The 55,008-nt window shown below is 72.2% G+C and carries 57 protein-coding genes (2 of these 57 cut by a window edge); 24 read left to right on the plus strand and 33 right to left on the minus strand.

Annotation, left to right across the window (positions count from 1 at the left end):
• A protein-coding gene (locus CP980_RS32180; protein WP_150529756.1) for a lipase family protein crosses the window boundary here: on the plus strand, positions 1–120 show its end. The gene continues 1,236 nt to the left of window position 1, outside the view; 120 of the gene's 1,356 nt are visible here — the last part of the coding sequence; its start codon lies beyond the left edge, outside the window; it ends in the stop codon at positions 118–120.
• On the opposite strand, the gene CP980_RS32185 is transcribed toward CP980_RS32180, so the two are convergent.
• The 7 genes from CP980_RS32185 to CP980_RS32210 form a co-directional block, all read right to left on the minus strand.
• Entirely contained in the window at positions 110–1,051 is a 942-nt protein-coding gene (locus CP980_RS32185) for a formylglycine-generating enzyme family protein (protein ID WP_150529757.1), read from the minus strand. The two genes, CP980_RS32180 and CP980_RS32185, sit on opposite strands and share 11 nt — an antisense overlap.
• A gap of 77 nt (positions 1,052–1,128) precedes the next feature.
• Positions 1,129–2,013 (minus strand): ABC transporter permease, encoded by an 885-nt coding sequence (locus tag CP980_RS32190; protein WP_150529758.1) that lies wholly within the window; start codon positions 2,011–2,013, stop codon positions 1,129–1,131.
• Positions 2,000–2,788: an ABC transporter ATP-binding protein gene (locus tag CP980_RS32195; protein ID WP_150529759.1), complete on the minus strand. Its 789-nt coding sequence runs from the start codon at positions 2,786–2,788 to the stop codon at positions 2,000–2,002. The genes CP980_RS32190 and CP980_RS32195 overlap by 14 nt, the downstream gene beginning before the upstream one ends.
• 67 nt (positions 2,789–2,855) lie before the next feature.
• Positions 2,856–3,965: an aliphatic sulfonate ABC transporter substrate-binding protein gene (locus CP980_RS32200; protein WP_150529760.1), complete on the minus strand. Its 1,110-nt coding sequence runs from the start codon at positions 3,963–3,965 to the stop codon at positions 2,856–2,858.
• A 299-nt stretch (positions 3,966–4,264) separates the two neighbouring features.
• Positions 4,265–4,336, minus strand: coding sequence for a putative leader peptide (locus tag CP980_RS36785; RefSeq protein ID WP_351157054.1), 72 nt, complete (start codon positions 4,334–4,336; stop codon positions 4,265–4,267).
• A gap of 179 nt (positions 4,337–4,515) precedes the next feature.
• The gene (locus tag CP980_RS32205; protein ID WP_132760940.1) at positions 4,516–4,974 is read right to left on the minus strand and encodes an RrF2 family transcriptional regulator; all 459 of its coding nucleotides are present in this window, start codon (positions 4,972–4,974) and stop codon (positions 4,516–4,518) included.
• Positions 4,975–5,156: 182 nt separating this feature from the next.
• A complete protein-coding gene (locus tag CP980_RS32210; protein ID WP_150529761.1) occupies positions 5,157–6,368 on the minus strand; it encodes an acyl-CoA dehydrogenase family protein in 1,212 nt (403 codons plus the stop codon).
• A gap of 350 nt (positions 6,369–6,718) precedes the next feature.
• Here CP980_RS32210 and CP980_RS36790 point away from each other — a divergent pair, with 350 nt between their 5' ends.
• Together CP980_RS36790 and CP980_RS32215 are read left to right on the plus strand one after the other, a co-directional pair.
• Positions 6,719–6,802 (plus strand): putative leader peptide, encoded by an 84-nt coding sequence (locus CP980_RS36790; protein WP_324617234.1) that lies wholly within the window; start codon positions 6,719–6,721, stop codon positions 6,800–6,802.
• A gap of 237 nt (positions 6,803–7,039) precedes the next feature.
• On the plus strand, positions 7,040–7,615 hold the full coding sequence (locus CP980_RS32215; RefSeq protein WP_132760942.1) for a winged helix-turn-helix domain-containing protein: 576 nt from the start codon (positions 7,040–7,042) through the stop codon (positions 7,613–7,615).
• Positions 7,616–7,627: 12 nt separating this feature from the next.
• On the opposite strand, the gene CP980_RS32220 is transcribed toward CP980_RS32215, so the two are convergent.
• A complete protein-coding gene (locus tag CP980_RS32220; protein WP_373312990.1) occupies positions 7,628–9,337 on the minus strand; it encodes a CocE/NonD family hydrolase in 1,710 nt (569 codons plus the stop codon).
• A 94-nt stretch (positions 9,338–9,431) separates the two neighbouring features.
• Here CP980_RS32220 and CP980_RS32225 point away from each other — a divergent pair, with 94 nt between their 5' ends.
• The gene (locus CP980_RS32225) at positions 9,432–10,148 is read left to right on the plus strand and encodes a TetR/AcrR family transcriptional regulator C-terminal domain-containing protein (protein WP_150529762.1); all 717 of its coding nucleotides are present in this window, start codon (positions 9,432–9,434) and stop codon (positions 10,146–10,148) included.
• A 37-nt stretch (positions 10,149–10,185) separates the two neighbouring features.
• On the opposite strand, the gene CP980_RS32230 is transcribed toward CP980_RS32225, so the two are convergent.
• Entirely contained in the window at positions 10,186–10,785 is a 600-nt protein-coding gene (locus CP980_RS32230) for a TIGR03086 family metal-binding protein (RefSeq protein WP_132760945.1), read from the minus strand.
• 195 nt (positions 10,786–10,980) lie between these two features.
• On the opposite strand from CP980_RS32230, the gene CP980_RS32235 reads away from it, so the two are divergent.
• On the plus strand, positions 10,981–11,625 hold the full coding sequence (locus CP980_RS32235; protein ID WP_132760946.1) for a dihydrofolate reductase family protein: 645 nt from the start codon (positions 10,981–10,983) through the stop codon (positions 11,623–11,625).
• 60 nt (positions 11,626–11,685) lie between these two features.
• Here the strand turns inward: CP980_RS32235 and CP980_RS32240 are convergent, their stop codons facing one another.
• Positions 11,686–12,720: an amino acid ABC transporter permease gene (locus CP980_RS32240; protein ID WP_150529763.1), complete on the minus strand. Its 1,035-nt coding sequence runs from the start codon at positions 12,718–12,720 to the stop codon at positions 11,686–11,688.
• 626 nt (positions 12,721–13,346) lie between these two features.
• Between CP980_RS32240 and CP980_RS32245 the strand changes: the two genes are divergently transcribed.
• From CP980_RS32245 to CP980_RS32255, 3 genes are read left to right on the plus strand one after another with little or no spacing between them, the layout of a single operon-like run.
• Entirely contained in the window at positions 13,347–14,537 is a 1,191-nt protein-coding gene (locus tag CP980_RS32245; protein ID WP_229907371.1) for an LLM class flavin-dependent oxidoreductase, read from the plus strand.
• Positions 14,534–15,502, plus strand: a complete 969-nt coding sequence (locus CP980_RS32250; protein WP_150529764.1) for an ABC transporter substrate-binding protein — start codon at positions 14,534–14,536, stop codon at positions 15,500–15,502. Before CP980_RS32245 ends, CP980_RS32250 begins: the two co-directional genes overlap by 4 nt.
• A gap of 23 nt (positions 15,503–15,525) precedes the next feature.
• Positions 15,526–16,278 (plus strand): amino acid ABC transporter ATP-binding protein, encoded by a 753-nt coding sequence (locus CP980_RS32255; protein ID WP_165937471.1) that lies wholly within the window; start codon positions 15,526–15,528, stop codon positions 16,276–16,278.
• Positions 16,279–16,313: 35 nt separating this feature from the next.
• Here CP980_RS32255 and CP980_RS32260 read toward each other — a convergent pair whose 3' ends face one another.
• Positions 16,314–16,886 (minus strand): rhodanese-like domain-containing protein, encoded by a 573-nt coding sequence (locus CP980_RS32260; protein ID WP_150529765.1) that lies wholly within the window; start codon positions 16,884–16,886, stop codon positions 16,314–16,316.
• A 261-nt stretch (positions 16,887–17,147) separates the two neighbouring features.
• Here CP980_RS32260 and CP980_RS32265 point away from each other — a divergent pair, with 261 nt between their 5' ends.
• Positions 17,148–19,376: a sulfatase family protein gene (locus tag CP980_RS32265; protein WP_150529766.1), complete on the plus strand. Its 2,229-nt coding sequence runs from the start codon at positions 17,148–17,150 to the stop codon at positions 19,374–19,376.
• Between the two features lie 179 nt (positions 19,377–19,555).
• Here CP980_RS32265 and CP980_RS32270 read toward each other — a convergent pair whose 3' ends face one another.
• Positions 19,556–20,413 (minus strand): DMT family transporter, encoded by an 858-nt coding sequence (locus tag CP980_RS32270; protein WP_150530436.1) that lies wholly within the window; start codon positions 20,411–20,413, stop codon positions 19,556–19,558.
• A 70-nt stretch (positions 20,414–20,483) separates the two neighbouring features.
• On the opposite strand from CP980_RS32270, the gene CP980_RS32275 reads away from it, so the two are divergent.
• From CP980_RS32275 to CP980_RS32285, 3 genes are all read left to right on the plus strand, one after another.
• On the plus strand, positions 20,484–21,332 hold the full coding sequence (locus CP980_RS32275; protein ID WP_132760952.1) for a MurR/RpiR family transcriptional regulator: 849 nt from the start codon (positions 20,484–20,486) through the stop codon (positions 21,330–21,332).
• A 72-nt stretch (positions 21,333–21,404) separates the two neighbouring features.
• Positions 21,405–21,626, plus strand: coding sequence for a DUF7489 domain-containing protein (locus CP980_RS32280; protein ID WP_132760953.1), 222 nt, complete (start codon positions 21,405–21,407; stop codon positions 21,624–21,626).
• Between the two features lie 316 nt (positions 21,627–21,942).
• Positions 21,943–22,440, plus strand: coding sequence for a ribosome-inactivating family protein (locus CP980_RS32285; protein WP_229907370.1), 498 nt, complete (start codon positions 21,943–21,945; stop codon positions 22,438–22,440).
• A gap of 29 nt (positions 22,441–22,469) precedes the next feature.
• Here the strand turns inward: CP980_RS32285 and CP980_RS32290 are convergent, their stop codons facing one another.
• Positions 22,470–23,000: a GNAT family N-acetyltransferase gene (locus tag CP980_RS32290; protein WP_150529767.1), complete on the minus strand. Its 531-nt coding sequence runs from the start codon at positions 22,998–23,000 to the stop codon at positions 22,470–22,472.
• A gap of 132 nt (positions 23,001–23,132) precedes the next feature.
• Here CP980_RS32290 and CP980_RS32295 point away from each other — a divergent pair, with 132 nt between their 5' ends.
• Together CP980_RS32295 and CP980_RS32300 are read left to right on the plus strand one after the other, a co-directional pair.
• The gene (locus CP980_RS32295; protein WP_150529768.1) at positions 23,133–24,032 is read left to right on the plus strand and encodes an NAD-dependent protein deacetylase; all 900 of its coding nucleotides are present in this window, start codon (positions 23,133–23,135) and stop codon (positions 24,030–24,032) included.
• 219 nt (positions 24,033–24,251) lie between these two features.
• Entirely contained in the window at positions 24,252–25,154 is a 903-nt protein-coding gene (locus CP980_RS32300) for a GNAT family N-acetyltransferase (protein WP_150529769.1), read from the plus strand.
• Positions 25,155–25,221: 67 nt separating this feature from the next.
• On the opposite strand, the gene CP980_RS32305 is transcribed toward CP980_RS32300, so the two are convergent.
• The gene (locus CP980_RS32305) at positions 25,222–27,705 is read right to left on the minus strand and encodes a SpoIIE family protein phosphatase (RefSeq protein ID WP_150529770.1); all 2,484 of its coding nucleotides are present in this window, start codon (positions 27,703–27,705) and stop codon (positions 25,222–25,224) included.
• Between the two features lie 273 nt (positions 27,706–27,978).
• On the opposite strand from CP980_RS32305, the gene CP980_RS32310 reads away from it, so the two are divergent.
• Both CP980_RS32310 and CP980_RS32315 read left to right on the plus strand, forming a co-directional pair.
• The gene (locus tag CP980_RS32310) at positions 27,979–28,821 is read left to right on the plus strand and encodes a class I SAM-dependent methyltransferase (protein ID WP_150529771.1); all 843 of its coding nucleotides are present in this window, start codon (positions 27,979–27,981) and stop codon (positions 28,819–28,821) included.
• A 53-nt stretch (positions 28,822–28,874) separates the two neighbouring features.
• Positions 28,875–29,840, plus strand: a complete 966-nt coding sequence (locus tag CP980_RS32315) for an LLM class F420-dependent oxidoreductase (protein WP_150529772.1) — start codon at positions 28,875–28,877, stop codon at positions 29,838–29,840.
• 5 nt (positions 29,841–29,845) lie between these two features.
• Here CP980_RS32315 and CP980_RS32320 read toward each other — a convergent pair whose 3' ends face one another.
• The 5 genes from CP980_RS32320 to CP980_RS32340 form a co-directional block, all read right to left on the minus strand.
• Positions 29,846–31,573, minus strand: a complete 1,728-nt coding sequence (locus CP980_RS32320) for a thiamine pyrophosphate-dependent enzyme (RefSeq protein WP_150529773.1) — start codon at positions 31,571–31,573, stop codon at positions 29,846–29,848.
• Positions 31,574–31,625: 52 nt separating this feature from the next.
• On the minus strand, positions 31,626–33,209 hold the full coding sequence (locus CP980_RS32325) for an FMN-binding glutamate synthase family protein (protein ID WP_208834797.1): 1,584 nt from the start codon (positions 33,207–33,209) through the stop codon (positions 31,626–31,628).
• A gap of 42 nt (positions 33,210–33,251) precedes the next feature.
• Positions 33,252–33,995, minus strand: a complete 744-nt coding sequence (locus CP980_RS32330; protein ID WP_150529774.1) for an SDR family NAD(P)-dependent oxidoreductase — start codon at positions 33,993–33,995, stop codon at positions 33,252–33,254.
• Between the two features lie 170 nt (positions 33,996–34,165).
• Entirely contained in the window at positions 34,166–34,747 is a 582-nt protein-coding gene (locus tag CP980_RS32335) for a DUF2231 domain-containing protein (protein ID WP_150529775.1), read from the minus strand.
• 98 nt (positions 34,748–34,845) lie between these two features.
• Positions 34,846–37,080, minus strand: a complete 2,235-nt coding sequence (locus CP980_RS32340) for a catalase (protein ID WP_150529776.1) — start codon at positions 37,078–37,080, stop codon at positions 34,846–34,848.
• A 209-nt stretch (positions 37,081–37,289) separates the two neighbouring features.
• Here CP980_RS32340 and CP980_RS32345 point away from each other — a divergent pair, with 209 nt between their 5' ends.
• The 5 genes from CP980_RS32345 to CP980_RS32365 all read left to right on the plus strand — a co-directional run bounded on the left by CP980_RS32345 (position 37,290) and on the right by CP980_RS32365 (position 40,669).
• Positions 37,290–38,336 carry a YihY/virulence factor BrkB family protein gene (locus CP980_RS32345; protein ID WP_229907369.1) on the plus strand — a complete coding sequence of 349 codons (1,047 nt, stop codon included), beginning with the start codon at positions 37,290–37,292 and terminating at the stop codon, positions 38,334–38,336.
• A gap of 105 nt (positions 38,337–38,441) precedes the next feature.
• Positions 38,442–38,672, plus strand: a complete 231-nt coding sequence (locus tag CP980_RS32350; RefSeq protein WP_132760965.1) for a DUF6479 family protein — start codon at positions 38,442–38,444, stop codon at positions 38,670–38,672.
• Between the two features lie 86 nt (positions 38,673–38,758).
• Entirely contained in the window at positions 38,759–39,400 is a 642-nt protein-coding gene (locus tag CP980_RS32355; RefSeq protein ID WP_132761111.1) for a HemK2/MTQ2 family protein methyltransferase, read from the plus strand.
• Positions 39,384–39,644, plus strand: coding sequence for a CDGSH iron-sulfur domain-containing protein (locus CP980_RS32360; protein ID WP_373312988.1), 261 nt, complete (start codon positions 39,384–39,386; stop codon positions 39,642–39,644). The genes CP980_RS32355 and CP980_RS32360 overlap by 17 nt, the downstream gene beginning before the upstream one ends.
• A complete protein-coding gene (locus tag CP980_RS32365; protein WP_150529778.1) occupies positions 39,641–40,669 on the plus strand; it encodes an iron-containing redox enzyme family protein in 1,029 nt (342 codons plus the stop codon). Before CP980_RS32360 ends, CP980_RS32365 begins: the two co-directional genes overlap by 4 nt.
• Before the next feature lie 87 nt (positions 40,670–40,756).
• Here CP980_RS32365 and CP980_RS32370 read toward each other — a convergent pair whose 3' ends face one another.
• Together CP980_RS32370 and CP980_RS32375 are read right to left on the minus strand one after the other, a co-directional pair.
• Positions 40,757–41,248 carry a hypothetical protein gene (locus CP980_RS32370; RefSeq protein ID WP_229907368.1) on the minus strand — a complete coding sequence of 164 codons (492 nt, stop codon included), beginning with the start codon at positions 41,246–41,248 and terminating at the stop codon, positions 40,757–40,759.
• Between the two features lie 98 nt (positions 41,249–41,346).
• Positions 41,347–43,101 (minus strand): SpoIIE family protein phosphatase, encoded by a 1,755-nt coding sequence (locus CP980_RS32375; protein ID WP_229907367.1) that lies wholly within the window; start codon positions 43,099–43,101, stop codon positions 41,347–41,349.
• Positions 43,102–43,376: 275 nt separating this feature from the next.
• Here CP980_RS32375 and CP980_RS32380 point away from each other — a divergent pair, with 275 nt between their 5' ends.
• The gene (locus tag CP980_RS32380; protein WP_132760969.1) at positions 43,377–43,787 is read left to right on the plus strand and encodes an SsgA family sporulation/cell division regulator; all 411 of its coding nucleotides are present in this window, start codon (positions 43,377–43,379) and stop codon (positions 43,785–43,787) included.
• A 134-nt stretch (positions 43,788–43,921) separates the two neighbouring features.
• On the opposite strand, the gene CP980_RS32385 is transcribed toward CP980_RS32380, so the two are convergent.
• The 5 genes from CP980_RS32385 to CP980_RS32405 form a co-directional block, all read right to left on the minus strand.
• Positions 43,922–44,095 (minus strand): CsbD family protein, encoded by a 174-nt coding sequence (locus CP980_RS32385; protein ID WP_099887950.1) that lies wholly within the window; start codon positions 44,093–44,095, stop codon positions 43,922–43,924.
• Positions 44,096–44,188: 93 nt separating this feature from the next.
• A complete protein-coding gene (locus tag CP980_RS32390) occupies positions 44,189–44,707 on the minus strand; it encodes a P-loop NTPase family protein (RefSeq protein WP_132760970.1) in 519 nt (172 codons plus the stop codon).
• Between the two features lie 180 nt (positions 44,708–44,887).
• Positions 44,888–45,586, minus strand: a complete 699-nt coding sequence (locus tag CP980_RS32395; protein ID WP_150529780.1) for an alpha/beta fold hydrolase — start codon at positions 45,584–45,586, stop codon at positions 44,888–44,890.
• Between the two features lie 130 nt (positions 45,587–45,716).
• Positions 45,717–47,990 (minus strand): XRE family transcriptional regulator, encoded by a 2,274-nt coding sequence (locus CP980_RS32400; protein WP_150529781.1) that lies wholly within the window; start codon positions 47,988–47,990, stop codon positions 45,717–45,719.
• 4 nt (positions 47,991–47,994) lie between these two features.
• Positions 47,995–49,248, minus strand: a complete 1,254-nt coding sequence (locus tag CP980_RS32405) for an FAD-dependent monooxygenase (protein ID WP_150529782.1) — start codon at positions 49,246–49,248, stop codon at positions 47,995–47,997.
• A 212-nt stretch (positions 49,249–49,460) separates the two neighbouring features.
• On the opposite strand from CP980_RS32405, the gene CP980_RS32410 reads away from it, so the two are divergent.
• Positions 49,461–50,351: a LysR family transcriptional regulator gene (locus CP980_RS32410; protein ID WP_150529783.1), complete on the plus strand. Its 891-nt coding sequence runs from the start codon at positions 49,461–49,463 to the stop codon at positions 50,349–50,351.
• A gap of 175 nt (positions 50,352–50,526) precedes the next feature.
• Positions 50,527–50,943, plus strand: coding sequence for a hypothetical protein (locus tag CP980_RS32415; protein ID WP_150529784.1), 417 nt, complete (start codon positions 50,527–50,529; stop codon positions 50,941–50,943).
• A gap of 25 nt (positions 50,944–50,968) precedes the next feature.
• On the opposite strand, the gene CP980_RS32420 is transcribed toward CP980_RS32415, so the two are convergent.
• From CP980_RS32420 to CP980_RS32445, 7 genes are all read right to left on the minus strand, one after another.
• Positions 50,969–52,477, minus strand: a complete 1,509-nt coding sequence (locus CP980_RS32420; protein ID WP_150529785.1) for a UDP-N-acetylmuramoyl-L-alanyl-D-glutamate--2,6-diaminopimelate ligase — start codon at positions 52,475–52,477, stop codon at positions 50,969–50,971.
• A gap of 226 nt (positions 52,478–52,703) precedes the next feature.
• The gene (locus CP980_RS35330; RefSeq protein ID WP_167535913.1) at positions 52,704–52,865 is read right to left on the minus strand and encodes a hypothetical protein; all 162 of its coding nucleotides are present in this window, start codon (positions 52,863–52,865) and stop codon (positions 52,704–52,706) included.
• Between the two features lie 117 nt (positions 52,866–52,982).
• The gene (locus CP980_RS32425) at positions 52,983–53,660 is read right to left on the minus strand and encodes a DUF4232 domain-containing protein (protein ID WP_150529786.1); all 678 of its coding nucleotides are present in this window, start codon (positions 53,658–53,660) and stop codon (positions 52,983–52,985) included.
• A gap of 158 nt (positions 53,661–53,818) precedes the next feature.
• The gene (locus CP980_RS32430) at positions 53,819–54,043 is read right to left on the minus strand and encodes a hypothetical protein (RefSeq protein ID WP_132760978.1); all 225 of its coding nucleotides are present in this window, start codon (positions 54,041–54,043) and stop codon (positions 53,819–53,821) included.
• 66 nt (positions 54,044–54,109) lie between these two features.
• A complete protein-coding gene (locus CP980_RS32435; RefSeq protein ID WP_150529787.1) occupies positions 54,110–54,331 on the minus strand; it encodes a hypothetical protein in 222 nt (73 codons plus the stop codon).
• Between the two features lie 174 nt (positions 54,332–54,505).
• On the minus strand, positions 54,506–54,778 hold the full coding sequence (locus CP980_RS32440; protein ID WP_150529788.1) for a DUF3817 domain-containing protein: 273 nt from the start codon (positions 54,776–54,778) through the stop codon (positions 54,506–54,508).
• A 2-nt stretch (positions 54,779–54,780) separates the two neighbouring features.
• Positions 54,781–55,008, minus strand: partial view of a hypothetical protein gene (locus CP980_RS32445; protein ID WP_150529789.1) — the final stretch only. 252 nt of this gene lie beyond the right edge of the window; only the last 228 of its 480 coding nucleotides appear in the window; the start codon falls outside the window, past its right edge — the gene reads right to left on this strand; it ends in the stop codon at positions 54,781–54,783.

The following is a 55,008-nucleotide window of genomic DNA, read 5'->3' on the forward strand; positions in this document are numbered from 1 at the left end:
GCGCCGCGCGCGATGGCCTGGCTGGACGACCGCTTCGCGAGCCGTACCGCACCCAGCAGTTGCGGCACGATCACGGCGGGCAACTCGCTGGAGCCGCAGGAGCCGACCGTCACGCGGTGACGGGCCGGGCGGTACGAGCCGTGGTCGAGGTGGTGTCTGCGGCGATGCGGAAACCGATGTTGGCGGTGGAACTGTCGGGGGTGTTGGAGCTGCGGGCCGCGACGCGGTAGCGGTTGCAGTAGGAGTCGTGGCAGAGGTAGGAGCCGCCGCGCATGACGCGGTTGAGGGTGTGGGGCGTGAACCGGTCGGCGCACCACTCCCATACGTTTCCGACGGTGTTGTAGAGGCCGTATCCGTTGGGGCGGAAGGACTTCGCCGGCGCCGTGCTCTCGTAGCCGTCTTCGGCGGTGTTGTGGACGGGGAAGTCGCCCCGCCAGATGTTGCACATGTGGCGGCCTTCGGGAGTGAGTTCGTCTCCCCACGGGTAGCGGCGTTGTTCGAGGCCGCCGCGGGCGGCGTATTCCCATTCGGCCTCGGTGGGCAGGCGGGTGCCGGACCAGGCGCAGTAGGCCTGGGCGTCGTTCCAGGAAACGTGCACGACCGGGTGGTTGTGGCGCGCTGCCAACGATGAGCCGGGGCCTTCGGGGTGGCGCCAGGTGGCGCCGGGTACGGCTCGCCACCAGGGGACGGCTGCGACCGGCGGCGACACGGCGGCGACGGCTTCGGCCAGGAAGCCGCCGAACACGTAGGAGTAGCCGAAGTGTTCGGCCTCGGTGACGTGGCCGGTGGCTTTGACGAAGGTGGCGAACTGGGCGTTGGTGACGGTGGTGGGTGCGATACGGAAGGGGTTGACGGTGACTTCGCGTACGGGGCCTTCGCCGTCGGTGGGGGAGGAGTCGGGGTCTTCGGTCCCCATGAGGAAGCGGCCGCCGGGCAGGTCGATCAGGCGGCGGGCGGCTGTCGTGGTGGGTGGCGCGGCGGGTGGCGGTGGTGTGGGGGAGAGGGTGAGGGGGGTGGTGCCCTCGTGTGCGGGGGCGCAGCAGGAGAGCATCACGGCTCCGTCGGTGTGTGTCGGGGGGAGTGGCGGGTACCCGGCCGGGTTCATGGCGGCCGATGAGCTTCGCCCGGTCAGCTCTTGACCAGGAGGCCGCGGGTGCGCAGGACGCGGCGTTCGGCGGGGCTGAAGATGAGGAGGTCGATGGCGATGCCGACGACGAGGATGAGGGTGATGGCGAGGAAGACGCCGGGGAGGTCGATGTTGTTGCGGCCGTTTTCGAGGAGTTGGCCCAGGCCCAGGCCGAGGTCGGGGGAGCTGGCGATGATTTCGGCGGCCATGAGGGAGCGCCAGGAGAAGGCCCAGCCCTGCTTGAGGCCGGCGAGGTAGCCGGGGAGGGCTGCGGGCATGACCACGTGGCGTGCGCCGCTGAGGCCGGTGGCGCCCAGGGTGCGGCCGGCGCGGAGGTAGAGCGGGGGGATCTGGTCGATGCCGGAGACGAGTCCGTTGGCGATGGAGGGGACGGCGCCGAGGAGGATGACGGTGTACATCATGGCGTCGTTGAGGCCGAACCAGAGGACGGCCGGGGGGACCCAGGCGACGGAGGGCAGGGACTGCAGGCCCTGGAGGATGGGGCCGATGGCGGCGCGGACGAAGGTGACGCGGGCGACGAGGAGTCCGAGGGGGGTGCCGATGGCGAGGGCGAGGAGGAAGCCGAGGAGGCCGCGGGAGACGCTGGTCCAGATGACGTCGAGGAGGGTGCCCTTGAGCCACATCTGGGTCAGGCTGTCCCAGACGGCGGAGGGGGCGGGGAGTTTGGTCTCGTCGGTGACCTTCAGGGAGACCAGTACCTGCCAGACCACGAGCACGAGGCCGATGGCGAGCAGCGGGGGCAGGGCTTTCTTGGTCAGGACCTGGCGGAGGGGGGTGCGGTGGGTGTGGACGGCGTCGAGGGCGTCGAGGCCGGCTTCCAGGCCGGCGAGGTCGTCCGTGGTCGGTTTGGTTTCAGTGCTGGCCATGGCGGCGGATCTCCCCACGCAGGTGTTCGGTGATTTCGACGGACAGTTCCGCGACGTCGGCGTCTTCGATGCGGCGGGGCTGGGGGATGTCGACGGTCCATTCCCTGGCGAGGCGGCCGGGGCGTGAGGAGAGCAGGACCACGCGCTGGGCGAGGCGGACGGCCTCGCGGACGTTGTGGGTGACGAAGAGGACGGAGACGTCGGTTTCGGCCCAGATGCGGGTGAGTTCGCCGTGCAGGACGTCGCGGGTGATGGCGTCCAGGGCGGCGAAGGGTTCGTCCATCAGGAGCAGGCGGCTGTCCTGGGCGAGGGCGCGGGCGAGGGCGACGCGCTGGCGCATGCCGCCGGAGAGTTCGTGGACGCGTTTGCCGTGGGCGCCGGTGAGGCGGACCAGTTCCAGGAGGCGTTCGGCTTCCGGCTTGCGGTCGGCTTTGGCGACTCCGCGCAGGCGCAGGGCGAGTTCGATGTTCTTGCCGGCGGTGAGCCAGGGGAACAGGGCGTGTTCCTGGAACATGAGGGCGGGGCGGCCGGCGGTGGTGATGGTGCCGGTGGTGGGGCGGTCGAGTTGGGCGACGAGGTTGAGCAGGGTGGACTTGCCGCAGCCGGAGGCTCCCAGGATGGTGACGAACTCGCCGGGTGCGACATCGAGGCTGATGTCGTCCAGGACGAGCTGTGATCCGGCCGGGCCGGAGAAGGACTTCGAGACGTGCTCGATCCGTGCGGCGTGTGACACCACGGTGGTGTCCTCGACAGCCTTGGCGAGTGTGGTGGCCATGGTCGTCACCTCCTGGGATTTCCGATTGCGGACTGGCTCGGTTGGGCTTACTCGGGCCGGTCCGGGGCTACTTGGCGCCGAGACCGCCGTCGGAGACCTCGGGCTTGCCGGCAGCCTTGAGGACCTTGTTCAGCAGGCTCAGGTCGTAGATCCCGGCGAGGTCGGGCTGCTCGATGAGCTTGGCCTTCACCGCCCAGTCGGACTCCGTCTTCAGCGTGGTGGCCAGCGGGTCGTCGGTGACGAGGATGCTCTTCCACGCCGGATCGATCACCTTCGCGTCGAGCGGCTTTCCGCCCTCCGCTTCCAGCTTCGCGTTGGCGGAGGCCTTCGCCTTGTCCGGGTTGGCGTTGATCCACTCGTTCGTCTTCACCGTGCCGGCCAGGACCGCCTCGACGACGTCCGGGTGCTCCTTGAGGAACTTCTGCGACACGATCACGTTGGTGATCACGAACTTCTTGTCGGGCCACAGGTCGGTCTCGTCGAGGAGGACGGAGGCGCCGTCGGAGACCAGCTTGGAGGCGGTCGGCTCGGGCACCCAGGCGCCGTCGATCGAGCCCTGCTTGAAGGCGTCCGGGGTCACCTTGTTGTCCGTACGCACCACGGACACGTCGCCCTTGCCGGACTCCGGGTCGACCTTCCAGCCCTTCTCCGCGATCCAGTTGAGGAACGCGACGTCCTGCGTGTTCCCCTTCTGCGGGGTCGCGATCTTCTTGCCCTTGAGGTCGTCCAGGGTCTTGATCTTGTCCGGGTTCACCACCAGCTTCACGCCACCGGAGGCCGACCCGGAGATGATCCGCAGGTTGCTGCTCTTGGACTTCACGTAGCCGTTGATCGCCGGCGAGGGGCCGATGAAGCCGATGTCGAGAGAGCCGCCGTTGAGCGCCTCGATCTCGGACGGACCCGCGTTGAACGTCTGCGGCTTGATCGCGGTCGCGCCCAGTTCCTTCTGGATCAGGCCCTCTTGCAGACCGACCAGCGCGGTGGCGTGGGTCAGGTTCGGGAAGTACCCGATACGGACCTCGGAGGCCGAGAGCTTCTTGTCGCCGGCGGCCGCGGCGTTCGCCTTGTCGTCGTCCTTCTTCGCCGCGGAACCGTAGCCGCAGGCGGTGAGCAGCAGGGGAAGCGCCGCTGTGACGGCGATGGCGCGCAGGGTGGTGAGCGGTCTTGCGGCAGACACGGAGGTGTCCTTTCACGGGATGGTGTTCACGGAAGTAAGGGAGTACGGGAGTACCGCGTACGGAAGGACGGGGTACGGGGGCGAGCCGCAGACATCGGCGCACACGGCACCCGCTCCCGGCCGTCGTCGGCGGGATCTCGGTCGCGGACTGCGGAGCGGGTGGGGTGCCGGACGCCCCTGGGGACGGGCGTCGAGGTCGTACGTCGAAGTTTGCGCTCGGAAGCAGGCTGGCGGCGGGACGGGCCGAGAGGCCTGCCCGGTCGACCGACGTACGCGCGGAGCGTGCCCGGCGAAGAGTGTCAGCCGGGCTGACAGATGGCGCTGGACGTACGTACGAGGTCGATGTGGCGGCGGGAAGTCAGAGGCAGCATCGGGCCTGCGTGGTGCAGTTCTCGCACGGCCACCTCACTTGATTCCTAGTTTTCCCACCTGGTTGGTAGGCATATTGGCAGAGCCGGACAGCGGGCCCAAGAGGGTGACCGCATCGTGGACGCCCATATCTCGGAATGCGAGAAACCGCAGGTGGGGCGGGGTGTGCTTCAGGCCAGAATCAGGGATTGGTCCAGGCCCCGGGGGGATCGGCCAGCGCCGATACGCCCGAGGGGAGCTCGGAGGACGCGACGTCCGCGAGCGTCACGCCGTCGAGGATCTCGCGCACATTGGCCCGCAGCGCGATCCACAGCGGGAGCAGCGACTGGGCGGGGCCGGTGTAGGACAGGTCCGGTGGCCGGACTCCGCGCACCGAGACGAGCGGTCCGTCCACGACGCGGATGACGTCCGCGATGGTGATGGACCCGGCGGGCTTGGCCAGGCGGTAGCCGCCGTTGCCGCCGCGCTGGCTGAGGACGAGACCGCCCCGGCGCATGTCGTTCAGGATGCCCTCAAGGAACTTGTGCGGGATGTCCTGGGCGTCGGAGATGGCCTCGGCCTTCACCGGCCCGTCGTCCTGCGACGCGGCAAGCTGCAGTGCGGCACGTACCGCGTAGTCCGCCCTGGCTGAGATCCGCATGGGGCCATTATCCGGCATGGATCCGGCCTGCGTCGGCCACGGGTGGCCGCAGGTCGCAGGGCATGCGCACGGGCCCGGCGGCGGGGCGGATCAGGGCCCGGATCGGGGGGACCGGAGCGTGTGTCCGCGCTCCGGGCAGCAGCTCCGGGCAGCTCCGGGCAGCTCCGGGCAGGAGCCGCGTCTCAGCGGAAGGCCGCCGCCACCGCGCGGTGGGAGCCGTTGAGGTAGTGCTCGCCGATGGAGCGCAGGCGGTGCGCGACCGGGCGGTGGGCGGTCAGGACCCGGGCGTTGCGCCAGAAGCGGTCCAGGCCGGGGGCGTCGGCGAGTTCCAGTACCCGGGTGGTGATGTGCAGGGCGGCCTTCGAGGTCACGGCCTCGGCCGTGGCGACCAGGGCGGCGACGGCCGCAGGTACGTCGGCGTCGAGGTGCGCACCCGTGGCCAGGGCCTGCGCCATCGCCTCCGTCGCCCGGTCGATGACGGCGGTGGCCGTCTGGGCGGCGGAGGCCAGTTCCCCGTAGGTCAGGAAGAGGTCCGCGTCCTCGCCGGGCAACCGGTGCGCGCGGCCGCCCCTGCTGAGGTCGCGTGCTTCGGTGAGGGCGCCCTCGGCGATGCCGAGCCCGACGTGGCACAGGGCGAGCCGCAGCGCCGGTTCCGCGAGCGCGGTCAGGGGTGGGGTCGACTCCTCGTCGTGGGGCCGGCGGCCCAGCACCTGCTCCGCAGTGACGGCGACGCGGTCCAGGACGACGCGGCCCGCGCCGGCCACCCGCTGGCCGAGACGGTCGTGGGAGGGTTCGACGCTCAGGCCCCGCGCGTCGGCCGGGATCCGTACGACCAGGACGTCGCCGGTCGCGGCGCAGACGGCGTCCACCACGATCTGGTCGGCCGCGGCCACCGCCGTGTCCACGGAGCGGTCTCCGCTGAGTACGTGGCCGGTGGGGCGGGGCCTCAGCCTGAGGTCCGGTCCTTCGGTGTCTTCGTCGGGCGCGGGGGTGCGGACCGCCCCGGTCCACAGCCAGCCCTCGCGCACCGATTCCTCTTCGAGTGCGGTGGCGAGCGCCGGGGCGAGCTCGTGGTCGGCGTAGAAGCGCCCGCTCCAGGTGTGTACGTAGTGACGGGCGAGCAGGTCGCCGACGGAGCTGTCCGCCGCGGCGATCTCCCGGATGACGGCACAACCGGTACGCCAGTCCGCTCCCCGGTCGGGTCCGGGCGGGGTGAGCGCCGCCGGCAGGCCCGCCTCGCGCAGCCGCGCCGTCTCGTCGGTCGGCGGCTTGCCGGCCTGGTCGCGGGCGATGGCGTCCGCGGCGAGGTCGTCCGCCACGTCGCGGGCGGTGCGCAGGAGCGCGCGGTGCCGCTCGTCGGAGGACCTGTGGCCGGCGGGGCTGGCGGTGGTCATGTCGGCTACTCCGGAACGTTGTTGGGCGGCGGACCGGGCAGGCGGTAAATCCCCACCTTTCCCATCGGATTGATAGGGATCCTCGCCCGAAGCGTCCTCCCCGGCAAGAGCGTGACCGAATGATGGACAGTTCGATCTCGGAATGAAAGACATCGCAGGTCAGTGCCCGGAGGGCGGACCCTGGGCCGGATCCACCGTCAAGGAAGGTGTGGACCAGGGGAGTTGAACCACCGCGCCCGCCTGCCGGAGACAGTCCTCCGGCGGTCCTCCGTCCGGTTCCTCCGGCCATTTCCTATGAGATCGATAGGGAAGTATTGACGAGCATCCGCCCCGCACCTCAGGATGTGCCCATGTCCCCGTCGCAGCCGTTGCTCGTACGCCGCAGGCACGTTGACCTCCGTCGCGTAGCCAGCGCCGTCTGCCGCCCCGTCTAGGGCTTTTCGTCAGGGCATTTCCTCGATGCGCGCCGGCGTTCCGGTTGCCGCTTCCCCCGGTGCGCCGCGCCTTCCGTGCGTGGCGCCCTTCGTGACCCCGGCCCACCGGCCCGTGCGGGTCGGTCCGGCATGCGCCGCGCCGCTCTCCCGGTCGGCTCCGTCACGCAGACGCCGTGCCCTGGCCTGCCCGAACACCCGGCATCCGTACCTCACTCCGCGCAGCCGAAGGGGCTCATCATGACCACCGCGATCTCCGTTCCCGCATCCGCCGTCCGCCGTTCCCCGGCCCCCCGCCTCCAGCTGGTCGGCGACCGTCCGCCCGTCGGCCCGGCCGTCCCCGCCGCCCCGGCCGCCGGGAGTGACGGAGGGCGCGTCGGATACCTCGTGTTCCTGCCGGCGAACGTCGACCCGGTCGCCCTGATGCAGGCGCACGGCATCCGCCCCGAGATCCATCCCCTCGGGCTCGGACTGCCCCAGAGCCCCGGATCGGAGCCGGCGCCGCAGGCCGCCCCCGCCCGGGCCGACGACGCGATCCGGGTCGACCGGGTACGCCGGCTGGTCGAGGTCGACGGGCAGGAACTGGCCCTCACGTACCTGGAGTTCGACCTCCTGGCCCACCTCGTGGCCCACCCGTACACGGTCCATACGCGTGATGCCCTCATCTCCGGCATCTGGGGCTACGGGCACATCGGCGACGGCCGCACGGTCGACGTCCACGTGGCCCGGCTGCGCCGCAAGCTCGGAGCCGCCTACCGGGACCGCATCTCCACCGTGCGCCGCGTCGGATACAAGTACGTCCCCGACCACCAGTAGCCCCGAGGCCGCTCAGCCCTCGCCCGCAGCGCCCGGTTCGCGGCCCCCGGCATCCGCCGCGAGCGTCAAGGCCGAGTCCGCGTGGACGGTGATGCGTACCGGCGTGAACGTGGTGGCGTCCACCGCCGACTCCCCGTTGCCGGGGTTGCGGGCGAAGCGCGGATGGGCGCCCGCGCTGATCTGCCACCGTATGCGGTGGCCGACGGCGAAACGGTGGGCGGTGTGGCTCATCGCCACGGTGATCTGCGCGGGCTCCTGCCCGTGCGTGCGCACGCGGCCCAGCCCGTCACAGACGTTGACGGAGCGGCCCTGTGCGTCCACATCGCACAGCCGGGTGAAGACATCGGAGTGCCCGGTGTCCGTCGAGATGCTCAGCCGCGCGGATACCGGCCCGAGGACGTCCACGGCCTCGGTCAGCGGTGGACCGGTGAACGTCAGTACGTCGTCCCGGGCTTCCAGGGCGCTGTTGTCGCGCGGACCGGCCGTACGGGAGAGGAGCTGGCCGCCGACGGAAGGCGTCGGGTCGTCCGGGTCGTAGCGGAACGAGGCCAGTGGCGCGCGGTCCGAGGGAGCCTCCCGGGTGAGGTGACCCTGCGCCGTGGGGAACCACCGGCCGGTGTACGGGGCCGGTGGCCAGTCTTCGAGGTCCCGCCAGGCGTTCTCGCCGCCCATGTGCACGCGCACCCGTGTGGGGCGCAGGCCGGAGGTGTCGGGACCCAGGTGTGCGCGCAGCCAGGCGAGGCTCTCGGCGAACACCTCGGGCCATCCCTGTTGCAAGGCGGAGGTGTGGGTCCAGGGGCCGACGAGCAGGGAGGTCTCGCAGCCGGCGGCGCGCAGCCGCTCGTACTGCTCGAAGGTCTGGTCGGCCAGCCCGTCGTGCCATCCGGTGATCAGGCTCGTGGGCACGCGGAGCCGCCGCGCGGACTCCGCCTGCGACGCGCCCCGCCAGTACGGGTCGTCGGCGTCGGGCCGTGTCATCACCTCGTCCAGCCAGGGCACCTCGCACCCGAGGGCCGCGGTGTACGCCCCGCGCAGGGGTTTCGCGGTGGTGACCTCGCGCAGCCGGCGCTGCAGGCGCAGTGTCGCCTTCACGAACGGCCCCACGCCCTGGTGCTGGTAGGTCATGCCCAAGCCGACGGCGAGGGCCTTCTCCAGGTGCAGCGCGCCGCCCGAGTGGAACAGGGCGTGGGGATCGTGCAGGCCCACCTGCACCACCATCGCCTTCAGCTCCGGCGGCGGGTCCAGGGCGAGCGCCCACTGTACGTAGCCCAGGTAGCTGGGGCCGACGGTCCCGAGGGTCCCGTTGAACCAGGGCTGCTCGCGCAGCCAGGAGACGGTGGCCCGGCCGTCCTCGGCCTCGTTGCGCCACAGGTCGAACTCACCCCCCGACCCGCCGGTTCCGCGGCAGCTCTGCAGGGCCACGTGGAAGCCCTGTTCGGCGAAGAGCAGGCCGTACATGGGGGACCACGGCAGGCCCCGGCCGTACGGGGAGCGCACCAGAAGGGTGGGGAAGTCGCCCTCTGTGCGGGGGAAGTAGTGGTCGGTGATCAGCGGGCTGCCGTCGGCGGCCGGCACCTCCAGCCCGGGCTCCCAGCCGACCTCGTGCAGTTTGGCCGGGAGGCGGCGCCAAGTCGCCCGCATCATCCGGGCGGCCGGCGGCGGTTTCCCTGCGGGCGGTGCCCAGACCGGCCTCGACACGGGGTGGTGCGTGAGTGGTGTCATTGTGCCCCTCCTTCATTTCCGTACACTGTACGAGAATAGAGCATGCTTGACTGGGCCCCGCAAGGGCCGCCGATCATGGAGAGGAGCGTGGGCCGTGCCGCGCGACGGAAGCGCCGACGCCCCGGCGCTCGACCCCCAGCAGCTCTGGCTGGGCTCCGACCAGCCCCGCAAGGGCCGCAAGCCCGCCTACAGCCGCGAGGCGATCACCGCGGCGGCCGTGGCCCTGGCGGACGCGGAAGGGCTCGAAGCCGTCACCATGCGGAAGGTCGCCGCACAGGTCGGAGCCGGCGTCATGTCGCTCTACAGCTACGCGCCCGACAAGGAGACGCTGCTGAACCTGATGGTCGACCACGTCACCGGCGAACTGCCGACCGCGTACGCGCTCACCGGCGACTGGCGCGCCGACCTGAAGACGACCGCCCGCCTCCAGCGCGCCCACATGCTGCGCCACCCCTGGCTGCCCGCCGCCCTCACGACCCGCCGCGTCCCCGGACCCAACACGCTGGCCTTCCTGGAACGCGTGCTCACCGCCCTGCGGCCCGCCGGACTGGACGGGGCGGCGAAGCTGGAGGTCTTCGCCCAGCTCACGGCATTCGTGGCCGGGCACGTCGCCCACGAGACGGCGCAGGCCGCGCTGACACAGTCCCCGGACCGGGCCGCGGCCGAAGCCCGCTACCTCGCGGTCGTCGCCGCGGACGGCAAGCACCCGGAGCTCGCCGAAGCCCTCGCCACCCCCGGGCGCCCCCTCACGCCCGACGCCACCTTCGCCCGGTTCCTGAACCGTCTGATCGACGGCCTCGACACCGGCTGACCGGTCCCGGTCGACGCGTCGCCCACCTCGACGGCGGTCAAGGCCGCGGTGGCGTCCAGCGCGGATCGCGCCCGCTCAGCCCGACCGTCCGGTCGAGCAGCGGGGCGTCGTCCGGCACGGGTACGACGGCTCCGAAGATGCCGCCGCCGCGCCCCGCGTCCTGGGCGGCCTCCAGCAGGAAGGCGTGCGAGACGCGCAGCGCCGCGGGGTCGGGTGCGTACTCCTGGCCGGTGGCCCGGGCCAGGTCCCAGCCGTGGACGACCAGTTCGTCCGCGGCGACCGCGCCCGCGACCGCGCCGGGGAGGTCCACACCCCCGGCACGCGTCATTCCGGTCCAGGCGGCCGGTTCCTTCCAGGCCTCGGCCATTTCGGCGAGGGCCCGGGGCAGTTCCTCGCGCCAGCCGGCCGGCAGGGAGGGCGTGGTGGTGCCGGGGGCGGTGTCCGTCGTGGCGCCCAGGTCCTTGCGGGCGACGTCGCGGAACGCGACGGCCAGGCCCGTGAGGTGGCCGAGCAGCTCGCGGACCGTGTACTCGGGGCACGGCGTCCGGCCGGCGAGCGCGGCGTCGGTGACCTCCCCCGCGAGACGGGCCACGAGCCGGGTCTGCGGCCCGAGGTCGATTGCCGTCGTGTCGGACATCTGCCGCTCCTCGCTCCCTCTGGGTACTGGGCCTGAAGGGTAGACCGGTGAGGGGGTCGGGACTCATCGCCACGCGGGTCCGTCCGTGGGACCGACTCCAAGCAGGGGGGCACCGGGCTCCGCCGTGTCGATGAGTTCCGGGGCGTGCGCAGGTCTATCTCTTGACGGAGACAACCGACTCATCAGGAGGAAGCCATGGGCCTCATCCACATCGAGATGTTCGCGACCCTCGACCTCGTCGGGCAGGCGCCCGGCGGCCCCGACGAGGACCCGGCGGGGTTCCCGTTCGGCGGCTGGCAGGCGCCGCTGCTGGACGAGGTCTCCGGGGCGCAGGTCGGTGCCGCGTACGAGGGCACCGACGCCCTCCTGCTCGGCCGGCGGACGTACGACATCTTCGCCGCCTACTGGCCCCACCAGAAGGGCGGGGAGGACGGCGAGATCGCCGCGCTCTTCAACAGCGTCCCGAAGTACGTGGCCTCGCGCGGCCGGCCCGACCTCTCGTGGGCCGGGTCCACGCAGCTCGGCCCCGACCTCGCCACCGCGGTACGGGAGATCCGCGACCGGCACGAGCACATCAAGGTCGTCGGCAGTCTGAACCTCGTGCAGAGCCTCCTGCGCGAGAAGCTCTTCGACCGGCTCGACCTCTGGGTGCACCCGATCGTGCTCGGTGTCGGCAAGAAGGTCTTCGACGACGGCGCGGTACCCACCAACGTCACGCTCCTCGAACCTCCGGCGGCCGGCCCGAAGGGCACCGTCTACCTGCGCTACGGGATCGCCGACGGCACGCCCGCGACGGGGGACATGAGCGCACCCGACCGCGGGGTCGGGAACGACGCCTGAGGCCGCCGGCGCCACGGGACGTAGCCCCGGACCGGACTGAGGGCCCACGGTCCGTCCGGGCTACCGTCCGCCGGGGCCGGTCACCGCGTGCAGCTGCGAGCGCAGGGCGGCCAGCCGGACGCGCAGCCGCTGCGGCGGCGTGGGCGCCAGGCTGCGGGAGGCGCCGCGCGCGTAGTACCGCTCGACGTAGTACTGGCCGCCGCTCAGCACGGTCGTGGTGGCGACGTACCAAACGGTGGCGACCATCAGCAACGGGATCACCTGGTAGTTCTGGTTGTAGACCAGCTGCACCGAGTACAGCAGGTCGTGCACGGCGAGCACGCTGACGATGCTCGTGCCCTTGAGCGTGCCGATCAGCATGTTCCCGGCGGTCGGCACGATCGACCGCATCGCCTGGGGCACGACGATCCTGCGCAGGGTGCGGAGCCTGCTCAGTCCGAGGGCCTGCGCGGCCTCGGTCTGGCCGGGATCAACGGAGAGGATGCCTCCGCGCACCACCTCGGCGGCGTACGCGGACTCGTGCAGGGTCAGGCCGATGACGGCGGTGAGGGTCGGGCCGAGCAGGTTCACCGTCTTGACGGTGAAGAGCTGGGGGCCGTACGGGATGCCGAGGCCGAGGGTGGGGTACAGGGCGCCGATGTTGAACCAGAACAGCAGCTGCACCAGCAGCGGGGTGGACCGGAAGATCCACACGTAGCCCCAACTCACTGTCCGCAGAACCGGATTGGCGGAGAGGCGCATGACCGCCAGTACGGTGCCGAAGAGGAAGCCGAGCACCATCACCGCGCCGGTCAGCCACAGGGTGAGCAGCAGTCCGTCGAGTACGGCTTCGGTGGTGAAGTACCGGCCCACCACCTCCCATTGAAAGGCTTCGTTGCGGACGACGGACGCCAGCACCATCGCGAGGACCAGCAGGGCCGCGGCCGCGGACAGCCTGCGGCCCACGTGCCGGCGCGGCACGATCGGAGGCGGCTCGGTCCCGGGAGGTCCGGGCCGCCCTGGGCGCTTGGCCGGGACGGCGGCCGCCGCCCCGGCGCGGGTGTCGTCCGGGGCGGATACGGCGGAGGCGGCTGAGACGTCGGGCGGGGTGGCCATGGGGAGGCTCTCCAGGGAAGGGTGCGCGGGCGTGGGTGAATGGGCACTCGTGTCGTCACGCTCACCGCGTCCCTCAACGCGGGTGAAGGGCATCCGCGTTGGCGGGGAACCCTTCTCCGGCGATCGTATGCGCCCACGACCCGGCCGTGTCAACCACGCGAGGGCCGGACTGCTGTCCGGCATTCGGGCCCTTGCTTGACGAAGAGCAGGATGTACTGCTCAAGTAGTCGCATGAATGCCCATCAGCGCTTGGTCTCGCGCGACTACATCGACTTCGGTCGGGTGTGGTCCGCGGTGTGTTGCGCCTGACGCGGCAGCGGGCTGTCTGATCGGCCCTTCCCTCCCTCGGTGACCCCGTCGCGGGCCGAGATCCTCCTTCGCACGCCCACCGGGCACACGCGTCGAGCCGTACGAGGCGCGTTGCCGTGAGCCCGGGCGTGCGCCGCCGCCGAAACCCCGTTCCTCCCGACGCCCCGCGTCGTCACGCCGGCGCCCTCCCGTGCCCATGTCCCATGCCCATGTGCCCCTCTGTCGTGTCGTCAATTTCTGCTGCGCCAGAGGCTGTTCAGCCATGTCCGCGGGCACGCCCGCGCCCCCGCGCCCTCCCGTTCCGAAAGGCCACCCCCATGCCCGTGGAGTTCCTCGGCATCGCCGCGACCAACAACGGCTCCGAAACCACCGCGCGATCCGGCGCCGCCTTCGACAAGGAGTACACGCTCCGGCTCGCCCGGGCGCACGAGGACCACGGCTGGGACCGCGTGCTGTTCGCCTACGGTTCCGGATCCCCGGACCCCGCCCCGGCGGCCGCGTACATCGCGAGCAGACTGGACCACCTCCAGATCCTGCTCGCCCACCGGCCCAACGTCTCGTACCCCACCTACGCGGCCAAGACCTTCGCCACCCTGGACCAGATCAGCGAGGGCCGCCTGACCGTCCACTTCATCACCGGCGGCAACGACCACGAGCAGGGCCGCGAGGGCGACACCCTCACCAAGGACGAACGCTACGCCCGCACCCGCGAGTACATCCGTATCGTCAAGAAGATCTGGACCACCCGCGAGCCCTTCGACCACGAGGGCGAGCACTACCGTTTCCACGACTTCGTCAGCGACGTCTTCCCCGTCCAGCAGCCGCGCCCGAGCGTCTCGTTCGGCGGCTCCTCGTCCGCCGCTTACGCCGCGGGCGGGGCGGAAGCCGACATCTACTGCCTGTGGGGCGAGCCCCTCGCGAAGACCGCCGAGCAGATCGAGACCGTGAAGTCCGCCGCCAGGGCCGCGGGCCGCACCGACGTGCCGCGCATCCAGGTCGCCTTCCGCCCGATCATCGCCCCGACCGAGGAACTGGCCTGGGAGAAGGCCCACCGTACGGTCGGCGCGATCAAGCAGCGCCGACAGGCGGGCCTCGTACGCCACCACCGCAACGGCGTCCTGGAGGCCTCGGCGCCCCAGAACACGGGATCGCAGCGGCTGATCGCCATCGCCGAGGCGGGAGAGCGCTACGACCGGGCGCTGTGGACCCCGACCGCGGCCGCCACCGGCGGGGCAGGCAACTCCAACGCCCTCGTCGGCACCCCGGAGACGGCCGCCCAGGCACTGCTGGACTACTACGACCTCGGCGTCGACATCCTCTCGGCGCGCGGCTACGACCTGCTGGACGACGCCGTCGACTTCGGCCGGTACGTGATCCCGCTCGTCCGGGAGGAGGTCGCGAAGCGAGACGCCGACCGCGCTGCCGACCGCGACGCCACGCAGGAAGCCACGCACGAAGCCACGCACGCCGCACACGCGGCACACGACGGAAAGGCCCTCTCGCTGTGAACCTCCCCGGGAACGGGACCCGCACCCGCCCGCGGACCGCGGCCGCCCTCGCCCTGCTGCTCCTCCTGGCGCTGACCGCCTGCGGCTCCGGTGGCTCCGGCGCCGTCGCGGCCGGTACGGGCGCCGCCCAGGTGTCCTCCGCCCCGGCCGACGACCCCGTCGCCGGTGTCCGGCCCGTGGAGTCGGTCGCCGCCCTGCTGCCCGCCGAGGTCCGCAAGGCGGGCACCCTGCGGGTCGGCAGTTCCGTCGGAGCCCCTCCCGCGGCCTACTACCCCAACGGGCAGGACAAGCCGCCCGCAGGCCAGGACATCGACATCGCCGACGCGGTGGCCAAGGTCCTCGGCGTGAAGCTGCAGCGCCAGGACGCCTCCTTCGAGACGATCCTGCCCGCGCTCGGCAGCGGCAAGTACGACTTCGGTACGGGCAATTTCGGTGTCACCACCGAACGGCTGAAGACCATCGACTTCGTCACCTACGTCAACGACGGGCAGGGTTTCGCCGTCAAGACGGGCAACACCACCCTGACCACCCAGGTCTCGGACCTCACCCAGCTGTGCGGACTGACCATCGGCACCGGCGCGGGCACGACGTTCGAGAAGACCCTCACCGCGCAGAAGGGCATCTGCGCCGCCGCCGGCAAGAAGCCGTACGAGGTGAAGGTGTTCTCCGAGACCGGGGCCGTCACCACCGCACTCCAGCAGGGCCGTATCGACGTCGTCATGTCGACGATCAACGGCCTGCGACACCAGGCCGCACAGCCGGCCGCGCAGACCACGTTCCTCGGCGAGTACCACCGCCTCGACGTCGGTTTCGCGTTCAAGAAGGGCTCGCCGCTCACCCCCGCCCTCCAGGCCGCCGTCAACGAGCTGATCAAGGACGGCATCTACGCGCGGATCCTGAAGAAGTGGGGCACCACCGCCTCCGCGATCGACACGTCGCAGATCAACCCGGCCGAGCACGCGTGAGGGGCGGGTCCGTGAGCGACGTCATGGTCGAGGTGCGCGGGGTCCACAAGAGCTTCGGGGCGCTGGAAGTGCTGCGCGGTGTGGACCTGGAGGTCCGTGCCGGAGAGGTGACCGTGATCCTCGGCCCCTCCGGCTCGGGCAAGTCCACGCTCCTGCGCACCGTCAACCACCTGGAGAAGGTCGACCGCGGCTGGATCAGCGTCGACGGCGATCTGATCGGCTACCGCAGCTCCCGCGGCAAACTGCACGAGCTGAAGGAGAAGGAGGTCCTGAGACAGCGCACGCGCATCGGGTTCGTCTTCCAGAACTTCAACCTCTTCCCGCACCTCACGGTGCTGGACAACCTCGTCGAGGCGCCGGTCTCCGTACTGCGCCGCCCGCGGCGGGAGGCGGAGGCGACGGCCCGCCGACTGCTGGAGCGCGTGGGCCTCTCCGACAAGGCCGGCGCCTACCCGCTACAGCTGTCCGGCGGGCAGCAGCAGCGCGTGGCCATCGCCCGCGCGCTCGCCGTCGAACCCAAGGTGCTGCTCTTCGACGAGCCGACCTCGGCGCTCGACCCGGAGCTGGTCGGCGAGGTCCTGGACGTCATCAAGGACCTCGCCCGCGCCGGAACCACCATGATCGTCGTGACGCACGAGATCGGATTCGCGCGCGAGGTCGCCGACACCGTCGTGTTCATGGACGGCGGAGCCGTCGTCGAACAGGGGCCGCCCGCGGCCGTCCTGGACGACCCGCAACACGCCCGTACCCGCGCTTTCCTCGCCAAGGTCCTCTGACCGCACACGCTCCGTGTCAGCCGAAGGAGGAGGCGTTACGCGCGGGGCGACGGCGACGAGCTCCGCAGTGGCGCCTTCCCCCGCTGGTTGAAGGGGAGTCTGCCGAGTACGACCGCCATGCCGCAGGTGTTGCTGAGGGCGGAGAAGACCAGACCCGCCGCGATCCCCGCCGACAGCAACCGGAATGCCGGATGGACGAGGAAGCCGAGGGCCAGCCCGAGCAGTACGACGGCACCCGCCGTGAACCGGACCTGGCGCTCCATGGCCCAGACGGCCCGAGGACGGTCCGCGGGGTGGTCGAGCGCGTGCCCCTCGGCCGCCCAGGCGGTGGTGCCTCCGGTGAGGAACGAGGCTTCGACGCCGTGGGAGGCCAGGGTGGCGACGGCGTTCTGCGCCCGGGCGCCGGAGGCGCACACCACCAGCAAGGGCTTGAGCGCGGCGGTCTCACGGAGTTCCGGCAGCGCGCGACCGATGCGGTCCAGCGGGACGTTGACGGCGTCGGGCAGATGGCCTGACGCGAACTCGGCCGGAGTACGGACATCGACGACGGTCAGCCCGTGGCGGCGGGAGAACGCCTCGCTCACGCTCAGGGCAGCGGCAACACTCATGGCAGATCGCGTTCCTTGGCAGAGGGGGGAAGGCCTGCGCGGAAGGGAAGGCCGGAGGCACGTGCCGGGGATCCTAGACGCCCGGCGCCCTCGCGGCCGCCGCACGACACGACTGCCATGCGGTTGCCATGCTGCGGCAACAACGCCGCAGTGCAGGACGGCGAGCCGGGCCGTCACACGCTTTTAATACCGCGTGCATGGCCCTCAGAGGGGGCTCTCCGCATGATCGAACTCCGTTCGCCACAGCCGAGGAGCCCCCTGATGACCACCCGCCGCCACTTCATCGCCGGGTCCGCGGCGACCCTCGGCCTCGCCGCGCTCCCGGCCGCGCCGGAGGCCCTCGCGGCGCCCGCGTCGGACCGGGGCGCCGCCGCGGACGCCGGTACGGCCACCCCGAACTTCCTGGTGATCCTCGCCGACGACCTCGGCTACGGAGAACTCGGCGCGTACGGCCAGAAGCTGATCACCACGCCGCGGATCGACCGGCTCGCCGCCGAGGGCCTGAAGTTCACCGACGCCTACTCCACCGCCGCCGTCTGCGCGCCGTCCCGCTGCTCGCTGCTGACCGGCCTGCACACCGGCCACTCCGCCGTTCGGGCCAACCCCGACGGGGTCCCCGGTGCGCTGAAGGCCGGCGACACCACCTTCGCCGAGGTGCTGCGCGCCCGCGGCTACCGGACCGCGGTGATCGGGAAGTGGGGCTTCGGGCCGGAGGAGGGGGACCAGCCCAGCCACCCCAACTCCCGTGGTTTCGAGGAGTTCTACGGATACATCGACCACGGGCACGCGCACGAGTACTACCCGCAGTACCTCTGGCACAACGGTGCGAAGGAGACGATCGCCGCCAACGCGGGCGGCGCGAAGGGCGCGTACGCCCCCCAGCTCATCGAGCAGCGCGCCCTGGACTTCATCGGCGACCACGCCGCCGAGCCCTTCCTGCTCTTCCTCACACCGACCGTGCCGCACGCACCGAGCGACATCCCCGACGTCGGCGCCTACGCCTCCCGTACCTGGTCCCAGCAGAACAAGGGCCACGCCGCCCAGATCACCTACTTCGATTCCCTCGTCGGGAAGGTCACCGACCGGCTGCGCGCGCTGGGCATCGCCGAGAACACCGTCGTCCTCGTCACCAGCGACAACGGCCCGCACGAGGAAGGCGGGGTCAACCCGGACCTGTTCGACGCGAACGGCCCGCTGCGCGGCTACAAGCGCAACCTCTACGAGGGCGGCATCCGCGTCCCGCTGATCGCCTGGTCCCCGGGCCGGATCGGGGCGGGGACCACCGACCGTCCCACCCCGCTCACCGACGTACTGCCCACCCTGGCGGAGCTCGGCGGCGCACCCGCGCCCGCCGACATCGACGGGCTGTCGGCCGCCCCGCTGCTCGCCGGGTCCCCCAACGCCGCGCTCCACGACCACCTCTACTGGTACCGGGACGAACGCGGGGTCACCAGCCGCGCCAACGCCGAGGACGGCGGCCGCGCCACCTGGCTCGCCGAGGCGGTGCGCAAGGACGACTGGAAGGCCGTGCGGTTCGCGCCGGTCAGGGACCACGCCCTGCCCGACGCGCAGTGGCAGGTCGAGCTGTACGACCTGGCCTCCGACCCCGGTGAGCAGCGCGACGTCGCCGCCGCCAACCCGTCCTTGGTCACCGGCCTGGTCGCCCTCATGCGTTCCTCGTGGGTGGACACGTACGTCCGGGGGCCCTTCGGCGTCCGTGCGCAGATCCAGGGGCCGGCCGTGCCCGGTCAGCCCTTCACGGTGACGGCCACCCTCGCCAACGGGTCGGCCAGGGCCTGGACCGGCGCACTCCTCGCCCTCGGCGCCCCGGCGGGCTGGCAGGTCCAGGCGACCACCGCCACCGGCCGGGACCAGCTGGCTCCCGGGGCCGCGCTGACCACGTCCTGGCGCCTCACCCCGCCGGCGACGGCCGCCCCCGGCACGCAGTGGCCGCTGACCTTCGACGGGACGGCGCAGTCGCCGACCGGGCCGCTGCGGTTCTCCGTCCCGGAGCGGGTGTCGACGGTGCCGGCGGCCCCGGTGGCGGACTCGTATCTGAGCGATCTCGCGTGGGTGTCGGCCAGCAACGGGTGGGGTCCGGTGGAACGCGACCGCTCCAACGGGCGCAACGCGGCGGGGGACGGCACGCCGATCTCGTTCGGCGGGGTGACCTACGCCAAGGGCCTCGGCGTGCACGCGCCCTCCGAGATCGTCTACCACCTGGGCGGGACGGCGGACCGTTTCACCGCGCTCGTCGGCATCGACGACTTCTCCACGAAGCAGGCCGCCACCGGCGCGACGAAGGCCTCGGTACGGGGCGACGGCAAGGTGCTGTTCACCACCGGCAAACTGACCGGAGCGGGCGGCCCCGTGCGGGTCGACGTCGACGTCCGCGGGGTGAAGCTGCTGCACCTGGTGGTCGAGGACGCCAACGCCAATTCGGCGTTCGACCACACCTCCTGGGCCCTCGCCCGGGTGACGGTGCTCTGAGGCGTGCGGGGCCCGCGGGGCGCCGGAAAAGTGGGTGGGCACCACGGGATCCTCACCGACCCGGCTCCGCTCCAGGTGCCGGGGGCGGGGGAGGAGCCGGCCGGTGTCCGGGACGGCGACACGGGCGTCCTCACCGTGACGGCCCGCCCCCACACGCCTCGGCAGCCCTGTCCCGGTGCTCAGGCGCCGCCGGTGAGCTGGAGCACGGCTATGCCGGCCAGGACGGCGGCGCTGGCGGCGATGCGGCGGTGGCCGAGACGTTCGCGGAACACGACCGCGCCGATCAGGGCGCCGAAGACGATGCTGGTCTCCCGCAGGGCGGCGATGGTGGCGAGATCGCCGCGGGACTGTGCCCATACGACGAGCCCGTACGCCAGCAGGGAGAGCAGCCCGCCGGCCAGGCCGCGGCCGCACAGCGGGCGCAGGGCGGTGAGCAGGGCCGGACCCCGGCGGGCCCGGGCGATGACCGGGAGCACGAGCCCCTGGCAGAGGTAGAGCCAGGCGATGTAGCCGAAGACGCTGCCCGAGGCGCGGACGCCGCTGCCGTCGACGAGGGTGTAGGAGGCGATCATCACGCCGGTGCCGACCGCGGCGGCCAGCGCGGGGAGCTGGGCGCGACCGGGCAGCCCGTCGGCGAAGGCGAGACCGGCCAGCCCGCAGGAGACCACCGCGATGCCGAGGGCCTGGCCGGCGGGCAGGGAGTGGCCGAGGAAGGCGGTCGAGACCAAGGCCACCACGATGGGCGATGTGCCCCGGGCGGTCGGGTACATCTGGCCGAAGTCGCCGAGCTGGTAGGAGCGCAGCAGCAGGAGCTGGTACGCGACCTGCAGTGCGGCGGAGGCGGCGATGTACGGCCAGGACGCCGGGTCGGGCAGCGGGGCGAGGCAGACGAGCACGGCTCCGCACCCGGCGGAGGCGAGGCTGATCAGCGTGAAACCGGCCAGTTTGTCGCTCAGGCCGTGGGTGAGGCCGTTCCAGGTGGCGTGCAGTACCGCCGAGGCGAGGACGACGACGGGCACGACGGCCGCACCCGTCATGGACGGCAGGCTTACTGGCACGTTCGCTCCCCGCGACCGGTGGAATCAGTTTCCTTGGTAGGTTATCTCCATGGAATTTGATTCCGCAGCAAGGGGCGGGCTCGCCGCCTACGTCCGGGCCCACCTCTCCGAGCTGCGCGACACCGAGGCGCGGGTGGCGCAGGTCGTGCTGGACCAGGGCCCGGAGCTGGTGCACCTCAGCGTCAGCGATGTCGCGGCGCTGGCCGGGACCGCGTCCTCCACGGTCGTACGGGCCTGCCAGCGGCTGGGTTTCCGCGGGTACCAGGAGCTGAAGATCGCCGCCGCACGGCAGGCCCCCGCGCAGGAGCCCTCCCGGGACCGGGACCCGGCCGCCCGCGCCCTGGCCGACACGGTCCGCGCCGCCCGGGAGGCACTGGACGGGGTGACGGCGACGGTCACCCCGGAGCTGCTGCGCGCGGCGGCCGCACTGATCGGCGCGGCGGCGCGGGTGCTGATCGTCGGCGCGGGCCTCTCCGGCGCCGTCGCGCTGGACACCGCCTACCGGCTCCGCGCGCTGGGCTGCGCGGTCGACGCTCCGGCCGATCCGCTGACGGCGCAGCTGGCCGCCTCGCAGCTGACGTCCGCGGACGCCTGCCTGGCCATCAGCCATACGGGCGCCACGCGCAGCACGGTGGACGCCGCCCGCGGGGCGCGCCGGGCCGGAGCCCGGGTCCTCGCCCTGACCAGCTACGCCCGCTCGCCGCTGAGCGAGACCGCCGACCGCACGCTGGTCGCGGGCGGCCAGGACCTGGTGTTCGGACTGGAGACCGTCGCGAGCCGGCTGGCGCACCTCACCGTGATCGATGCCCTCACCCTCACCCTGCTCGGACTGCGCGGAGCGCCGGCCGAAGCGGCCCTGCGGCTGTCCGCGGACGTCACGGTCGACCATTCGTACTGATGACATTTGTACGGCCCGGGACGGGATGCGTGGCCCTACCGGAGGCGTGGTCGGTCTCCGTACGCTCCTCACATGTCGAACTCACACGAAGTCGGACGTGAAGACGCCTGGGAAGGCGTCGTGGTCAACCTCTCCCGGGGCATGCTCGACGGCTCGAACATGTACCACTTCGCCGAGATCCGCCTCGCCGACGGCGAAACGGTCAAGATCCGGATCGGCCGCGGACTGTGGAAGTCGATCGCGGCCGGCGACCGGATCGTGAAGCGGCCGGGAGCCGACCCCGTCAAGGAGTAGCCGCCTGCGGGCCACCCGGATCGCGCGCCGATTTCTTAGCATCCGGGGCCAACTATTCGTCCGGCCGCCACCGGGGCGACTACAAAGGATCGAAACCGATCCGAACCCTGCGACGGGGAGAATGCCGAAGGCGGTGCATGCGTATGCGCGAACACGACGGGACCGAACCGATCGCGGGCGGATTACTCCGGGGAAGGCGGAATACCGGCGGTCTCCCGTGATGCGGCCGACCGTGCTGAAACCCGTGTCCTTTTCGCCGGCTCACGCGTCGGCGGACGACTACCAGCTCCTCACGTCGACCATCCGGTCGAGGGCGGTGGACGCTCAGGGATTCTTCGGCGGCGCCTCCCGGCAGCCGGGAGAAAAGGCCTTCCTGCCCCTGCACATCCAGCTGCGGGGCCTGTCCATCGACCTCTACATCGAGCTCTGCCTGCAGAACGCGGGCATGCGCATCGTCGGATTCCGCAACACCCTGGAGAACGGGCAGGCCCCGCGGGAAGCGTGCGTCCGGCACGTGCGGGACTCCGCCCCGCCACCCGGGATCCGTCGAACCGAAGTCCTGCCGTTCGGCGGAGGCCGCTCCGACCTGGAAACGGCCGCCGCCGTGCGGCGACTGGGGATCTCACTGGGGCGCCGGCAGCTCGGCAACGCGGTGACCTGGCTGCACCGGAACCGCGATCCGAAGTGCACCGCGCACGGAATTCTCGTGCTCTCGGAAATGGTCTGCGAGGCCGCCCGATATCCCGCTTTGGCCGATGCCATGTCGCGCATCTGGATGACCGGCGGACGCCTGTCGGACGCGGCACCCGCCTGAAATTCCTCGGCGGTGTCCGCTGTGGCCGGTCACATGGGGTACGAGAGCAGGCGTACCCCTCCGGCCGGCCACTGCGCACCCTCGCGCAGCGGCGTCCACATGGTGCGCAGCGGCATGATCACGGGACCCTCGCGTTGTTCCACCCTGACGTCCTGCTCCAACACCTGCCAGCCCAGCCGCCGGTACAGGGGGACGAGCGGCGGTCGGCAGAAGAGGAGCCCGTGCCGAGGGCCCATCGTCCGTGCGTGGCCGAGGGCCGCGGTCATGACGAGGCGGGCGAGCCCCCGCCCGCGTACGTCCGCCGCGACGGCCACCCCGCCCACTCCCACCACCTCGGCCTCGGCGCCGCCGACCGACACGGGCACCCGGAGCAGGCCCGTATGTGCCACGAGCCGGCCTTCCAGCCTGACGCCGAAATGCTCTTCCTTGGGCAGCCATGTCAAACCGGCGTCAGCGACACCGAACGGATCGGCACCCTCACCGAGGATCTCGGCCTGCTCGGACTTCGTGTACCGCGTGAGGCGCACCGCTGTCGGTGGCGCAGAAGACAAGTGGTCCATCCCGACATGTTCCCGTTCCGGGACGTCCCTTCGTCCAGCGGGGTGCTTCTCTACGCGTCGGAGACGGTGCACTGTGTGCGGCCTCCCGTCGGGCCGGGGCCGGCGCGCGGACTGTTGCGTACGCTGGCGGACATGCACATGCGCCCCACTCTGAGCTGGACGCCCCCCGCGGGCCTGCGGCCCGGCACCACCGATCCGGAGCCGGTCGCCGACGCGCTGCGCAGCGGCGGCGTACTGGTGCTCAGCGGGGCCGGCATGTCCACGGAGTCGGGCATCCCCGACTACCGGGGCGAGGGCGGGAGCCTGCGCCGGCACACCCCGATGACCTACCAGGAATTCACCGCCGACGCCCAGGCCCGGCGCCGGTACTGGGCCCGTAGCCACCTCGGCTGGCGCACGTTCGGCCGGGCCCGGCCCAATGCGGGGCACCGGGCCGTGGCCGCGTTCGGGCGGCGCGGGCTGCTCTCGGGCGTGATCACCCAGAACGTCGACGGGCTGCACCAGGCCGCCGGCAGCGCGGGCGTGGTGGAACTCCACGGGAGCCTGGAGCGAGTCGTCTGCCTTTCGTGCGGCTCCTTCGAACCGCGCCGGGAAGTCGCCCTGCGGCTCGCGCAGGCCAATCCCGGATTCGAGCCCGTCGCCGCCGCACTCAACCCGGACGGGGACGCCGACCTCACCGACGAGCAGGTCGGGGACTTCCGCGTGGTGCCGTGCGCGCGGTGCGCCGGTGTCCTCAAGCCGGACGTGGTGTTCTTCGGTGAATCCGTTCCGCCGGGGCGGGTCGAGCACTGCCGCGCGCTGGTCGCCGATGCCGGCTCCCTCCTGGTCCTGGGGTCCTCACTGACGGTGATGTCCGGGCTGCGGTTCGTCCGGCAGGCGGCCCGGGCCGGAAAGCCCGTTCTGATCGTCAACAACGACCCCACCCGCGGCGACGAGCACGCCCTCACCCGGGTCGCACTCCCCTTGGGCCCGACCCTCACCGCCCTGGCCGACCGCCTGGACGTCCCGCTCGACGAAGACCCGGCAACCTGAGCCACCCCGCCCGCCGTGCCCAGCCCGCGCCCGGTGCGGAAATCCGTGGACGGGCTCTCTGGAGCTCCCATATTGTGTGGCCCCGCGCCCAGAGACGAACGGAAGGAGGCGACTGCCGTGTGTGTGACACCTTTCCGGCGCTCCCCCTTCCCTCGTCCCGGCGCGGTTCGTCAGTTCTGACCGGGAGCGCTCCAAGCAGCCTGTATCCCGGAGGAATCCATGACCGGTCCGGTCACCATCCGTACCCTCACCGCGAGCGACGCTCACCTCTTCGACGCACACCCCGACCCCCTCGGCGCCCGTGAAGGCCATCGGCGTACCCGGTTCCGCCCCGACTGGCAGCGCGTCGCCCTGCGCGACGGCGAGGTCGTCGCACGCGGCGCGTGGTGGGGCGGCCCCGACGACGCGGAGCCCGTCAACATCAACTGGTTCGACGTGGCCGAGGGCGAGGAGGAGGCCGGGGCCACACTCCTGCGCTCCGCCCCCTGGCGGGTCGAACTCGAAATCAACCTGCCCGGCGACTGGCGGGAGAAGCCCGACCTGCGCTCCGCCGCCGAGGCCCGCTTCGCCGCCGCACGAGCCGCAGGGTACGAACTCCTGGTGGAACGCTTCCTGTACCGCTGGACGCCCGAGCGGGGTCTGCCCGAGCGGCCCGGACGCCTGCGCTTCGATGCCGAACCCGACGACACCGTGTTCTTCGAGGCGTTGCGCCGCATCCACTCCGTCACCCTGGACGCCCACGCGCTCAGGGCCGTGGCGGAGGGCGGCCTCGACCAGGCCGCCCAGGAGGAACTCGACTTCTTCCACTGGTGTCCCTCCCCGCGGGAGTGGTGGCAGGTCGCCCGCACGCCCGAGGGCGACCTGGCCGGCATCCACATCCCGGCTCACAACCCCTCCGGCCCCACCATCGGCTTCATCGGAGTCGTCCCGGAGCAGCGCGGCCACGGCTACGCCTACGACCTCCTCGCGGAGTGCACGCACTTCCTCGTCGCGCAGGGCGCGCAGTACGTGAGCGGAGCGACGGACCGCGGCAACTTCCCCATGGCCGCGCACTTCGCCAAGGCCGGCTTCCCCGTCGTCCGCGAACGCATCAACTTCCACCCGGCGGGCCGAGCGGCCTGACGGGACCAGCACGCGGTGAGTGGTCCGGGCCCCCGAGGCCGGGTCCGGACCGCTCGGGAGGAACGTACTAAGCCGCCTGCGGCGGAGGCGCCGCCGTCACGCGCGGGCGGGCGAGCCGTTCGCCCGGCGCCAGCGGAACCTCGGCCCACACCTGCTTGCCGCTGCTGAGCGGCACCGACCCCCACGACGCGGTCGTCGCCTCGACGATGAGGAGCCCGCGGCCTCCGGTCGCCGACCAGTCCACCGACGCGGGCTTGACCGGGCTGCGGGGCGAGGCGTCGTTCACGGCGATGCGCAGCCGGTCCGAGGACAGGGTCAGGTCCAGCCGGACCTCTCCCTGCGTATGGGCGATCGCGTTGGTGACCAGCTCGGACACCACCAGCAGGGCGATGTCGACCTCCTCCTCCACACCCCACGAGCGCAGGGCGCGCGCGGCGAAACGGCGGGCGTGATGGACGGCGTCGGGAAGCCGCCAGACGGTCCAGTTCGTCCGCATCGGCCGGACGCGGGTGCCGTCGTAGCGCAAGAGCAACAACGCCACGTCGTCGTCCCGCCGGTTGACGCCCGAGAGCAGTTCGTCGGCCACCATCCCCGGGTCCTCCGGCTCCGCCGTGGCCAGTACCTCGCACACCCGGCGCATCCCGTCCTCCAGACGGACGTTGGACGACTCGACCATCCCGTCCGTCAGCAGGGCTAGCATGCTCCCCGGGACCAGGCCCACCTCCGTCATGGGGAATTCGGCGTCCGCGACCACTCCCAGCGGTGGTCCTCCCTCGACGGCCAACTCCTCGGTGCGGCCGTCCGGGCTGCGCAGGATCGGCTGGAGGTGGCCGGCGCGGACGAACCAGGCGATGCCCTCCTCCATGTCCAGGTCCACGTACAGACACGTGGCGAACAGGTCCGTCTCCATACCGACGAGCAGCCGGTTGGCCCGGGCGATGACCACGTCGGGCGGATGCCGCTCCACCGCGTAGGCCCTCACCGCCGTCCGTATCTGGCCCATGATGGTCGCGGCTCCGGCGCTGTGGCCCTGCACATCGCCGATGACGAGGGCCACGTGGCCGTCGCTGAGCGGGATGACGTCGTACCAGTCGCCGCCCACTTCGAGACCCACGGTCGCGGGCAGGTACCGGGCCACGGCCATCCCGCCGGGCAGCGAGGGCAGTTTGCGCGGCAGCAGGCTGCGCTGGAGCATCGTGGCGAGCTCATGGCCCGCGTCCAGGGCGTGCGCGCGCGTCAGCGCCTGCCCCACCAGCCCCGCCGTCGCGGTCAGCAGCGACCGCTCCTCCGGACCGAACCGGTGCTCGCCGTCCCAGCCGACGAGGCAGACCCCGACCATCCGGCCGTCCGCCGGCAGCGGCAGGACCGCGAGCCCACCGGGCCCGATGCCGGCGAGGGCGGGTTCGACGTCCGCACCCGGCGGCCACAGGCTCACATGGCCCTCCCGCAGCGCGTTCTGCAGCGTGGGCAGGTCGTGCATCGAGGCGTCGGGCCACTCGGATCGCCATTCCGAGCGCCACATGTCCGGCCATGCGCGCGGTTCGGGAGGGTCGAGTACGGTGATCACGAGCCGGTCGGCCTCCACTTCGGCGACCGCGACCCGGCTCGCGTCCAGCGGGCCGCGCAGGGAGTTGACCACGATCTGGCTGACGTCCCTGACGGTCGTCGCGCCGGCCAGCTTGGTCGACAGCCGCTGGACGATGGAGACTTCGTCGGCACTCGGGCGCAGGTAGGAGGCGTCGGCCACGACGCCGAGGACACGCACGGGGGTGCCGTCCTCGTCCGTCATCACCCGGCACCGCAGGCCCAGCCAGCGCAGTTCACCCCCGGGCCCGCGGATGCGGAACGCCAGCTGCTGCGGATCCGTCGTGAGCCCGTCCGGCTCCACGACGGCCATCAGCGCCGGGACGTCGTCCGGCACCGCACGCTCCAGCAGCGTCTCCACGTTGCCGCCGAACTCGTCGGGCGGGATCCCGAGCAGCTCCAGTGCGCGTGCGTGCGCCTCCATGCGGCCCGAGGCGAGGTCCAGGATGAACGCTCCGCCCCGCATCGGGACCAGCGTGTGTCCCAGTACGGGGCGCGGGGCGGCCGTACGCCCGGTCGGGTGGGCGGCCGCGGATTCGAGTCCGGCGGCGACCTGGTCGGCGTACAGCTCCAGCAGGTTCCGCCGATCGCTGCTGAAGCCGTCGGGGACGTCGCCGGCGACGACCAGGCAGCCCAGTTCCCTGGCGCCGTGCCCGAGCGGTATGGCACCGAGCGAGAGTCTGGCCGGCGAAGCCTTGACGGAGTCGTCCCGTACCCGGCCGGGGAAGTGGTGCGGGTCCTCCTCCACGTACGCGGCGAGCGCCTTCGGGGTCAGCCACAGCGGGCGGCCCGTACGGTAGGCCTCCGCGGCCGGGGAGTGACCGTCCACCGAGAGGACCGCGGGCAGTCCGTAGAGCATGGAGCGGTTTCCGGTCATCTCGGCCAGGTGGAGTTCCTTGCCGCCGTCGGCGAGGACGTAGACAGCGGCCAGCTCCGCCCCGCAGAACGCAAAGCGCTGCCTGGTCACGATCCGTAGTGCCCTCCTGCACGGGCCGTCGCGGTCGACCGCCCTCCCTCCATGCTGTCGCCCCTCGTACGGTCGGCGCGAGTCAGGAGGAGGAGACCTGCCTTCCCATCGTCCCCATCGTCGCCCCGCCCGTCGCGCGGTGCGAGCGGGACCCGGCGGCGGTCGCCGGGCCGGGTCCCGAGCGGGTTCCTATGCTCGAAACAGGTGGGGATCCGGGATGCGGGATGCGGGATGCGGAATCGGATTCGGCACCAGGCGAAGGAGGCGGACGGCATGACCGACACGACGGACGCGGGCGACGCTGACCGCGCGCTCAAGGCGAAGCACCGGACCATGTGGGCACTCGGCGACTACCCGGCGGTCGCCAAGGAGGTCGTCGGGGCCCTCGGCCCCGTCCTGGTCACGGCCTGCGGGGTGAAGCACGGCGACCGGGTACTCGACGTCGCCGCGGGAGCGGGGAACGCCGCCATTCCGGCCGCGCTGGCCGGCGGCGACGTGATCGCCTCCGACCTCACCCCCGAGCTGCTGGACGTGGGACGGCGGGACGCGGCGGCGCGCGGCGCCGAACTGCGCTGGGAGGTGGCCGACGCCGAGGCGCTGCCCTTCGCCGACGGGGAGTTCGACACGGTCATGTCCTGCGTCGGGGTCATGTTCGCCCCGCACCACCAGGACACCGCCGACGAACTGGTCAGGGTCTGCCGGAAGGGCGGCATCATCGGGCTGATCAGCTGGACCCCGGAGGGCTTCATCGGGCGGATGTTCACCACCATGAAGCCGTACGCGCCTCCGCCGCCCCCGGGAGCGCAGCCGCCACCCCTGTGGGGGCGCGAGGAGCACGTCCGTGCCCTCCTCGGTGACCGCGTCGACGGGGTCGACGCGCGACGGCAGACGGTCCGCGTGGACCGCTTCGCGAAGCCGGAGGAGTTCCGCGAGTTCTTCAAGGCCACCTACGGCCCGACCATCGCGGTCTACCGGAACATCGCCGAGGCTCCCGAGAAGACCGCCGCCCTGGACCGGGCCCTCGACGAACTGGCGGGTGACGCGCTCCAGGACGGGGCGATGGAGTGGGAGTACCTCCTGTTCACCGCGCGCCGGAGCGGAGTCGCGCCCGGCTAGGGGTGGCTTCGGCAGGGGCGTTTCAACGGCTCCGAAACGGTAAGGCGCCCGATATGGTGCGAATCGGCTACACGATGATGACCGAGCAGGCCGGCCCCCGGGACCTGGTGGACCACGTGGTGGCGGCGGAGCGGGCGGGATTCGACTTCTCCGTCATCTCCGACCACTCCTTCCCCTGGCTGGAGGCCCAAGGACACGCGCCCTACGCGTGGAGCGTCCTGGGCGCCGCGGCGCAGGCCACCTCCCGGATCCCGCTCATGACGTACGTGACCTGCCCGACCTTCCGCTATCACCCCGCGGTGATCGCCCAGAAGGCGGCCACGATGCAGCTCCTGTCCCAGGGGCGCTTCCGGCTGGGCCTGGGCTCCGGCGAGAACCTCAACGAGCACATCGTCGGCGCGGGCTGGCCCGCCGCCCACGTACGCCTCGACATGCTCCACGAGGCGGTGGAGATCATCCGCTCCCTGTTCGAGGGAGGGTACGTCAGCCACCACGGCGCCCACTTCGACGTGGAGAACGCCCGGCTCTGGGACCTCCCCGACGATCCGCCGCCGATCGGGATCGCCGTCTCCGGTGACCGTTCCTGCGAGCTCGCGGGCCACCACGGCGACCTGCTCATCGCCACCGAGCCGAAGCGGGAGCTGCTGACCGCGTTCGACGCGCACGGCGGCTCCGGCAAGCCGCGCGTGGGCCAGCTGCCGGTCTCCTACGACCCCGACCGCGATGCGGCGGTGGCCCGGGCGCACGACCAGTTCCGCTGGGCGCTGGGCGGCTGGAGGGTCAACGCGGAACTGCCCGGTCCGGCCGGCTTCGCCCAGGCCTCGCAGCACACCAGGCCCGAGGACGTCGCCGACGCCGTCCCCTGCGGCGAGGACGTCGACGCCTTCGTCGAAGCCGTACGCCCCTACGTGGACGCGGGATTCACCGAGGTCGCCCTGGTCCAGATCGGCGGCGACCGGCAGCAGCCCTTCCTGGACTGGTCCGAGAGCAAGCTGCTGCCGGCGCTGCGGGAGCTGTGAGAACGTCAGTCCTCGCGGCTCGACAGCGTCTCCTTGACCTTGGCGATGGCGAAGCCCCATCCCTGGGCCACGGTCGGCTTGCCCGGCACGGCCACTTCCTCGGGGTTCGTCAGTACGTCCAGCAGGACCGGTCCCGGCGTCTGCAAGGCCCGGCGCACACCGTCGTGGAGTTCGGCCGGATCGGTGACCCGGATCCCCGTGATGCCGAGGGCCGTGGCGACCGCGGCGAAATCGGGGTTGTCGAGTTGCGTACCGAACTCGGGCAGTCCCGCCTGCTCCTGCTCCAGCTTCACCATGCCCAGCCGGCGGTTGTCGAAGACGACGAGCTTCACCGGGAGCCCGTACGTCTTGATCGTCATCAGGTCCCCGAGCAGCATGCTCAGCCCGCCGTCGCCGCAGAAGGCGACGACCTGCCGGTCCGGCGCCCACAGCTGGGCCCCGAGGGCCTGCGGCATGGCGTTCGCCATCGAGCCGAGGTTGTACGAGCCGATCAGCCGCCGGCCGCCGCGCATGGCGACGAAGCGGGACAGCCAGACGGTCGCCATGCCGGTGTCCGAGGTGAACACGGCGTCCTCGTCGGCGTACCGGTCCACCGCGGCGGCCAGGGCCTCCGGGCGGATCTCGTGGTCCCGGTTGTCCAGGGCGGCCCGCAGCTTTCCGGTCCAGCGGCGCTCGTGGCCCGGGTCGGCCAGCTTGCGCTGCCCCTCCTCCCAGCGCGCGAACCGGTCCCGGGCGCCGTCCAGGTGCGTACGATCGCCGGCCTCCTCCAGCAGCGGCAGCAGGGCGCGCAGGGTGGCCCCGACGTCGCCCGCGAGGCCCACGTCCACCGGGACCCGGCGGCCCAGGTGCTCCGCACGGGTGTCCACCTGGACCACCTTGCAGCCCGTCGGGTACCAGTCGCGGTAGGGGAAGTCGGTGCCCAGCATCAGGAGCGCGTCCCCGCTGTCGAGTGCGTGCGCCGCGGCCGGATTGCCGATGAGGCCCGTCTGCCCCACCTGGAACGGGTTGTCGCCCTCGAACCCCTCCTTCGCCTTGAGCGTGAGCACCATGGGCGCGGCCAGCAGCTCCGCGGCCCGGAGCACCTCGGTACGGGCCCCGCGCGCCCCGCGGCCGACGAGCAGCGTGACGCGGGAGGCGGAGTTCAGCAGCTCGGCGGCCTCGGCGAGGGCCGGGTCCTCGGGGCGCGTGCGCGGCGCGGCGAGGGCGAAGCGCGTGGGGCGGTCCTCGCTCAGCTCTTGGTCGCCCAGGTCACCGGGGACGGTCAGGACGGCCACACCGCCCTGGGTGACGGCGGCGCGCACGGCCGATTCGAGCATCCGCGGCATCTGGTCGGGCGAGGTGACCGTGGCCCGGTAGACGGCCACGTCGCGGAAGAGCAGGTCGTTGTCGACCTCCTGGAAGTAGTCGCTGCCGACCTCGGCGAGGGGGACCTGCCCGCAGATCGCCAGGACCGGCGTGCGGCTCTTGGCCGCGTCGTAGAGCCCGTTGAGGAGGTGCACGGACCCGGGCCCGACCGTGCCCATGCACACCCCGAGCGTGTCGGACAGCTGCGACTGCGCCGAGGCGGCGAAAGCCGCGGCCTCCTCGTGCCGGCAGCCGACCCAGTCCAGGTCGTCGGTGGTGCGGATGGCGTCGGTCAGGGGGTTGAGGGCGTCCCCGACGACGCCGAAGACGTGCCGGACACCCAGTTCTTTGAGTGCGTCGACGATCACGTGGGCGACGGTACGTGCCACAGGAGTGCCCTTCGGTCCAGGTGCGGCCCCCGGGGGGAGGGCCGGCGCGGTGTCAGTGGGTGAAGCGGTCCGGGTCGGCCGCCCGCCAGTCGGATGCCCAGCCCTCGGGCGCTGATGCGAGCAGTTGCCCCGGTGTGAGCCACTCGTGCAGTTCCGCGTAGGAGCGGACGGTATGCGGGTCCACCCGCTGCACCAGCTGGTGCGGGCGCAGCCCGGACGGCTCGTCGACGCCCATCGCCGCCATGATCTGCAGGGCGCTCTTGACCGTGGCCTCCTGGAAGCGCTGCACGCGCTGCGCCTTGTCGCCGACGTCGAGGGCGCGGGCCCGGCGCTCGTCCTGGGTGGCGACGCCGACGGGGCAGGTGTTCGTGTGGCAGCGCTGCGCCTGGATGCAGCCGACCGCGAACATCATGGCGCGGGCGGCATTGGTGTAGTCGGCGCCCTGGAGGAGACGTTTGACCAGGTCACTGCCGGTGGCGACCTTGCCGCTGGCCCCGATGCGGATCCGCTCGCGCAGACCCGCCCCCACGAGGGCGTTGTGCACGGTCATCAGCCCCTCGCCGAGCGGCATGCCGATGTGGTCGGCGAATTCCAGCGGTGCGGCGCCCGTTCCGCCCTCCGCGCCGTCGACGATGATGAAGTCCGGCGTGGTGCCCTCCTCCAGCATGGCCTTGCACACGGCGAGGAACTCCCGGCGCGAGCCGACGCAGAGCTTGAAGCCGACGGGTTTACCGTCGGCGAGCTCGCGCATCCGGGCCAGGAAGCGCACCAGCTCGCGCGGCGTGGAGTAGACGCGGTGGAACGGCGGCGACACGACCGTTTTCCCTTGCGGTACACCGCGGACCTCCGCGATCTCGGCATTGACCTTGGCTCCCGGCAGGACGCCGCCGATACCCGGCTTGGCGCCCTGGCTGATCTTCAACGACACGCACTTGACCTGTTCGTGCGCGGCCTTGGCGGCGAACTTCTTCTCGTCGAAGCCCCCTTCGTCGGTACGGCAGCCGAAGTAGCCGGTTCCGATCTCCCAGACGAGGTCCCCGCCGGGGCGCAGGTGGTACTCCGACAGCCCGCCCTCGCCGGTGTCGTGGGCGAAGCCGCCCGCGCGCGCACCGGAGTTGAGGGCGAGCACGGCATTGGCCGACAGCGAGCCGAAGCTCATCGCCGACACGTTGAGCAGGGACATGTCGTACGGGCGGGTGCAGTCGGGTCCGCCGATCCGTACCCGGGGCGGATCCGTGCGCACGGGCCGCGGCGCCATCGACGGCGTGAGGTACTCGCTGCCGGGCCGGTACAGGTCGAGCTCGGTACCGAACGGCTCCTCGGCGTCGGTCCCCTTGGCCCGCTCGTAGACGATGCTGCGGGTGTCCCGGTCGAAGGGACGGCCGTCGAAGTTGCGCTCGATGAAGTACTGCTGGATCTCCGGCCGCAGGGCCTCCAGGGCGAAGCGGAAGTGCCCGAGCACCGGGTAGTTGCGCAGGACCGAGTGCCGACGCTGTACGAGATCGTGTACGGCCACCAGCGTGAGCAGGACCAACGGGACGGCCAGGGCCAGGAACCAGGGGGTGGACAGGGCGGCGGCGGCCGACGCGCAAGCGGCGAGCAGGGCGAGCAGGATCACGAGAGGTATCTTCAGCACCCCGTGCTTCTGTCCCGAACTCCTCCCGACATCCGTCCGGGTTCAGATCGTGACGCCCGTCTCGTCGGCCAGCGCTCGCAGCAGGCGTTCCTGGAACTCCTGGTCGTGGACGGCTCGATGCGGCGGCCGCAACTGGCGGTGGTACCAGTACCCGCCGCTCGTCAGGGCCTGGTCGTCCTCGCTCGTCGCCAGCCACTCCTGTGTCCTGTGGCCGAGTTCGAGATCGTCCGGGGCGTGCGGCCCGCCCATCCTCGTCGGCACCCAGCCCGGATCCACGGCGTTGCTCGACACCCCCGGGCGCAGGCGGGCCACGGCCGCCGCGAGCGCGGTGACGAACAGCTTGCTGTCCGCGTACGAGCCCGCGTGCTCGCCCCGCCAGTCGATGCCGGCGAGCGAGGGGTGGGGGTGGCCGTCGTAATGGGAGCCGCTGCTCAGGTACACCAGGCGGCGGGGTCGGGGCAGCAGGGCCGTGAGCAGGTACGGCGCGACGACGTTGACCGGCATGACCGCCGGGCCGTTCCACACCCCCGCGTTGTGGATGACCGCGTCGAGCGGCTCGGTGTCGTTCAGCTCGTCGGCGATGCGCCGTACGGCGTCGCGGTCCGTGAAATCACCCACCACCACGCCCGCTCCCCGTTCCAGCAGCGGGGTGAGGGCTGCCGCACGCTCCGGATTGCGGGCGTGCACCACCACCTCGTGGCCCGCGGACAGCAGGGACTGCGCCGCGGCCCGTCCCAGGCCGTCCGCGGAACCCGTCACCAGGATGCGGCTGGTCGTGTGCTTCACGGGTCTCCTCGTCGAGGCGGGACGTGTCACCAGTCGCCGGTCACCGGTCGCCGGGCGCGACGTCGTGCCGATGCGCCGTGGCCCGCATCCTGGCACGAGCCGGCGCACCGTGCGCCGCGCCGAGCGGGGAGTCGACGCGGGTCTGCCCGAAGGGCGTACGCGGGGTGGGTTCATGTGGCGGGGTAGGCTCCGACGGCCTGCCGGTAGGCCACGTGCCCGCCCAGTGCACCGCTGACGGCGACGGCGGCGAGGCCGCCGAGCGACCACAGGCGGCCCTTCGCCGAACGGCCCTGCAGCCGCGACGCCAGTGACGCGGCGTAGCAGACCACCGCGGCCGCGTTGGAGGCCGCATGGGCCAGCCCGACCCGGGCCTGCTCGGGAGGGAGGTCCGCCCAGTCCGCCCAGCCGGCCATCGCCGCCGGGGCGATGCCGGCGAGGCCGACTGCGGTGAGGGTCGTCGTCGCACCCCGATTGCCGGGTACGACGTCCAATACGGCGGCCGACAGCCAGCATCCGATGGGTACCTGGACCAGCACCGGATGCACCGGGTGGCCCAGCGGCCTGCCGCGCAGCAGATCGCGCACCACACCGAGGGGGAGTGAGCGGATCCCCCGCTGGAGCGCCTTGATGGCAGGGTCCGCCACCGTCGTCCGCTCCAGCCGGTCCAAGGCCGTCAGCCACCATGTCGAGGCCGTGTCGATGACTGCGCTCTGCCCGGCTGTGGCCGAGTCGTCGAGGGTGTATGAGGTCATACACGACGCCTACCCGGTGTCGCGTCGTGATCCCGCCCCGGCTTCGAGTGCACCCGAACGACTGGCCTGCCAATGGGGGAGCCGCCCCGGGGCCGCGCTCACAAGGCGGTGGGGAACCGGTCCCAGGCCCGATGTCCGCCGAGCGCCGTCTTCAGCGCTTCCACGACCGCGCCGGCGCTCGTGGCGACGACGATCCCCGGTTCGTCTGCCGTGATGCCCGCGGTTTCGAGGAGCCGGTCCGCGCCGTTCCAGCCTCCGACGGCCTTGCCGTGACGGTACGCCTCGGTGAGGAGCAGCAGGACGCGCGGGTCGGGGGCTTCCGGCGGCCGGGCGGTGCCGGCCTTGGCGTCGCGGGCGCCGTACGCGTCCGCGCCGGCCTGCGGTACACCGGCCAGCAGGAGGGCGTCGAATTCGACGGAGCGGGCGGTGGCGAAGGTCCGCTGCACGGCGATGGGTTCACCGTCGGGGTCGAGGGCGCCGCCGGTCGGGGCGATGACGAGGGGTACCATGCCGGCGTCCAGGACGGCCTGCCGGGCGGTGCGTACGCCGTCCAGGTCGGATGCCGGGTCGGCGATGACGCCGACGACGCGGCCGTCGGTCGGCCAGGTCCCTCCCATCTGGGAGAGGGCGGGGCTGGGTTCGGCCGCGACGAGCGGCACCGTGGCGGCGGGGACCGGCAGTCCCAGGCCCGTGGCGACCTGTTCGCACAGCTGCGGATCGATGTTCGCCAGTACCTGCAGGGTGCGTTCCTTGATCGCCTGCTCGTAGCAGTGGCTCAGTTCGAAGGTGTAGGCGGCGATGATGTGCTCGCGCTCGGGCTCGGTCATGCTCAGCCAGAAGAGGCGGGGTTGGGTGAAGTGGTCCGAGAAGGAGGCGGGCGCCTCACGGACCTTGCTCGCCGCCGGTACCTCCACGGGGGTTTCGACGAAGGCGGCCGCATCGGCTCCGGCGAGGAACGGGCAGCCGCCGTCGAGGCTGTTGGGCCGGTAGGGGGCCACGCCGGTGTGGACGGCGCTCTGGTGCATGCCGTCGCGGAGCATGTCGTTGACGGGGGCGTGCGGCCGGTTGATCGGGATCTGGCCGAAGTTCGGGCCGCCGAGCCGGCTGATCTGGGTGTCGAGGTAGGAGAAGAGCCGGCCGGCGAGCAGCGGATCGTCGGTGACGTCGATGCCGGGGACCAGATGGCCCGGGTGGAAGGCGACCTGCTCGGTCTCGGCGAAGTAGTTCCTGGTGTTGGCGTTGAGGGTCATCAGCCCGATGGGCTGAACGGGTGCGAGCTCCTCCGGGACGATCTTCGTCGGGTCGAGGAGGTCGATGCCCTCGAACGTCTGCTCGGGGGTGTCGGGGAAGACCTGGATGCCGAGTTCCCACTGGGGGAAGGCGCCGGACTCGATGGCGTCGAAGAGGTCGCGGCGGTGGAAATCGGGGTCCATCCCGTTGATCAGCTGGGCTTCCTCCCAGACCAGGGAGTGCACGCCGAGCCTCGGCTTCCAGTGGAACTTGACCAGTACGCTCTCGTCGGCGGTGTTGACCAGCCGGAAGGTGTGGACTCCGAATCCCTCCATCATCCGAAACGACCTCGGGATGGCGCGGTCGGACATGTTCCAGAGCGTGTGGTGCGTGGCTTCGGTGTGCAGGGACACGAAGTCCCAGAACGTGTCGTGCGCGCTCTGCGCCTGCGGGATCTCGCGGTCCGGATGCGGCTTGCCGGCGTGGATGACGTCGGGGAACTTGACGGCGTCCTGGATGAAGAACACCGGGATGTTGTTGCCGACGAGGTCGAAGGTGCCCTCGTCGGTGTAGAACTTCGTCGCGAAGCCACGCGTGTCGCGCACGGTGTCGGCCGAACCGCGCGAGCCGAGCACGGTGGAGAACCGTACGAACACGGGCGTCTCCACGTCCTTGGCGAGGAACGCGGCCTTGCACACCTCGGCGGCGGTTCCGTAGCCCCGGAAGACGCCGTGCGCGGCGGCGCCGCGGGCGTGGACCACCCGCTCCGGGATCCGCTCGTGGTCGAAGTGGGTGATCTTCTCGCGCAGGTGATGGTCCTGGAGCAGCACCGGGCCGCGCGCTCCGACCTTCAAGGAGTGGTCGGAGTCGGGCAGACGCGTGCCCTGGGCCGTCGTCAGGTAGGCGCCGCTCTGCGCCACGCGTGCCTGGTCCGCTCCCGTGGCCTGTCCGGTGGGGCCCACCGTCTCGGGGCCGTTCTGGTCGGGCTTCGGGGGAAGGGGCCCGGTGGGCTCGGTCGGCTCGGCGAGCTGCGGTGACTGCGGGCCGGGCTTGCCCGGCAAGTCGTTCCCGGCGGTGTCGCTCGATGCCTGCTGCTTCGTCATCGTCGTTCTCCTTCCCGTTGCCCATGTCCGGTCGCGACAGCGCGGAGCGGGGTGTGAGTGTTGGGGTCCATGATGTCCGGCTACCCGCACACCTCTCTTTGATGTCGCGGGGTGATGCGATTCCTCCCCTTTGGTTCGGTCCGTTCGGCGCAACACGATGGCGCGCGCCGTACGGGCATGAGTGGCCGCGATGCGGAAAGCCGAGGGGTGTGACACCTCCTACGAAGCGTGGCCAAGGCGACGACCGTGATCATGGCAACACCGGGCGGGACGCCACGGCGGGCCCGAGCGACCTGGTCGAGGCGCGGGCGCCGGACCGGCCCTCCGACCTGCCCGCACGGTCCTGGCGGGCGGTACTGCGCGGCACGGCCGAGGAGTTCCGCAACGACGAACTGGCCGATCGCGCCGCGGCCCTGACCTACTACGGGGTGCTGGCGATCTTCCCCGCCCTCCTGGTCCTCGTCTCCCTGCTCGGCCTGGCCGGCGAGTCGACGACCCGGCGCCTGTTGGACAGCGTGCGGCCGCTGACTCCCGGCTCCGCGCGGGACGTGATCACGAACGCGGTCGAGCAGCTCCAGGGCCGCAGCGGCATCGGGTCACTGATGGCGGTCGTCGGTCTCCTCGTGGCGCTGTGGTCCGCCTCCGGCTACGTCGCCGCGTTCATCCGCTCCGCGAACGCCGTCTACGACATACCCGAGGGCCGCCCGGTGTGGAAGGTGCTGCCGCTGCGCCTGGCGCTCACGGTGACGCTGATGGTGCTCGCGTGCGGCAGTGCGCTGATCGTGGTGTTCACCGGAGGACTCGCCCGGCAGGCGGGCACCGTCCTGGGCGTCGGCGACAGCGTGCTCACCGTGTGGTCGATCGCGAAATGGCCGGTCCTGGTGCTCCTCGTCACGATCATGATCGCGCTGCTGTACTGGGCGGCGCCGAACGCCAAGGGCCGCGGATTCAGGTGGGTCACGCCCGGCAGCGTCCTGGCTCTGGTGATCTGGATGGCCGCCTCGGCCGGGTTCGCGTTCTACGTCGCGAACTTCGCCTCCTACAACAAGACGTACGGGACCGTAGCGGGTGTCATCGTGTTCCTGGTCTGGCTGTGGATCACCAATCTCGCGATCCTCCTCGGGCTGGAGTTCGACGCGGAACTGGCGCGCCGGCGTGCGGTGGCGGGCGGGCTGCCCGAAAATGCGGAACCGTATGTCCGGCCCCGTGAAACCACCGCCTGGAACGAAGAGGACCGCCGCCGTATGGAGCGGTGACCCGGGCAGGATCGCGCCGCCTGAGCAGAACCGTCCGTTCGCCGTCGGAATTCCGGGCGGAGATGTCCCGTAAATAAGCTCGCGGATTACGGGTAGGCGCCAGCCATGATTCCTACCGAGACCCTTGCGGCCGAAGGCCAGGGAGCGCTTTTCCTCATTTTCGCCGGCGTGGTCGTGGTCGTCCTTCTGATCGGCGCGTTCTGGTACGGCAGCCGCCGCAGCGCGCGACGCCGCGCGCCGGCACGGCCGGCCGAGCAGAACCCCGTGGCCCGTGGGCGCGAGGATTCGTGGCAGACGCCGGACGGCAGCACGAGCGACGGGGAGCCGCGCGCGTGAGCGGGCCCGGTGCGCTGCGAGAGGGACGAGAGGCGCCGTACGCTGCGGAGCCGTCCTCGCCCCCGCGGCCCGTCGACTACGGCCTGATGGCCCTGCCGGGCGTCTACCGGCCGCAGGCGGACACCCTCCTCCTCGCCGAGGCGCTCGACCGGGAGGAGCTGGGGCCGCGCACGGACGCACTGGAGATCGGTACGGGTACCGGTGCGCTGGCCCTGCACGCCGCGGGCAGGGGAGCGCGCGTCACGGCGGTCGACGTCTCCTGGCCCGCCGTGGTCACGGCGCGGCTGAACTCCCTGCGCCGACGGGTGCCCCTGCGCGTCCTGCACGGCGACTTCGCGGCACGCACCGCGGGGCGCCGCTTCGACCTGGTCATCACGAATCCGCCGTACGTCCCCGCCCCGGGCGACAGGCTGCCGTCGTACGGGCCGAGGCGGGCCTGGGACGCCGGTCCGGACGGCCGCGGGGTCATCGACCGGATCTGCGCCGACGCGCCCGCCCTGCTGCGTCCCGGCGGCGTCCTGCTCATGGTGCACTCCGGGATGTGCGGGGCCGAGCGCACGCTCGACCGCCTGGCCGGGGCGGGGCTGTCCGCCGCGGTCACGGCGAAGGCCTCCGTGCCCTGGGGCCCCGTACTGCGTTCGCGACGGGCCTGGCTGGAGCAGCGGGGACTCGCGGCACAGGCCCAGGAGTGGGAAGAGCTGGTGATCATCCGTGCCGAGTCCGAATGACCCCGGCCCGCGCCGGGTTCCCGCGACGGCGCCCGCCCGCCGGGTATGTGTGGATCCGCAGGGCCCGGTCCTGGTCGAGGGTCCGGTCGAGATCGTGCTGGACGACGGGACGGTCGCCCGCTCGGACCGCTTCATGGTCGCGCTGTGCACCTGCCGTCGCAGCCGCGCCTACCCCTGGTGCGACACCAGCCACCGCCGACGCGAGCGGGCGGAACCGCCGCCCGGGAACAGGAAGCCCCGATGACCCCTCCCAGCCCGAGCGCCACGGAGACCGCCGCCGGCCCCCGCCTCGTCGAGGGGCGGGGCGAGCTGTCCCGCGCCGTGACGCAGGCCCTGCGGTCGGGCGGCCGGCCGGTCCACGCCACCGCGTCCGTGCTGAAGGCGGACCCGTGGGGTGAGGACCTCCAGCTCGCGCTGTACCTCCTCTACGAACTGCACTACCGCGGCTTCGAAGGCGTGGACGACGAGCGCGAATGGGACCCGGACCTGCTGCGGCTGCGCCAGGCCCTGGAGACCCGCTTCCTCCACGCCCTGAGCAGCGAGCTGTCCCGCGCCCCCCGCTCGGTCGCAGAGGCCTTCGACCCGCTGCTCGTCGAGCCCGTCGACCTCTCGGGCAGCCTGAGCCACCGCCTCGAAACCCAGGGGGAACTCTGGCAGTTGCGTGAGTACGCGGCCCTGCGCTCGCTCTACCACCTCAAGGAGGCCGACCCGCACCTCTGGGTGGTCCCCCGGCTCACCGGCAGGGCGAAGGCCGCGATGGTGGCCATCGAGTACGACGAGTTCGGCGCCGGGCGCGCCGACCGCATCCACGCGAAGCTCTTCGCGGACCTCATGGCCGACCTGGGCCTGGATCCGGCGTACGGCCATTACCTGGACCACGCTCCGGCGCCCCTGCTCGCGACCGTGAACCTGATGTCCCTCTTCGGGCTCCACCGGGCCCGGCGCGGCGCTCTCGTCGGGCACTTCGCGTGCGTCGAGGTCACTTCGTCACCCGGGTCGAGGCGCCTGGCCAAGGCCATGCGGCGCTGCGGGGCGGGATCCGCCGCCGAGCACTTCTACGCCGAGCACGTGGAGGCCGACGCCGTCCACGAGCAGGTCGTACGCCATGAGGTCATCGAGGGCCTGCTGGCCGAAGAGCCGGGCGTAGAGGCGGACATCGCCTTCGGGTGCGCGGCGACCGTCCTGCTGGAGGACCGCCTCGCGACCCACATCGGCCAGGCCTGGGACCAGGGAGTCAGCGCGTTGCGTTCCCCCTTGCCGCAGCCGTAGGGCCGCCGCAGCCGTAGGGCCTGGGCCGATGCGGGGCATCGGCCCAGGCCCTGGTGGATCGCTCGCGGAGCGCCGCCCTCGCTGCCCTCAGCGATGCGCGGTCCGGTGGCCGAACCAGTGGCCCCGCCTGCGCGGGGCGTCCGTCGAGGCGTCCGTCGGAGCGTGCGTCACAGGAGCAGCCGTCTCGGCCGCCGGTGCAGCCGTCCCGCGGGCGTCGTCGTGGGCGGCGGTCTCGGCGCGGGCGTCGTCACGTTGCCGGATCAGTTCTTCGCGCTCGCGAGCGTGCTCGTGCTCGCGCTCCATGGCCGCGGCCTCACGGCGCGATGTGCCCATTTTCCGTCGGGCCCGCGCCGAGCGACGGGTGCCCATCATGACGAGGGCCAGACCCAGCAGGGCTGCGGCGCCCACGATGATTCCGATCAGAAACAGCGCGCCGGTCGAACCGGTCGCGTGATAACCGAAAATCGAGAAATCGCCACCTGTGCCGAGACCGTGTCCCGGGCCGGTATTGCCGAATACTCCGGCCAGACCGACGACGACGGCGGCGATCAGAATGATGAGTCCGAGGATGAGAATCATGAATTGCTCCTTGGATCCGCGCCCGGACGGTCCGCCGAACACGGTCGGCGCCTACCCCGGTTTCGATCCGTCAAGCCGAACCGGCGGACGTCGTGCCGTCAGGGAACGCGCAGGGCCAGCACGACGACATCGTCCTCGGGAGCCGCTTGGGCCAGCCCGGCGCTGATGTGGCGGAGCAGCTCGGCCGGCGGACGCTCACCGTGGCGGGCGAGCAAGCCGACGAGGCGTGCGGTGGAGGCGTCCATGTCGTGGCCGCGGCGCTCGACGAGCCCGTCGGTGTAGAGCAGCAGCGTGGAGCCCGGTGGAAGGCCGCGCCGTGCCTCGGTGCGCGGGAGCGGCCCCAGCGTGTGGTGGAGCAGGATGTCGTGCTCGGTCAGGACGGTCACCCGGCCGTCGGGCGTACGGAGCAGTGGAGGCGGGTGGCCGGCGTTGGACCAGGTCAGCGTCCAGCCGGGACCGTCGTCGGCCGGGGCGATGCGCGCGTGGACCAGTGTGCCGGCGGCCTCGACGGGCAGGACCGAGCACGCGGCGTCGAGGGCGGTCAGGGCGGCGGCGGGGCTGTACGGGGGGTGGTCGAGGGTGGCCTGCCGCAGCATGCTGCGGACCTGCCCCATGATCGTGGCGGCGTGCATGTCGTGGCCGGTGATGTCGCCCACCGTGATCATGAGTGCCCCGGGCTCGCCCGACGACGCCGGCGGCAGGAGGTAGGCGTCGTACCAGTCCCCACCGATCATGTCGTCGACCGCGGCGGGCTCGTACAGGGCGCTGATTTCGAGCGGGTCGGCCCGGGGAAGATCGGTGAGCATGGCCTCCTGGAGCTGCCTGGCCACGGAGATCCGCTCGTCGAGGTACAGGGCGCGCTCCACCGCCTGCGCGATGTAACCGGACGCGGCGGTGAGCGTGGCCCGCTCGGTGACGCCCACCTCGTGCTTCTTGGCCCAGCAGATCGCGAGGACGCCCAGCACGGTGCGGCTGCCCCAGAGCGGCAGGCACAGCAGGGTGGTGAAGCCCATGCGGTCGAAGACGCCGAGCGCCTCGGGCCCGTAGTCGGCGACGAGCGCCTCGCGGTCGGGCACGAAGACCGGACGCCGCTCCCGCAGGGCGCGCGTGCTCGGGAACGCCGCGGTCACGGGCATCGTGAGGACCTCGCGCTCCACCGCGTGCTCGACGTCCGGGTCGGGCACCCGGTGCAGTTCGTCCTTGTCGGCGACGAGCAGGCCGACGTACGCGGGCTTCCCGGCGCCGACGAAAAGGTCCCGCAGCCTTCGGCGGACGTCCTCCAGCCCGGAGGTCTGGGCCAGCTCCTCCGACGCCCTCAGCAGCAGCTCGGCATGGTCCAGCCCGGCCTGGGCCTCGCGCTCCAGGCGCTGCGCGTCGCTTCGGGCGCGGTCGGCGCCGGCCCGCGCGGTCTCCAGCACCTGCTGGACGGACCTGCTCTGCGCCGACAGGATGCGCAGGCACAGCTCGGCGGAACAGGCCCTGGCCAGGTCCTCCAGATCGGACAGCTCCCCGTCGCTCCAGGCGCGGGGCTCGCGGTCGACGGCGCACAGGGCGCCCAGGACGACCCCGTCGCCGTCGGTCAGCGGCATCCCGGCATACGCGACGGCCCCGAGACCGGCGACGGCCGGGGCGGTACGGAGCCGCTCGTCGGTGCGTGCGTCGGCCACGACAAGGGGACGCCCCGAGGCCTCCCCGCTCCGCCAGAGCCCGTGCGGCGGCAGGGCGCGGGCGTCGGCCCAGGGCTGGGGCAGACCGAACAGACCGGGCAGGATCTCCCGGTCCTCCTCGAACAGCGAAACGAAGGCCATGGGCACGCGCAGCAGCCGAGATACCAGGCGGGCGAAGCGGTCCATCCCCGAATCGGAGGTCGCCGACAGGCCGGCGAGGCTCAAAGCCCGCCGCCGGGCACTTCCCGGGTCCGCTCCGGACACCCGGCCCTGCTCCGACATCTGTCCTCCGGTCCCGTTGTCCCGAAGCCCTGGACGGACATCGTAGAACGGCACTGGGCCGTTCGGCCGGTCGCAGCGCGCCGGAACACCGCCGCGGGCTATCCCATGACGGGGCCGTGTGCGATCGGCGAGGCGGGGCAGACGAATACAACCGTGCAGCCCATCCCGGAGGCCCCTCGATGTCGTTCACCTCTGCCCTGATCACTGTCCAACTGGACGCGGTGAGGGGCCGTTTGCCGCTCCTCGCGCGGTTCACGTACGACGGCCGGGACCCGTACGCGGTCCGGGCCACGTTCCTGGACGGCGCCACGCCCTTGGCCCGTTGGCACTTCGACCGGCAGATGCTCGCCGACGGACTCCACCGTCCGGTGGGCGAGGGTGACGTCGCGTTCTGCCCCCACAGCGCGGCCGGAGCCGACGAGCTCCGCATCGCCTTGCGGGGCCCCGCCGCGCAGCGGGAAGGGGAGGCCGTCCTCTTCGTGGAGGCCCGGGCGCTCAAGGACTTCCTGCACCAGACGTACGCCGTCACCGGCGCGGGGGAGGAGTTCCTCGACGTCGACAAGCTCCTCGACGATTTGCTGGCCCGCTGACGCGCGGGTGGGCTGACGCGCGGGTGGCGGACGCGGGATCGTCCACGCGGGAGGTCCGGACGTGCGTCGGTCCCGAACCCCGGACGGGTTCGGGACCGACGCACTGTTCCGATCTGCTCAGCGGTGTGGTCAGGTCACCGCTTGAACATGTCCTTCATCTTCTCCTTGGCCTGGCGGGCATCGCCCTTCGCGGCCTCGCCGCGGCCCTCGGCGGTCAGCCGCTCGTTGCCGACCAGGCGCCCTGCCGTTTCCTTGAGCTTGCCCTCGGCCTGCTCGGTCTTGGCCTTGCCCTTCTCGTCCTTCGACACAGCTGATCACTCCCTGGAAGTGCGGGGAACTGCTTGCCCTGCGCGTCTGACCCGGATCGCCGACGGCAAACGTGGCCGGCTCGTCCGGCCGGATCACAGGGATGCCAGCCAGGCTGACGCCTCGTCGGGGTGGCCGAAGCGCAGGGTGTCGAGGGGTGCGAAGCGGGGATCGTGGACACGGCGCTCGACTTCGCGGTGCCGGGTCGCGTGTTGCGACCAGGCCCACCACGCGGGGTGCTCCCGGCTCAGCCAGTCCCTCCAGGTCTCCCTGTTGCCGCCGAACAGGGCCTCGCGTGTGACGGTGCGCCGGAGGGACCGGCGCAGCACCCGGGGCATGATGACGCGTTTGGGGTAGTCCAGCCACACCACGGTGTCGGCCCGGTTCCACAGCAGGTCACGGACCTCCGGATAGCCGAGGGAGTCGATGATCCACCGCGGTCCGGCGGTGAGCGCCGAGACGTCCTCGGAGAACGTGTCGTTGGTGGCCCAGTCGGGTCCGTCGAAGTACAGCGCGTCCATCTCGTGGTACGGCAGGCCCAGTCGGTCGCTCAGGGTCCGGGCGAGCGTGGATTTGCCGGCGCCGGTGACACCCACCACCAAGATCCGCTGCACGGGTGCACCCTACCCGGGCACCGGAGGGCGTCATCAGTGGCGCGGGCGGCTTGCTCGATGAGGCGGATGGTGGCGCTCGGCAGGCCGGCGGCGAACGCGGCCCGGAACTCCTCCCCGTCCAGGTACAGATCGGTACCTGTGGTGCCGGCGGGGCCAGTCGGCGCAGGCGGCGGCGTGCGGTCAGGAGTGGGCGTCGAGGCCGTGCGCGGCCCGGGCGATGACGGCCGCCACGACGGCCGGGCGGGAGACGTAGACGGCGTGGCTGCCGGGGGTCTCGGTGACCGTCGCCCCGACCCGCTCGGACATGGCGCGCTGGGCGGCCGGCGGGATCATGCGGTCGTCGGTGGCGACCAGGTACCACGACGGCTTGGTCTGCCAGGCCGGTTCGGAGACCGCCCCGTCGAGGGCGCCGACGCCCCAGGGGACCTGCGAGTCGGCCATGAACGCGGCCGTCGCTGCGGGGACGTCGGCGGCGAAGGAAGCCGCGAAGCGCTCCCGGTCCAGGAAGAGGAAGCCGTCCTGGGGCGGCAGGATCGGCGGGACCGGCGCACCGGGCGCCGGATCGGCGATCAGGGAGCCGACCGACTCGCCCTTGTCCGGAGCGAACGCGGCGATGTAGGCGAGCGCGGCGACGTTCGGGTGGTGGCCGGCCTCGGTGATGACGACCCCGCCGTAGGAGTGGCCGACCAGCACGGCCGGGCCGTCGAGGCCGTCCAGGATCTGGCGGGTGGCGGCGACGTCCCCGGCCAGCGAGTGGGTCGTGTTCTGGACGACGGCCACCCGGTAGCCGTCAGCGGTCAGGTGCTCGTAGACCCCCTGCCAGCCCGATCCGTCCACGAAGCCGCCGTGCACGAGCACGATGTTCTTGATCGTTGCCATGACCGTATCCGTTCGGGAGGGACAGGCCCGCTGCCTGTCCTGCGGCTCCATCCAAGCCGTTCGAGGGCCCGCAGAACACGCAGAGCAGCACGCAGAGTTGGAGCCCGGGCCAGCCCCCGCTCCGGCCGCGTCAGGCAGGGGCCGAGGCACTCGCCAGGGCCCGGCAGCGACCGCTGGCCGTGGCGTCACCGAAGGAGTCGAAGACCTGCGCCGCCCGTTCGTAGGCGCGGCGGCTCTCGTCCGTGCGGCCTTCTTCGGCCAGCAGGGAAGCCAGGGTCTCCAGGGCGTCCGCCTGCCGGTAGTCGGCCGCCCCGAGCTCGTCCACGAGGCCGATCCCCTCGCCGAGCGCGGTGATCGCCTCCGCTCGACGCCCCAGGTGCCGCAGGCAGGCGCCGATGCGCAGCAGTGCCAACGGCCGACTGTGCACGACGACGCTCGGCGCCATCCCCGACCCGGGGTCGTCCAGCACGGCGAGCAGCCCGAGGTAGCGCTCCAACGCCTCGGCGTAGCGCCCGTCGTCGAAAAGGCACTTGGTGATGGCGGCGTTGCTCTGGACGTAGGAGTCGATGTCCCTGATGGACCGGAACATCTGCGCCGCCCGCGAGGACGACTCGATCGCCGCGTCGCGCCGGCCGAGCAGCAGGAGTGCCTCCGCGGTGTACTCGTGTGCCCAGGCGATCTGCGCGGTGGCACCGGCCCGGTTGGCCAGCTCCAGCGCCTCGCCCGCGTACCGCAGGATCGCCTCCGGGTCACCGGGCGGCACCGAGTGGACCCAGGCCAGGTAGTTCAGCTGGGTCGCCCCCTGCGCCGGGTCGCCGAGGGCGCCGGCGGCCTCCGCTCCCAGAGTGAAGACCTCGTGCCAGTGCGGGCCGTGCGCCCACCGGTCGGAGAACCAGTGCATCGACTCCGCGCAGTCGAGGACGAGGGAGTGCCGGCCGCCACCCGCCGCCGCGCGGAGCGCTCCGAGCCAGTTGTCCACGTTGACCCGCAGCCACCCGTCGGCCTCCTCCATGGAGGACGGGACGGCGAGATCGGGATCGGGCCGGTCGGGCCGGCCGTAGCCGGGCTCGAACCACCGCCCGGACATCGTCGCCATCCGCAGCAGCCAGGACGTCACCCTCTCCTCCAGCATCTCGCGTCCGCTCGCGCTCTCCTCCTCCTGGAGCCGGTCGCGCGCGAACAGGCGGACGAGGTCGTGGAACCGGTATCGGCCCGCGGCGCCGTCCTGCAGCAGGCCCAGGTCGACGAGCTCGTCGAGGGCGTCCCAGGCGTCCGCGAGCGGCATCCCGCCGACGACGGCCGTCAGAGCGGCGTCGAGATCCCGGCCGGGTACCACGGCGAGGTTACGGAACACCCGGCGCGTGGAGTCGGCGAGCTGCTCGTACGACATTCCGAAGGCGTTGGCGATCTTGAGGTCGCCGGCCTTGAACTGCTCCAGGCGACGCTCCTCGTCGGCCAGCCGGGCGGCGAGGTGCGCGGCGTCCCAGTCGGGGCGGCTGAGCAGCCGGTTGCCGATGATCCGCAGCGCCAGGGGCAGCCCTCCGCACAACTCGGCGAGCCGGGCGAGCGTCGATTCCTCGTCCCGTGCCGAGCGCTCGCCCAGGATGCCGGTCAGCAGTTCCGTGGACTCCGGCAACGGCAGGGGGCCCAGGGCGAGTCTGCGGACCCCCTCCAACCCCGCCAGCAACCGCCGCGTGGTGATCAGCGCCCTGCTCGCGCCTCCTCCCGGCAGCAGCGGGCGCACCTGCTCCTCGGAGGCCGCGTTGTCGAGGACGACCAGGACACGCCTGTCCCTCAGCAGCGAGCGGTACAAGGAGGCGCGCTCGTGGGGGTCGGCCGGGAGGTGCTGGTCGGCGACGCCGAGCGCCCGCAGCAGCAGCCGTAGCGCGGCGTCGGCGGCCAGGGGCCGCTGGGACATGCCGAACAGGTCCAGGAACAGTACTCCGTCCGGAAAGCTCGGCCGCACGGAATGCGCGGCACGGACGGCGAACGTGGTCTTGCCCAGTCCGGCGGAACCGGTGACGAGCCCCACGACACCGACGCCCGGCGAACTCTCGGCGTACACCAGCTCGCTCAGCCAGACCAGTTCCTCGCCGCGGCCGGTGAAGTCCTCGACCGATCGGGGCAGTTCGCACAGCCCGCTGCGCCGCGTCCAGTGGTCCCGCAGCCGACCGTCGCGCGCCAGCTCGATCAGCCTCGCGCGGCCGCTCCCGGCCAGCTTCAGCGCGTCCGCCAGGGCCGTCACGGTCCGGGCCTGGGGTCCCTTGCTCCGTCCGCGCTCCATGTCCGACAGGGTCCGGGCGCTGACGCCCGATACCTCGGCCAGCTGCTCCAGCGTCAGCCGCGCCGCGCGGCGGTGGCCCCGTAGCACCTCCCCGAAACCGGGGAGCTCCGTCTCGCTCATGGAGTCACTCCCGGTCGGTGGCGGTGGCCCGGACGGTCCAGGACGAGTCGGCGTTGACCTGGGCCACGGTGGCCCCGCCCAGCTTCTTGTAGTGGGTCGCGATCGACCGAGCCCGCCCGGCGGGCAGGGCTGCGCCGTGCTCCTCGGCCCGCGCGATGATCTCTTCCGGCCCCAGGTTGCGGTTGGCCAGTACGATCGCGTTGACCACCGGCCGGCGCATCCGGTCGTAGCGGCGCAGCGCGGTCACGGGATCGTCGTCCCGGGCCAGGCACCAGGCCAGTACGCGGGTGTCGACGACGGACTGCGATCCTCCGTTCATGCCCATGGGGTACATGGGGTGTGCCGCGTCGCCGAGGAGGGTGACCCGCCCGAAGCTCCAGCGGGTCAGGGGATCGCGGTCGAGCATCGGGTACTCGAAGATCGCCGAGGAGCGCTCGGCGAGCGCCGTGACGTCGATCCAGGGCAACCGCCAAGGCGACAGCCCGGCGCGGGCCTCGGCCTCGGTGACCCGACGGCCGGGACCTTCCGCCGGCGGGGCGGACGGCCCGTGCCGGACCTCCAGCACCCAGTTCACCAGGGCATCGCCGCCGGCGGTCGCGGGGTCCTCGATCGGGTAGGCGACGAACTTCGCGCCCGGGGTGCCCCCGGCCACCACGATCGAACGGCCGTCGAGGAGCTGCGGGTGGGACGCGACCCCGCGCCACATGTGGACGCCGTTCCCCTTCGGGGGGCCCTCGCGCGGGAAGAGGCGGGCGCGGACCGAGGAGTCGATGCCGTCGGCCCCGACCAGTACGTCGGCGTCATCGGTCACGGGCAGCCCGCTCGACCGGTCCAGGAAGTGCGCGCGAACGCCACCCGAGGTCTCCTCGTACCTCTGGAAGAGCAGGCCGGTACGGACCGCGTCCGGCCCCAGCCGCCCGCGCACCGCCGACAGCAGCAGCATCTGCAGAGCCCCGCGGTGGACGGAGTACTGCGGCCAGCGGTACCCGGCAGCGCGCCCCAAAGGCTCCTCCCAGACCACCTCGCCCGCCCGGTCGCGGTAGCTCAGCCGGGCCGGGGGCAGCGCGACGGAGTCCAGCTCGCGGTCCAGGCCGAGTCCGGAGAGTTCCCGGACGGCGTGCGGCAGCAGGTTGATGCCCACGCCGACCGCCTCGATCGTCCGGGCGGCTTCGTACACCCGTGGCTCGAAGCCGGCGGCGTGCAGGCTCAGCGCACAGGTCAACCCGGCGATACCGCCGCCGACGACGGTCACTTTCATCGGTCCGTCCTCGCCCTTCGCCGGGGCCACGGGCATGGCCGACGGTCTCGTACCACCCTCGGCACCTGGGCCGCGTACGTCCAATACACAGGAGTGATGGCAGCGGTCACGGCCCATGATGGCACCGGGGAGTGCCGCACAGGGCGTGAACGGCAACGCCGACATGGGGCACAACCAGGTTGCTTGATCGCGTAGTTGATAGTTTTGCGGTCATGGAGCTCCGTACCCTTGAGTACTTCGTCGCGGTGGCGGAGGAGCGGTCGTTCACGAAGGCGGCGGCCCGGTGCCATGTGGTGCAGCCCGCGATCAGCCAGCAGATCCAGGCCCTGGAGAAGGAGCTGGGTGAGCCCCTGTTCGAACGGCTGCCCCGGCAGGTGGTCCTCACCTCCGGCGGCGTCGCCCTGCTGCCGCACGCCCGGGCCTGCCTGGCGGCGGCCGCGTCCGCGGTGCTGGAGTTCGCCGACCGTTCCGGTCTGCTCAGCGGCTCGCTCTCGCTGGGGACGGTCGGCGGTCTTGAAGGCACGCTCGTGCCAAGCCTGTTGGGGGAGTACCACCGGCGCCATCCCCGGGTCGCGGTGAGTCTCAGGGGGGCGTCGAGCCCCGCCCTGGTCGCGAAGGTGCGCGAGGGGGAGATCGACGCGGCCGTGGTCGCGGGACCGCCGGACGGCGAGCCCGCCGGCGTCGCCTCGCGCGTGCTCCTGGAGGACCGGATCGTCGCCGTCCTCCCTGCCGGAAGCCGGTCCGCGGAGCTGGCGAACCTTCCGATGACCCTCGACGAGTTGGTCCGCGGGCCCGTCATCAGCTACGGCCCCGACAGCGGTGTGCACGCGTACATCCGCGAGGCCTTCGCCGCGAGGCGACTGCGGCTGGACATCGCCTACGCGACGAACGACGTCGCCCTCCAACTCGCCCTGGTCGCCGAGGGCATCGGCATCGCCCTCACCTCCCATGCCAGTCCGGTCCTGGTCGCGGACCCGCGGTTCGCCGTCGTGCCGCTGGAGCCGGCCATCCGATTGCGGAAGGTGTTCGTATGGCGCGCGGGCGCCCGGGCGAGTGCGCCGCTCAGGGCGTTGCTCGACCTGTGGACCGAACTGTCCGCGTGACCCGAGCCGGGGCGGCGGCCGGGTCCACCGAGACCGCATCCGACGTTCCGTGCAGGGGAGTTGTCCGCCCGCCGTTCCCGTGAAACCCTGCGTTCCTCCCGGCCCGAGCCACCACGGTCGCCACCCGACGCCGGTCATTGACGCCGTCGAGCCGGCCTGCGCTAGGTTCACTGCCATGAACGTCACCCCCATGAACGCGTTGGCGCAGGTCTACGACCGGGAGTTCCGGGTGCGCGGCCTGCGTCAACAAGGCTGGGGACGGGGGCTGATGGCCGTAGCCGTGCTGATCTGGCTCTGGCTGGGCTACCTGCTCGTCTTCCCCTTCAGCGTGGACCAGGGCACGCACCTCAAATCCGTCGAGTGCGAGTCCCGCGCCTTCCACCAGGACGGGAGGTTCGCCGTGTCCTACCGTTCGGACACGGGGGAGCGCTGCGACGCCGAGCGGGACTGGGGACCCATCACCGCAGGTCTCCTGCTCTCGCTCCCCTTCGCGGTCCTCGGCACCGGCCTGTACGTGTCGGGCACCTCGACGCTCCGCACCGCCGCGTACGCAGCGGACATCGCCCGCTTGAACGCCACCAAGGAGATCTGACCCTCGGCAGCCGAGAAGGCGAGCGCTACCGGACGGCGCCGCCCGGTTCGGTCCCGGCGAGATCGCGGACGGTCGCCATGTCGCTGAACGGCAGGAGTTCCTCGCCCACGATCTGGTGCGGTTCGCTGCCCTTTCCGGCGATCAGGACGATGTCGTCGGGCCGTGCGGCGGCGAGCGCGAACCCGATGGCCGTGCGGCGGTCGGGGGAGCGCTCGTACGGGGTGCCGGTGGCCGCGATGCCGGGGGCGACCTGGTCCAGGATCGCCTCGGGGTCCTCGGTGCGGGGGTTGTCCGAGGTCAGGACGCACAGGTCGGAGTGGGTTCCGGCGATCCGGCCCATCTCGGCCCGCTTGGTCGTGTCCCGGTCACCGCCGCAGCCGAAGACGGTGATGACCCGGCCGCGGGCGAAACCCCGGATGGCCGTGAGCACCTTGTCGAGCGAGTCGGGGGAGTGGGCGTAGTCCACGATCACCGACGTGCCGGCGGGGGTCACGAAGCGTTCGAACCGGCCCGGTACCGGCGGCATCTGCGCGAGCGCGGCGACCAGCCCGACCAGGTCGTGCCCCAGGACCCGGCAAGCCGCCACGGCCGCCAGCGCGTTGGACACCGAGAACCGGCCCGGCACCGGGATGGCCGCGGGGTGGGCCCGGCCCGCGTGGTGCAGGGTGAACCGGGTGCCGGACGCGTCCGCGACCAGGTCCGAGGCGTGGAAGTCGGCCTCCGTGTCGATCCCGTACGTCGTCACCGCCCCCGGCATCATCGCCCGGATCCCGGCTCCCACGGCGTCGTCCACGTTGACCACCGCGTGCCGGCACAGCCCCTGGAACAGCCGGAGTTTGGCGTTCGTGTAGCGGTCCATCGTGCCGTGGTCGTCCAGGTGGTCCTGGGTCAGATTGGTGAAGACGCCGACGTCGACGAACGTACGGTCCATCCGGTACGTCTGCAGCGCCATCGAGGTGGCCTCCAGCACCACGCTGCTCGTGGCCCGGTCGCGCATGCGGCCCAGGAGGTACTGCAGGTCGGGCGATTCCGGAGTGGTCAGCACCGAGGGCGGCATCGGGATCACCTCGTCGCCGATCCTGCTGCCCGCCGTTCCGATGACGCCCACCGAGGCGCCTTCGGAGATCCGCAGCAGCGACTCGACCATGTACGAGATGGAGGTCTTCCCGTTGGTCCCGGTGACCGCCACCACGTCCATGTGCCGCCCCGGCTCGCCGAAGTAGCGGGAGGAGGCGACGGCGGCGGCCTTGCGGGTGTCGGCCACCTGTACGACGCACACCGCGGGCGGCAGCTCCCGTCGCGGGGGCACGGTGGCGACTCCCGCCGCGTCGACGAGTACGGCCACCGCCCCGCGCGCGAGCGCCGCACCGATGGCGGCGGGGCCGCCTCCGCGGTGACCGGGTACGGCGATGAAGAGCGAGCCCGGCACGACCCGGTCGACGTCGAAGGTCGTGGCCGCGGTGATCCGCGTCGAGGCGGAGTCCCCCTGGATGACGTGGTGCTCGTGGCCGGTCAGCAACCCGCTCAACTGCACGGTGGTCCCTTCGGGAACGTTGGCAGAGCCGGCGGACGGCCGCCGGCCCTGCGGTGATGGGGTGAGGAGCGGTGGGACGCACCCGGGCCACGGGGCCCCGGGAGGGCCGGGGCGCGGGCACGGTGGTCCGGCCCGGACGCCGGAGCTGGAGGCGTCCCGGGAAGGGGCGCGCGAAGGCCCGGACGAGGTGGGACGGCGGGCGGGGAAGCGGGCGCGGCGGGAGGCGCTAGCCGTGGCCGTGCGGGGTGCAGCGGCCGACCGTGGGGGCCTCGCCGCCGGCGACGGTCCGCGAGCGGGCGCCCGTCCGGGCCCGACGGGCCGCGATGGCCGCACGCGCCGAGGGAGCGGCCTGCGGCAGGCACTCCTCCGTGACGCGTGTGCGGTTCATGGGCCGAGTGTACGGCCGCCCACACCCCCCGAACGCCACACCGCCACCGCGGAGCCCCCGTGATGTTCGCTCCGCCGGAGGTGCGCGGCTACCTCGGTGGCGGCGTGCCGGTGGGCGTTACGAGGGCTTCGTCGCCGCATAGGCCGTGACCGTCGCCTTGTTGTCGCACAGGGCGAGGACTCCGTCGTCGAGGGCGGTCTGGTGCGCGCCCGCGCCCGGGACCCCGACGACGAGCGTGGGGAAGGAGGCGGGCGTGGCGCCGGACTCGCAGTATCCGTCGGCCTCGCCCTGCACGTTGACGAACGTCAGTTTGGTCCAGGCGCGGGCGCCCGGAGCCAGGGACACCAAGGTCGCCGAGCCGCTGTGGGCCGTCGTGAGCGGCACGTTCTTGTCCGGGGATCCGTTGCCCGCACCCGCGACGGTGGGGAAGCCCTGCAGCGTGCAGGTGCTCTTCGAGACGTTGGCGACGGCGACGATCGCGGCGCCGGTTCCCGTGCCAGGCGGCCGGACGGCAGCCTGGCGGGCCTCCGTGACCTTCACGTCGTCGCTCGTGCAGGGCTTCGCCTTGCCACCGGACACGGTGGGGGAGACCGAGGCCGCCGGCTTCGCCGAGCCCGTGCCGCCGGCGCCGCTGCCGCCCGCGGTGGCCCCGGGAACCGGCGACTGCACGGACTGCGAAGGCTCGCCGGCCGCGCCGGCGTCGCCGGACGGCGTGCAGCCGGTCATCAGGGCGGCGGCCGCGGCCGCGGCCGCCAGCACGGACGCGGTCCGCCGGACGCCTGCTGTGTACTGCATGGGGAACCTCCCGAGGATGACGACCGGTGCTGCGCCGGCCCGTACGCCGACAGGCACGACAAAGCGGCCGGCAGGAGTTCCCGTGGCTACAGCGCTGTGCCGCTCCGGTGACACGACCATGACGTACGGGCCCCGCCGCCCGCCGGTCAGGGGCGGGATCAGCCGCCGCCCCGGTGGAGGAAGAGAAGGAGGTTGTTCGCCTGGGCAGGGGTCAGGTCAACGGGAACGCGGTGGGGGGCCGCTCGCCCCTCGGTGATGGCGAGGAGGCAGTCCTCGGCCTGCTCGGGCGGGACGCTGTCGAGGATTTCATTGATCAGTTTCATCATCTGCTCGTCGGAGAGTGCTTCGGGATCGTCCGGGCTCTGCGGCTTCTTCTCGTCCATTTCCGGCCTTCAGTCGAGGTAGGTGTAGGGGAGCGGGTTCATCAGCTGTCCGCGAGGGGTCGCGGCCTAGACGGAGACGGTTGCCGCCGCGGGCCACTCGGGGGCGGTGGCGATGAGGGCGGTCGCGCTGAGCGCCACCACGTCGGCGCCCTCTTCGCCGGTGAAGCAGCCGCCCGGCCCGAGGCTGCCGAAGACCACCCGGGTGTAGCGGGTGAGGCCGGTGCCGGACACGGTGCACAAGGACGGGGCGGCGAGCAGGAGCGCGGTTCGACGGCGGGTACGCGGCACGGCGGAGCCTTCCGGTGGGGCGGGCCGGGACCGTCCCGGTCCCGGCCCGCCCATCATGGGGAGGTCATACCATGCGAAGCCAGGACAAAGAGCTCATGTCGCCCGCGATCCGGCCTGGGTGTTCGTGCTCCGCCGCGGATCGGCGGGCCGGTACCGGCGCGGGCGGTCCGGCGTTCAGTGCGGAGCGGTACGCGCGGGCGCGGCCAGGCGGCGCAGGGCGAGCATGCCCCCGATGCCGGGGATCACGGCGAGGAGCGTGACGGTGCGGTCCGGGCCGGCCTCCCGCGCGGCCGCGATGAGGGCGATCAGGTAGGCGCAGCCGTGGAGGGGGCCGATCGCCGAGGCGACCGCCTCCTGGTGCAGGAAGGCGACGTTGACGAGCAGCACCGACAGGGAGAGGAGTTCGACGGGCGCGCTGAGGCGCAGGAGTCGGCTGGGCGGGTGCATGGTCAGGCTCCAGTGGTGGATCCGGGGCGGATGATCATCAGGAGCGTCACCGTGGCCCAGAGAAGGTTGAACACGCCCGTGAACATGCCGAGTTGTCCGGCGACACGCCGGACGAGCGCGAGATCCGGCGTCTCGTCCGCGCCGTCGAGGGCGGCCAGGGCCGAGCCCTGGTGGGGAAGGATGAGGGCACCGAGCACGACCGCGGCCAGGACCGTGAGGGCGATCGAGGT

Origin of the sequence: Streptomyces vinaceus, assembly GCF_008704935.1 — a bacterium.
Lineage (GTDB): Bacteria > Actinomycetota > Actinomycetes > Streptomycetales > Streptomycetaceae > Streptomyces > Streptomyces vinaceus.

Bases quoted from the DNA above. Each gene is read 5' to 3' on its own strand.
- CP980_RS32270 (WP_150530436.1), bottom strand. From the start codon at position 20,413: ATGACGGGTGCGGCCGTCGTGCCCGTCGTCGTCCTCGCCTCGGCGGTA.
- CP980_RS32215 (WP_132760942.1), top strand. From the start codon at position 7,040: ATGACCACCGCGATCTCCGTTCCCGCATCCGCCGTCCGCCGTTCCCCG.
- CP980_RS32265 (WP_150529766.1), top strand. From the start codon at position 17,148: ATGACCACCCGCCGCCACTTCATCGCCGGGTCCGCGGCGACCCTCGGC.
- CP980_RS32365 (WP_150529778.1), top strand. From the start codon at position 39,641: ATGACCCCTCCCAGCCCGAGCGCCACGGAGACCGCCGCCGGCCCCCGC.
- CP980_RS32190 (WP_150529758.1), bottom strand. From the start codon at position 2,013: ATGGCCAGCACTGAAACCAAACCGACCACGGACGACCTCGCCGGCCTG.
- CP980_RS32185 (WP_150529757.1), bottom strand. From the start codon at position 1,051: ATGCTCTCCTGCTGCGCCCCCGCACACGAGGGCACCACCCCCCTCACC.
- CP980_RS32315 (WP_150529772.1), top strand. From the start codon at position 28,875: ATGGTGCGAATCGGCTACACGATGATGACCGAGCAGGCCGGCCCCCGG.
- CP980_RS32340 (WP_150529776.1), bottom strand. From the start codon at position 37,080: ATGACGAAGCAGCAGGCATCGAGCGACACCGCCGGGAACGACTTGCCG.
- CP980_RS32310 (WP_150529771.1), top strand. From the start codon at position 27,979: ATGACCGACACGACGGACGCGGGCGACGCTGACCGCGCGCTCAAGGCG.
- CP980_RS32275 (WP_132760952.1), top strand. From the start codon at position 20,484: ATGGAATTTGATTCCGCAGCAAGGGGCGGGCTCGCCGCCTACGTCCGG.
- CP980_RS32430 (WP_132760978.1), bottom strand. From the start codon at position 54,043: ATGGACGAGAAGAAGCCGCAGAGCCCGGACGATCCCGAAGCACTCTCC.
- CP980_RS32220 (WP_373312990.1), bottom strand. From the start codon at position 9,337: ATGACACCACTCACGCACCACCCCGTGTCGAGGCCGGTCTGGGCACCG.
- CP980_RS32255 (WP_165937471.1), top strand. From the start codon at position 15,526: ATGGTCGAGGTGCGCGGGGTCCACAAGAGCTTCGGGGCGCTGGAAGTG.
- CP980_RS32395 (WP_150529780.1), bottom strand. From the start codon at position 45,586: ATGGCAACGATCAAGAACATCGTGCTCGTGCACGGCGGCTTCGTGGAC.
- CP980_RS32240 (WP_150529763.1), bottom strand. From the start codon at position 12,720: ATGGCCACCCCGCCCGACGTCTCAGCCGCCTCCGCCGTATCCGCCCCG.
- CP980_RS32195 (WP_150529759.1), bottom strand. From the start codon at position 2,788: ATGGCCACCACACTCGCCAAGGCTGTCGAGGACACCACCGTGGTGTCA.
- CP980_RS32335 (WP_150529775.1), bottom strand. From the start codon at position 34,747: ATGACCTCATACACCCTCGACGACTCGGCCACAGCCGGGCAGAGCGCA.
- CP980_RS32260 (WP_150529765.1), bottom strand. From the start codon at position 16,886: ATGAGTGTTGCCGCTGCCCTGAGCGTGAGCGAGGCGTTCTCCCGCCGC.
- CP980_RS35330 (WP_167535913.1), bottom strand. From the start codon at position 52,865: ATGAACCGCACACGCGTCACGGAGGAGTGCCTGCCGCAGGCCGCTCCC.
- CP980_RS32280 (WP_132760953.1), top strand. From the start codon at position 21,405: ATGTCGAACTCACACGAAGTCGGACGTGAAGACGCCTGGGAAGGCGTC.
- CP980_RS32440 (WP_150529788.1), bottom strand. From the start codon at position 54,778: ATGCACCCGCCCAGCCGACTCCTGCGCCTCAGCGCGCCCGTCGAACTC.
- CP980_RS32290 (WP_150529767.1), bottom strand. From the start codon at position 23,000: ATGGACCACTTGTCTTCTGCGCCACCGACAGCGGTGCGCCTCACGCGG.
- CP980_RS32350 (WP_132760965.1), top strand. From the start codon at position 38,442: ATGATTCCTACCGAGACCCTTGCGGCCGAAGGCCAGGGAGCGCTTTTC.
- CP980_RS32380 (WP_132760969.1), top strand. From the start codon at position 43,377: ATGTCGTTCACCTCTGCCCTGATCACTGTCCAACTGGACGCGGTGAGG.
- CP980_RS32355 (WP_132761111.1), top strand. From the start codon at position 38,759: ATGGCCCTGCCGGGCGTCTACCGGCCGCAGGCGGACACCCTCCTCCTC.
- CP980_RS32295 (WP_150529768.1), top strand. From the start codon at position 23,133: ATGCACATGCGCCCCACTCTGAGCTGGACGCCCCCCGCGGGCCTGCGG.
- CP980_RS32205 (WP_132760940.1), bottom strand. From the start codon at position 4,974: ATGCGGATCTCAGCCAGGGCGGACTACGCGGTACGTGCCGCACTGCAG.
- CP980_RS32370 (WP_229907368.1), bottom strand. From the start codon at position 41,248: ATGATTCTCATCCTCGGACTCATCATTCTGATCGCCGCCGTCGTCGTC.
- CP980_RS32410 (WP_150529783.1), top strand. From the start codon at position 49,461: ATGGAGCTCCGTACCCTTGAGTACTTCGTCGCGGTGGCGGAGGAGCGG.
- CP980_RS32415 (WP_150529784.1), top strand. From the start codon at position 50,527: ATGAACGTCACCCCCATGAACGCGTTGGCGCAGGTCTACGACCGGGAG.
- CP980_RS32235 (WP_132760946.1), top strand. From the start codon at position 10,981: ATGGGCCTCATCCACATCGAGATGTTCGCGACCCTCGACCTCGTCGGG.
- CP980_RS32425 (WP_150529786.1), bottom strand. From the start codon at position 53,660: ATGCAGTACACAGCAGGCGTCCGGCGGACCGCGTCCGTGCTGGCGGCC.
- CP980_RS32300 (WP_150529769.1), top strand. From the start codon at position 24,252: ATGACCGGTCCGGTCACCATCCGTACCCTCACCGCGAGCGACGCTCAC.
- CP980_RS32210 (WP_150529761.1), bottom strand. From the start codon at position 6,368: ATGACCACCGCCAGCCCCGCCGGCCACAGGTCCTCCGACGAGCGGCAC.
- CP980_RS36790 (WP_324617234.1), top strand. From the start codon at position 6,719: ATGTCCCCGTCGCAGCCGTTGCTCGTACGCCGCAGGCACGTTGACCTC.
- CP980_RS32400 (WP_150529781.1), bottom strand. From the start codon at position 47,990: ATGAGCGAGACGGAGCTCCCCGGTTTCGGGGAGGTGCTACGGGGCCAC.
- CP980_RS32245 (WP_229907371.1), top strand. From the start codon at position 13,347: ATGCCCGTGGAGTTCCTCGGCATCGCCGCGACCAACAACGGCTCCGAA.
- CP980_RS32405 (WP_150529782.1), bottom strand. From the start codon at position 49,248: ATGAAAGTGACCGTCGTCGGCGGCGGTATCGCCGGGTTGACCTGTGCG.
- CP980_RS32230 (WP_132760945.1), bottom strand. From the start codon at position 10,785: ATGTCCGACACGACGGCAATCGACCTCGGGCCGCAGACCCGGCTCGTG.
- CP980_RS32375 (WP_229907367.1), bottom strand. From the start codon at position 43,101: ATGGACCGCTTCGCCCGCCTGGTATCTCGGCTGCTGCGCGTGCCCATG.